Source organism: Croceicoccus naphthovorans (genome assembly GCF_001028705.1).
In the GTDB taxonomy this organism is placed as follows: domain Bacteria; phylum Pseudomonadota; class Alphaproteobacteria; order Sphingomonadales; family Sphingomonadaceae; genus Croceicoccus; species Croceicoccus naphthovorans.
This window is the reverse complement of sequence record NZ_CP011770.1, coordinates 1872404-1929125: the sequence shown is the minus strand read 5'-3', so window position 1 is coordinate 1929125 and position 56722 is coordinate 1872404. Positions and strand designations below refer to the sequence as shown.

Below are 56722 nucleotides of genomic sequence, written 5' to 3'. Positions count from 1 at the left end.
GTGGGTGTCAGCATCCCAGGTCGTGACGACCGAGTTGCCGTCAGGGGTCACCAGGTTGTCGTACGTCGTGCCGGTCAGAACCACATCGCCCGGCCCATCGAACCCGAAATCCAGTCCGAACAGCGTGCCGCTTTGCGTCGTGGCTTCGCCCGGCAGGTCGTTTTCCGGACCACCGGCCAGACCGCCAAGGCCTTCTTCGTCAACCGCAACCGTCGCAGCGACGCCATCGGGATCGCCAATCGTCGGGCCTTCATCGGTTAGGTTGATGGTGAAGGTCGAAGGATTGCTCTCGCTGCCGTCACTATCGGTGATGATGTAGGTAAACGTCTCTGAATCCGTTTCACCGGGAGCGACGTTGGTGGTCGAATTATAGATCAGGCGACCGTCGACAATCTCGATCGTGCCGCCGTTGCTGCCTAGCCCGACGATGGTGACGGCTGGCGTGCCGACGCCGTCCGCACCATATTCGTCGTTGATCAGCAATTGATCGACCGAGCCGACGTCGACCGCGGTCGCGTTGTCGTCGACTGTTGCGATGACGCCATCGTCATTGGTGAACGGCACGTCATCGATGATGTCGATAAAGGCGGTGCCGGTATCGGAATCGCCTTGCGGGTCAATGACCGTGATGTCGAAGCTGTCCTGCACACCGTCGCCAACAGTGTTGTCGGTCAGCGTGTAGGTATAGGTTATCGAACCGGTTTCGAGGTCGATCGCATTGATGACCAGCGTACCGTAGGTCATCTCGTAACCGCTGACGAAAGGTTCGAGGATGACAACCTCGCCGTCGACGATTTCAAAAATGTCCTGGCCATCGATCAGCAGTCTGTCGGTGCCGTCGGGAGAGACGTAACGGATCGTACCTGTGGTCGATTCGTCGTCGGTTTCATCCATCGTGCCCGGGGTTTCCGGGCGTTCGTCGGTGTTACCCTGAAGACCGTCTTCATCCACGATCGTGCCATCGCCCGTATCGGGTATGAACGTGATTTCAGGTACTTCATTCAGCAGGTAGGGAATGATTTCTTCATTCTCAGGCTGCGGGAAGAACAGTTCGGTGTAGGGAAGGAGATCGCCCAGATCGTAGGCGGGATCGATCGGGTTGACCGGATCGGCAAAGTCGCCGCCAGAGCTCTGCTGGTTGCCGGCGGCCGGTTCGGGCGTGTCGGTATCGAGCAGCGCAGCGATGTTCATCGGCGGGACGGTGACGCCGTCAATCACGATTTCGGGAACGTAGACCGCACCGTTGATAACAACCATCGTCGTGCCGTCGGGCAGGGCAATGACGAGGTTGTTACCCTCGACCGAAATGTCGTCGAGGCCGACGCCTTCCGGCAGGACAAGGACGTTTTCACGGGCCGGGTCGGCAATCACGCGCTTGACGTTACTGGCGCCGTTGAAGATCGGCGTCGCCTCGGCAAGGCCGAAGGTTTCGCTGTTGCCATTGGCCTGGCCGTCGTTGCCGCCGTTTGACTGAAAGTCCATCGTCATCGCCTCGTCACCGCATGATCGCGCGTTTGACGCGACCGGATTTCAACAAAGGAGCAGTCCGGAACATCCGGCTGCCCGCTCGGGTGCATTCGAGAAGAAGCGCGCGCCGCAATTTGCGTGGCGCGTATATCGAGGAGCTTGGCTAAGCAGCGTGCCCCCCGACTTGCTACTTCAGTATTCGATCTACTGGCCCTTTAAGGTTTGTACCTTAGGCCATTAATATCCTCTAGTTAAAGCCATTGATTCAACCCGGCTTTCAGGTGTGCCCCATATTGGGATTGAGCGTTCCCAAGTGTCTGTGACCTTGATCACAGTCAATTGAAAATAAACGATAATTGATTTGGTTCCCGCAAATGCGGGTGGCGCCGCAATAAAATTATCATGTCTAACGCAAATGGTTAACAACGCTTCGACCAAGCTGCGACTCGGGCAATGTCCGGAAGCGAGTCGCGTCACGGCTGGCACCAAAGGCCCGACAGCCGATTGGCGGCTGCCGGGGCATGGTTATCCACAGGGCGAATGCTGTGATTCAGCGTGTTTAGTGCGCCGTTTCGAGCTCGGGCGATTGGGCAACGCTGCTACCTTCAAGCGCCGAAATAAGCGCTTTGCTGAAAGCCGGAATGTCGTCCGGGTTGCGGCTTGTAATCAGGTTGCCGTCGATAGCGACTTCCTGCTCCTTCACGATACCGCCTGCGTTTTTGAGGTCGGTTCGTATCGAGGGCCAGCCGGTCACCGTTTTCCCGCGGAGAAGATCCGCCTCGGCCAGCAACCATGGAGCATGACAGATAGCCGCGACCGGCTTTCCGCTGGCCGCAAACTGCCTGACAAGATCTACAACCTTTTCATTCATGCGCAGGATGTCCGGGTTCATCTGTCCTCCGGGCAACATCAATCCATCGAACTGGTCGACAGAAACCGAACTGACCGAGCAGTCGACATCCACGCTCTTGCCCCAGTCTTTCTTGTTCCAACCCTTGATGCTGCCACTTTCCGGGCTGGCGAGCGTAGTTTCAATGCCGGCGTTTTCGAGCGCCTTGCGCGGTTCCAGAAGCTCCGATTGTTCGAAGCCATTGGTGGCGATGATAAGAACCTTGCGGGTCATAGTGGTCTCCAGTGATCTGCGTGTCTATTTGCCTGACCAACGGAGCCGACTTGCTCACGTTCCGCCGCATAGGACGGGGCGAGGCGCAGCTTCGATCAGTCATGGCGATCGTGGATTTTCGAGCGCGGTGCCCTCTGCATGGCGCAATCGGCGCACCAGCCGCCAGACGGCCCACCCGACAAGGCCGAGCGGAAGCAGAACCGTCAGCGCGACAACCGCAAAGGCCAGCATATTGCCAAGGATCGCGGCGATGCTCGAAATTGCTTGTCGCACCGGGGTCATGAAGCCGCCGGTTTCAGGCATCCCGGAACGGTAGGTGATTTCCATCCTGCTGTAATCGACGCGTTGGCGCATCTCGGCCAGCCAGCCCTTCGCTTGGTCGATCTCCTCATTCACCCGCGCGACGGCGCGCTCCGCTTCAACCAGCTCGGCCACGGTGCCCTTGCGCGTGGCCAGCACTTCCAGCAACCGGTCGCGCAGAATGGTACGGGCGCGGACGCGGGCTTCGGTATCGACGATCTGTTTCGACAGGTCTTCGCCGCCGATCGCGCTTGAAATCTGCGATCCGCCCGCATCATCGGCGAGTGTCATGAGCTTCGCCCCGAACGCCCGGGCCTGCGGGGCAGCAACGGCGAGGGTAAGCGAGCCGGATGAGAACTGCCCTTCCATCCCCGCTTGCCGCATATCGAGGATGCGGCAGGTGCGCGGACCCTGCGCTTCGCACAAGTCGGCCTGCGCCATCTGGAGCGGCGCAATCGCATTTGGGGAAAGGCGATAGCCGAAGCTGTAGACATAGGCGATCTTGGGAAGAGAGACCGCAATCTCATCTGCGGATGAATCTTCGCCGGCGTTCATGCGCTCTTCGACGGCAGCGGGCTCGGCAATGTCGGCAGAGGTCATTTCGGAACTGTCGCTCACGCGTCCACCGCTCTCACAGCCGGTCACGACAAGGACAAGAACCGGGCCAGCAGCCAACTTTGCCAAGTCTATCCGCCGCATTTCTATCTCCTTTATGCCATAATTTCGCCGTAATCTCTGCTCGTGAGGATGAACGGCACGTGACTGCGCGTAATTGCAATCGTGGATGGTGTCGGGCTTCGCGTTTGCGCGGCCTTCGCGGCCTGCTATCCGCGTGGGTTGATGGCTGACGATCTGACTGACATGACCGAACCCGATCCCTTTGACAGGCTGGTGGACGCCCCCTTCGATGCCGCGCTTTCAGAGCGGTATCTCGTCTATGCTTTGTCAACGATTACAGCGCGTTCCCTGCCAGACCTTAGGGATGGTCTGAAGCCGGTTCATCGCCGGCTGCTGTGGGCGATGCGGATGCTGAAGCTCGATCCGCAGTCGGGTTTCAAGAAGTCCGCCCGCGTCGTCGGGGACGTGATCGGCAAGTATCATCCGCACGGCGATGCCAGCGTTTACGATGCGATGGTCCGCCTCGCGCAGGATTTCGCGCTGCGCTATCCGCTGGTTGAAGGGCAAGGCAACTTCGGCAACATCGACGGCGATAATGCCGCAGCCTATCGCTATACCGAGGCGCGCCTGACCCGCACGGCCATCATCCTGATGCAGGGGCTGGACGAAGGCACCGTCGACTTCATCCCGACATACAACGGTGAGGAGGAAGAGCCTGAAATCTTCCCCGGCATCTTCCCGAACCTGCTTGCCAACGGGGCCAGCGGCATCGCCGTGGGCATGGCGACCAGCATTCCCAGCCACAACGTGGCCGAGGTGATCGACGCGACGCTGAAACTGATCGACAATCCGCGTACCGAACATGCCGAGTTGATGGAGGTGTTTCAGGGGCCGGATTTTGCCACCGGCGGACTCGTTGTCGACAGCAAGGACATCGTCAGCCACGCCTATGAAACCGGCAAGGGATCGTTCCGCGTGCGCGGGCGGTTCCATGCGGCAGAGGCGGACAAGGCCGAGGATCGCGACGCCGGGATCGAACGGCTGGGTGGTGGCCAGTGGCAACTGGTCATCAGCGAAATACCCTATCAGGTCCAGAAGGGCCGATTGATCGAGCAGATCGCGGCGCTGATCGCGGATCGCAAGCTGCCGATTCTTGAGGATGTGCGCGACGAGAGTGACGAGCATATCCGTATCGTGCTCGTGCCCAAGAGCCGCAATGTCGATCCCGAACTGCTCAAGGAAAGCTTGTATAAGCTGACCGATCTGGAAACGCGGTTCTCGCTCAACCTCAACGTTCTCGACGTAGGGTCAGGAGGTGGGCGCACGCCGGTGGTGATGGGGCTGGGCGAAGTGCTGCGCAACTGGATCGCGGCGCAGATCGAGATCCTGCTGCGCCGCTCGCGTCATCGGGTGGAGCAGATCGACAGGCGGCTGGAGCTGGTCGAGGGCTATATCATTGCTTTCCTTAACCTTGACCGCGTGATCGAGATTATCCGGACCGAGGACGAGCCGAAGCCGGTGATGATGGCGGAATTCGGCCTGACCGACCGCCAGACCGAGGCGATCCTCAACATGCGTTTGCGGTCCCTGCGCAAGCTGGAGGAAATGCAGCTTCGGGGTGAGCGCGACGACTTGCTGGCAGAGCGTGAAGACCTGGCCAAGCTGATCGAAAGTCCGGCGCGTCAGCGAACCAGACTAAAGCGTGATCTCAATGCCTTGCGCAAGGAATATGCGGAAGACACTGAACTTGGCCGCCGCCGCACGACGATTGCGGAGGCCTCGCCCATGGTCGAATTCAGCATGGACGCGATGATTGAGAAGGAGCCGGTGACGGTGATCGTGTCGCAGCGCGGCTGGGTCCGTGGGATGCGCGGGCACGTGGACCTCGATACGGAATTCAAGTTCAAGGAAGGCGACGGTCCCGCCTTTGCGCTCCATGCGCAGACGACCGACAAGCTGTTGCTCGCCAGTGCGGACGGGCGGTTCTACACACTGGGCGCGGACAAGCTCCCCGGTGGGCGCGGCTTTGGAGAGCCGGTGCGCTCCACGCTCGACATCGATCCCAATGCGCCGATCGTGGCGATGATGGTGGCACGGCCCAAGGGGCAGGTGCTGCTGGCGTCGAACAACGGGCGCGGATTTGCGGCGGGTATGGATGAATTGCTGGCCGAAACGCGCAAGGGGCGGGCGGTTGTGAACCTGAAGCCGGGCGTGACGTTGAAGGTCGTGCGCGAAATTCCGGCGGATCACGATCATGTCGCGGTCGTCGGCGACAATCGCAAGCTGGTGATGTTCAGCCTTGAGGAATTGCCTGTAATGACCCGCGGGCAGGGCGTGCAGCTGCAACGCTATCGCGACGGCGGCCTGTCGGATGCGACGACCCTGAAGCTGGAAGACGGCCTTTCGTGGAAGATGGGCGGCGACAGCGGACGGACCCGGACCGAGAGCGACATGTGGCAATGGCGCGTTGCGCGTGGGGCCGCCGGTCGTCTGCCGCCGCAAGGCTTTCCGCGCGACAACCGGTTCTGATCGTGGCGGTAGAACAGCCGTGGCTGGAGGTGCTGGACTTCTGGTTTCGTGAACTCGCTCCAGCGCAGTGGTTCGACGGCGGGTCCGAAGTCGACGCGATGATCTGCCGGCAATTCGGCCCGCTTGTCGAGGAAGCGCTCGCGGGCGATCTGAACCACTGGGCGCAGGAGCCGCGCGGCAGGTTGGGCCTGATCATCCTGATCGACCAGTTCACGCGCAACGTGTTCCGTGGACAGGCTCGTGCCTTTTCCGGCGATGGCAAAGCGCAGACGCTCGTTCTGGAGGGGCTGGAGCATGGGGCGGACAAGGTACTGACCCTGTCGGAAAGGCAGTTCTTCTACATGCCGCTGATGCACGCCGAAGATAGCGCATTGCAGGATCGCAGCGTCGCGCTTTTCGCGGGGCTTGTGGATGAGGTGCAGGCTATAGCGGACTTCGCACGCGGCCACCGCAATGTGGTCGGCCACTTCGGACGTTTCCCCATGCGCAACGATGCTTTGGGCCGTGCCGACACAGCAGGGGAAAATGCCTACCTTCGCGCGGGCGGCGGCTATCCCGTGGGGGCCATCGCCACCGGTCGACGCTAGCTGGCCACGCGCGGTTCGTGGGGCACGAGGATCAGCGTTCCGTTATCGACGCTCCAGCGTTCGAGGCGGCTGAGAAAGTTCATCCCCAGCACATTCATCCCGTTCATCGTCGGCGCGATCACCGCACGCAGTTCGCGCGCGGCAATCGTTCCGGTTTCCAGCCGTTCGATCGTCGTCAGCTGCGCCGGCGCGCTTCCGTTCGCCGTCTCGAGCCGAACCGTGCCCATCATCGATTCCGCCTCGATCCCGGCAGCTTGCGCCGTTTCGGTAGAGATCGCGGTCAGGCTCGCCCCGGTATCGACGAGGAACCGGGTGGGGTGTCCGTTGACCTCCGCCTCGATCCAGTAGTGACCGTCACCGGCCAGCGGGATGTGCGTTTCCTCACCATCGACGATCTGTTCGGGCACGCCCAGCTGCGGCATGGCAAGGTTCGGGTTCAGCCGCGCCAGATCGATCACCGTAAGCACCAGTACGGCAACAAGCCCGAAACTGCCCAGCCCGCGCAACAGCGCGCCCGATTTGGGCATGACCTTCATGAGCGCCCCGCCAACCATAGCCACGCACAGTGCAATCAGCGCGAGCGCCAGTGCAGGCTTGTCGGCAAGCATGTCGCCGTAGGGAAGCTGTTGCAGGAATTCGACGATGGTGTTCACGCCTTTCCGTTTAGCGACGCCCTGCTTTCTACAGCCTGACCGGCCTGATCATCCAAGGTTGGCGATCTCTTCGGCCATGAAAGCGCGGGTCTGCGCTTCATCGGGAAAACCATTTGCGATCCAGCGGGTTTCCACTGCGCGCAGCACTTTCGCGACATCCGGCCCCGCGCCGACACCCGCCGCGACGATATCGCCGCCCTTGATCGGCAAGGCGGGCAACTCCCAATTGGCGATGGTGTTCACCGGTTCGCCCAGCAGCAGCAACCGGTCGCGCGCGACCTCAAGCCCCTCACGATAGGCAAGCCCGCGCGGGTTCACCGCATCGGCGTCGTTCCGCATGGTCGCCAGCTTGATGCGCTTCTTCTGCGCGTTCGACAGCCGCAGCCGTGACGCGACCTGTTCGGCTAGGGCCGGATCGGGCGGCAAGAGCGCGGCCAAACGTCGGATCGGATCGGGCGCAATGCGGCCCTCACGCTCGGCACTGATCAGGCGGGCTAGACGATCGATCTGCACCGCGCCCGCCTCTGGGAGAACCACCTTGAGCACGCCAAGATCCGCCATCCGCGCGACGGTCGGTGCGGGATCGGGCAAGGCGAGCAGGTTCTGCAGTTCCCAACCTACTCGTTCGCGCGACAGGCCCTTTAGCGTTGCGGCCAGTTCCCTGCACGCGGCAATTGCCTCTGCATCGGGCGGTTCGGAGCCAAAGCGGGCGTGAAACCGGAAATAGCGGAGGATGCGCAAGTGATCCTCGGCAATCCGCTGACGGGCATCGCCGATGAACCGCACGCGCCTGTCGTCCAGATCGTCCAGCCCGCCAAAATAGTCCGAGATGTCCAGCGTTGTCGGGTGCAGATACAACGCGTTGATCGTAAAGTCGCGCCGGGCGGCATCGTCTTTCCATTCGGATGCGAAGCGCACGGTCGCGCGGCGTCCATCGGTCTCTACATCGCAGCGCAGCGTCGTAATCTCGACTGGACCGCCATCCAGCACCGCCGTCACCGTGCCATGTTCCAGGCCGGTGGGAACCGTCCGGATGCCCGCATCTTTCAGGATGGCAACAACCCGGTCCGGGTGATGGCGCGTGGCGATGTCTACGTCATGCGCCTCATGCCCCATCAGCGCATCGCGCACGCAGCCGCCGACATAACGGCATTCGTCAGCACCCAGCGCCGCGACCAGCGCGGCAATGTCCTTGCGGTGGACCCATTCGGCTTGTGATATGGGCACCATCAGTCCCAGCCTTCCCAGCCCAGCCGCATCGCCAGATTTGCGAAAATTCCGGCGGTGGCACCCCAGATATGATGCCCGTCCCAGTGGGTTTCGAGGAATTGGCGGTCGCGCCCGCGATAGAACAGCGATCTGGTCGACCAGCTTGCCGGATCCAGCAAGTGCGACAGCGGCGCTTCGAACCATTCGTCGACCTCTGCCGGGTTGGCGCGCAGTTTCAGGTTCGGCGATACCGTTGCCAAAATCGGCGTGATCGAAAAACCCGTTCCAGTGACGTAGCGGTCGGTCGGCCCGATTACGTGGACAGCCGAGAGGGGCAGGGCGATTTCCTCGTGCGCTTCACGGAGTGCGGCCTGGACCGCATTCTCACCCGGATCGATCGCACCACCGGGCAGCGCGACTTGTCCGCCGTGATTGCGCATCTTTGCGGGCCGCTCGATCAGGAAAACACCGGGGCCGGGGCCATCTTCCTCGGCGCGTTCTGTCACCGCGATAAGGACTGCGGCATCGCGCCGGGTTTCGGGTGCCATTTCGTTTTCGCTGCGAATACCGTGCACGTCGCGGCGGTGGCCGCGCAGGTGCATATCGACAAGACGGTCGCGGATCGCGCTCATGCGACGGATGGCACCAATGCGAACGTAGCGCCGTTGCTGGTGACCGATAGTGGCTCCGCACCCTCCGCAATCGCGATTTCGGCAAGCTGGGTATAGGTAGAGCGGTCCAGCCGCGCTTCCAGCCCGTCGCGCACGGTTACGTAGATCGCTGGCGTTTGGGCGTCGCCGCGCGCTGTGATCGGGTGATCGGTATCAGCGGTCACGAACTCGTCGGTGTTCAGGCGAAAGGTCAGTACCGGTTTTCCGCCGCATTCATCGCGGCGAACGTCGGTGGCGATAAAGGGCGCATCGTCAACCGCGATCGAAAGCTTTTGATACGGGACGACCAGCCAGTATTCGTTTCCATCCCGCCGCAGCAGGCCGGAAAAGGCGCGGACCATCGCCGGGCGGGTGATCTCGCTATCGTCATGATACCAGCGCCCGTCGCGCGCGATGCGCATGCCGCTTTCGCCCACGTTGTCCGGGTTCCATTGCGAAACCGGCGGCAATGTACGCGCGGCGACCGCCTCTGCCACTTCGGCAAGGGTCATTCCGGCAAGATCGGGAGGGACTTCGTATGGCATCTGCTGACACAGCGATGCCAGATCGCTTCACCCGCGCCAAGGCCCAAGCATACCGGTTTCGGGCAGAACTGCCTGATTATCGGTGCGAACCAGCAGACGGGCCGGGTCCCATGGACCGGGAAGCTGCCATCCGGCGGTACCCTGCGCAGTGAAGCCGAAGAACCGACCGTAATAATCCGCATCGCCGATCAGCACTTGTGGCAGCGGGGCGGCGTCCCCGGCCAGATCTTCTAGCGCCGAGAGCGAGGCGAGGGTCAGCGCCTTGCCATACCCGTCGTTCTGCTGTTCGGGCAGCACGGCCACGGGTCCGACCATGACCAGCGGATGTGCGCGGCCTGCTTCGTCGGTCAATGCGACCGGCCAGCACTGGATCGTGCCGACCAGATAGTCTTCGTCATCCAGCGCAGCAAAGGACAGGCCGGGTAGCCATTCCACCCCGTCGCGCACCTTGTAGGCGGTTCGCTTCTGCCGTTCCGGCTCGAACGCGCGGTCGAGCAGCGCTTCGACAAGCGCGGGTTCGACCTGGTCGAGGGGAATGATCGTGGCCATCGGCGGCACCGGCCCTTTTTGTGCAACTGCGTAAAACGGGCGGGCCGATAGGGCGCACCGGGGCCGATGTCGAGCGAATTCCGCCCCTAGCGCGGTGTCAGGCGCAGGATACGGGCGTTCTTGCCGTTCTCGGCGACCCAGATCGAACCGTCGGGCCCCTGTGCCAAAGCACGCAGTCCGCGCCCGAAATCATAGCGGGCACGTTCGACCGGCCCGTCGCTATCGAGCGATACGTCAATGAGCGCCTGCGTTTTCAGGCCAGCGATCAGGGCGTGACCCTGAAGCCCGGGAAACTGTGCGCCCGAATAGATCAGCATATCGCCAGGCGCGATGACCGGGTTCCAGCTAATCGCCGGTGGGGCAAATTCAGGACGTTCGGCATGGTTCGGGATCGGCTGGCCGCCATAATGATCGCCGTTCGAGACGACCGGCCAGCCATAGTTTTTGCCCGGCTTGATCCGGTTCAATTCGTCGCCACCCTGCGGTCCGTGTTCCAGACCCCATAGCTGCCCCTGCCCATCGAAAGCGAGGCCAAGGATATTGCGGTGCCCCATCGTCCAGACTTCCGGAAGGGCCACGTTTTCGTCCGCCAGCGGATTTCCGGCCGCAGGCGTGCCATCGAGATTGAGGCGCACGATCTTGCCCAGCGTCGACTGCGGGTCCTGCGCAGGGTCCATCTTCTGCCGGTCGCCCGACGCGACGAACAGGTATTGTCCGTCGGGCGCAAAAGCGAGGCGGTGCGAGTAGTGCCCTTGACCCGATACCTTCGGCATCTGTCGCCAGATCACGCGCAAATCCTTAATGGTGCAGGCCGTATCGCTTTCGCACGATAGCGTGCCGCGCCCCACCGCAGCGCCGCGTAAATTGCCGCGACCCGCCTCGGCCCAACTGAGATAGATTGCGCGGCTGGCCGCATAGTCCGGCGCAAAGGCGATATCGCCGAACCCGCCCTGACCGCCATAGGCGACGATCGGCACACCGCTCACCGACCCGCGCTGGCCGTCCGCGGTCAGGAATTTTAGCGCGCCGCTTTTCTCGGTCACGAACAGCGTACCGGTTCCCGGTTCGAAGGCCATGGCCCACGGTTCGTCAAACCGCGCCATTTCCTGCACCGCGAATTGCGTGCCGGGGTCGCCCGCCTCGGTCTGGTCCGCGTTTTCGACAGCCTGTCCACTCCCGCCTGCGGAAGAGGGAACGCCGCAGCTTGCAAGCGCGATAAAGGCGGGCAAGAGAAGGCGGGTGATGTGCAAGATAGTTCGCTTTCCGGTTCGGTCTGATGCCTGTGTCAGGCTCTATGCGTCCGACCGGGTTAGGTTCCGAACATGAACGCCCCGTTGATAGCCGGAGTGGATGAGGCAGGGCGTGGCCCACTTGCCGGGCCTGTCGTGGCCGCCGCCGTGGTGCTGTGCAAGCCGCGCCCCTCCGGCCTTGGCGATTCCAAGGTGCTGTCGGCTTCGCGGCGAGGCGAGCTTGAGCAGGTGATCAAGCGCCGGTGTCACTGGGGCATCGGTGTGGTCGATGTGGGCGAGATCGACCGGCTGAACATATTTGGCGCGACAATGCTGGCGATGACACGGGCGGTAGAGGCGGTATGCGCCAAGCTGGGGTGCGATCCGCTGGAGGTGCTGGTCGACGGCAATCTGACGCCGCAGGGCCGCCGCGACGAATGGCGATGGCCCGCGCGCGCCATCGTCAAGGGCGATGCGAAAGAACCGTGCATCTCTGCCGCCTCGATCATTGCCAAGGAACACCGCGATCGCCTGATGCGCGAAGCCGCGCGCGAACATCCGCATTACGGGTGGGAGCGGAACGCGGGTTATGGCACGGCGGAACACCTTGCGGCCCTGCGCGAGCATGGTCCGACGCCATTGCACCGCCGGTCGTTCGCTCCGGTCGCGCAATTGGAACTGTCGCTCTGATCGCGCATTGGCGTTCAGGGATAGACGAGAGGACCTGAGATGCCCGGATTCACCGCCGCCGACGTACCCGACCAGACCGGCAAGACATTCGTCGTAACCGGCGGCAACACTGGACTTGGCTTCGAAGCGGCCAAGGTATTGGCGAGTAAAGGCGCAGAGGTGATCCTGGCCTGTCGCAGCGAGGAACGGGCGCGATCCGCCATCGCGCGGATCGTTGCGGACCACCCGGACGCAAAGCTCGACTTCGTAGAACTCGATCAGGCGGACCTGTTCAGCGTGCGCCGAGCCGCAGAGGCGCTGTCGGCGCGGTCGAAGATCGATGTGCTGGTCAACAACGCCGGGGTCATGATGGTCCCGCTCAGCCACACGGCGCAGGGGTATGAGATGCAGTTCGGGGTCAACCACCTCGGCACTTTCGCGCTGACCTCGCTGCTGTTGCCTAAACTGGCCGCGGACGGCGGCGGGCGCGTGGTCGTCACGTCCAGCATCGCGCACCGCAGCGGAGAGGCGATCTGGAGCGATCCCAAGGCCGAGGAAAGCTACAGCCGGATGCAACGCTATTACGATAGCAAGCTGGCCAACGCGCTGTTTTTCATCGAACTGGACCGCAGGTTGCGCGCCGATGGATCGCCGGTCGCCGCCATCGGTTGCCATCCCGGCATCGCCTCGACCGAACTGGGCCGCCATTTCGGGCCGGCGAAGTTCATGATGCCGCTGGTCGGCAAGCTCTTGAACAGCGCCCGGCAAGGCGCGTGGCCAACGCTTCAGGCCGCGACCGACCCTTCTGCCGAGAGCGGCGATTATTTCGGACCGCGCGGTCTTCGCGAAATGAGCGGCCCTTCCGGACCGGCGTTCCTGACCCGGCTGGCCCGCGATCCCGGGGCGGCGGAATGGCTGTGGAAGCGTTCGGTCGAACTCACCGATATCGACCCCGATCTGGCCGGGGCCTGAGGCGGATCAAATAAATGGCAGGGCGAGTCCCGGCGGCAACAGACACACGATATTGAGTCCGCACTTGTCGTTGAGACTCAACATCCTGTGCGCGACTGTTGCGGCAAGGACTCAGCTCATGGCGAAACTGCGCCGCGACAGACGACACGAGGCTTGACCGCGAGTCCGCGAGGATTCACCATGGGTTATCCACAGGGGAAAACTCATGGCCACCGTGCTGCTCAATACGCCCGCCACGATCGAGGCGAAGACCAAACCATCGCGGAAGATCGCCGAAATCGGGACGAAGGCACCGCATGCCGATCTTCCGTTGGGCCAGATCCTCGACGGCGATTGCGTTGCGGCGATGCGCTCGCTTCCCGCCGCGTCCATCGACATGATCTTCGCCGATCCGCCGTACAACCTGCAACTGGGCGGAGACCTGGCGCGCCCCGATGGCAGCGCGGTCGATGCGGTGACCGACGATTGGGACAAGTTCGACAGCTTCGCCGCGTACGACGCCTTCACCCGCGCATGGCTGGCAGAGGCGCGCCGCATTCTGAAGCCCAACGGCTCTATCTGGGTCATCGGCAGCTATCACAACATCTTCCGCGTCGGCACGGCGATGCAGGATGCGGGCTTCTGGGTGCTGAACGACATCGTATGGCGCAAATCGAATCCGATGCCGAATTTCAAGGGCACGCGCTTTACCAACGCGCACGAAACGCTGATCTGGGCCAGTATGGGCGAGAAGGCGAAGTATACCTTCAACTATCGCGCGATGAAGACACTGAACGACGAATTGCAGATGCGGTCGGATTGGGTCCTGCCGATCTGTTCCGGGCCGGAGCGGTTGAAGAAGGACGGCACCAAGGTGCACCCGACCCAAAAGCCGGAAAGCCTGCTTTATCGCGTGATGCTGGCGACGACGAACCCCGGCGACGTGGTCCTGGACCCGTTCTTCGGAACCGGCACGACCGGCGCGGTGGCCAAACGTCTGGGCCGCGAATGGATCGGGTGCGAGCGCGAGGGCGACTATCGCGAGGCTGCGCTGGAGCGGATCGAGATGGCCCTGCCGCTTGACGAAACCGCGCTGAAGACGATGCAGTCGAAAAAGCAGGCACCGCGCGTGGCATTCGGCACGATTGTAGAGGCTGGCTATATCCCCGCCGGCACTGTGCTGACCGACAAAAAGCGCCGTTGGAGCGCGACGGTGCGCGCAGACGGTTCTCTTGCCATCGGCAAGGACACCGGCTCGATCCACTCGCTGGGTGCGAAGGTGCAGGATGCGCCGTCGTGCAACGGCTGGACGTTCTGGCACATGGAAAAAGGCGGCAAGGTCGAGCCTGTCGATGCCCAGCGCCAGCTCTATCTCCTCGCCATCGAGGACTAGGCGAGGGCCAAGGGCACAAAACATAGGGTAAACGCATTGGCCGCGCCGCAATCGGGCGGTAAGGGACGGTCATGCCAAAGCTTTATATTCAGCCGCTGACATTCGCTCCCTCGCCACAGGTGGTTGAGGGGAAGGACCGTATGCCGGGGGGCGTCCGGCTGGCGGGTACGATGGTCTATGCCCGCGAATTCGCGATCCTGATCCGTTCGGACAGCGGCCCGATCATCAGCCGCGAGATCGTGCGTACCGAAGACCTTGCCGCCGCACTGGCCCGTTTGCCGGCTCCGCTGGTTGAGGAGGGCCAGCGGCAGTGGTCGAACCTGCGGATGGCGCACCGCCCTCTGGAACTGCAACTCGGCAGCGGAGAAGTGCGGACCATCCGGCTTGACCAGCCGCAGGTTATGGGCATCCTGAACGTGACGCCCGACAGCTTTTCCGATGGTGGCCAAAATTCCGGAATGGGTGGGGAGGTCGATGTCGAGGCGGCTGTGTCGCGCGGCGTGGATATGCTCGAAGCCGGTGCGGCGATCATCGACATTGGCGGTGAATCCACCCGTCCGGGCGCAAAGGTCGTCTGGGAAGGCGATGAGGCGAAGCGCGTTGTGCCCGTGATTGAGCGACTGGCGAACGGCGGCGCGGCGGTGTCGGTCGATACCCGCAAGGCTGCGGTGATGGAGGCCGCGCTGGAGGCTGGCGCGCGGATCGTCAACGACGTTTCGGCCCTGTCGCACGATCCGCGTAGCGCCGAGGTGGTGGCCGATGCACAGGTTCCGGTCGTGCTGATGCACGCGCCCGGTACGGGCGACGACCTGCACGCCGATGCGAATTATGGCAATGTCGTGCTCGACGTGTTCGACGCGCTGCGTGAGCGACGTGACACGGCCATGGCTGCGGGTATCCGGAGGGACAATATCGTGCTCGACCCCGGCATTGGGTTCGGCAAGTCGGTGGCGGAAAACCTCGCGCTGTTGAACGCGCTGCCGCTGTTTCACGCGCTGGGCCAGCCGTTGTTACTGGGCGTCAGTCGCAAGCGGTTTATCGGGGCGCTGTCAAAAGAGGCACCCGCCGATCAACGGCTTGCGGGCAGCCTTGCGGTGGCGACATTGGCGGCGGACATGGGTGTGCAGATGTTCCGCGTCCACGATGCGGCAGAGACGATGCAGGCGATGCATGTCTGGCGCGGGCTGCGCGATGGCGCGCTGACGGATTTCACGCAGCTGCCCAGGGATTGAACGATGGCGGCCCGGGCGGCTGTAGCGCGAATTGCTGAGTGGGCGGGTGAGCTAAACCTCGATTTCCGCCACGACGATCCGACGGGGCATGGCGCGGTGTTCAGCCGTTGCGGGCGCTATCGCTATCTGCTGTGGCGCGATGCGGTCGATGTGCGGGCGATGATTTCCATAGCGATGCTTAATCCGTCAAAGGCCGATCATCTCGCCAACGATCCGACCATCGCGCGATGCCACGGACGCGCCCGGGGCGAGGGGGTATCGCTGCTGGTCTGGAACCTGTTTGCCTTGCGAGAGACCGATCCTTTGCGTTTGAAGCAGCGACGCGGCCCTGTGGGGCGATGTAATGACGATGCGATCCGGTTGGCGCTGGACCTGGCCTGCACAACGGTGTTCGCGTGGGGCGTGCATGGCTCGCATCGGGCGCGCGATGCAGAGGTATTGCGGTTGTGCGAGGGTGCCGAGCTGCACTGCTATGGCAGGACCAAACATGGCCTGCCGCGCCATCCGCTCTATTTGCGCAAGGACGTAAGGGCCGTTCCCTACAGGGTGTAGCCGCCGTCGCTTCGCAAGACCGCGCCCGTGATGTTGGCGGACAGGTCCGAGAGCAGGAAGCCGATCTGCGCTGCGATCTCGTCGGCGGTCGCGTAACGGCCCAGCGGCGTAGCGATTTCGCCCATGCTGGCAATGGCCGCTTCGCGAGAACCAAGCGATTTTGTCATGTCGGCAAAGAAATCCATTCCGTCCCAAATCGGCGTATCGACCCCGCCGGGGGCGATAGCGTTCACGCGGATGCCGTGCTCTGCCCCCTCTCGCGCCGCGACGCGTGCGAGTTGCACAACCGCTGCCTTCGCCGCGGCATAGGCTGCCGTGCCGGGCTCTGCCTTGAAGGCGGCGGCCGACGCTGTGACGGCGATGGTGCCGCCTTTGCTCCGCATGACTTTCAGCGCATGACGCAGGCCGAGGAATACGCCGTCGAGGTTCACCGCCATCAGCTTGCGCCACCGGGCAAGATCGCCATCAACGATAGGAAAGGCATCGCTGATCCCTGCATTGAGCAGCACGCAATCGAGGTCAGTTACCTCGGCCATGCCGATCTTCCAGAGCGCGGAATCGCTGACATCGCCGCCGATACGCCGCACTTCGCAGTCGAGGTCCAGCGCATCCAGCGCGGGACGATTCATATCGACCAGCACCAGCTTCGTAATGCCATGGGCGTCCAGCCAGCGTGCCGTGGCCGCGCCAATGCCCGAAGCCGCGCCGGTGATCAGCGCGGTCTTTCCCGAAAAATCAAAATCTGCTGCCATGACATGCAGCTAAGCGCGTTCAAGCTGCGTTGTCGATTCCCAGATCGCCCAGCTTGCGATAGAGCGTGGACCTGCCGATGCCGAGCCGTCGTGCAACCTCGCTCATCCGCCCGCGATAGTGGCCGATGGCCAGGCGGATGACGTCGGCTTCGATCTCTTCCAGCGTGCGAAGGTGCCCGTCGGGGCCGAACAGGGTTACGCCGCCGGCCTGCGGCGGAGTCGGGGCGGCGATTGTTTCGCCGACCAGGTCGTTCAACTGCGGGAAATCCTGCACGGTCAGCGCATCGCGGTCGCAGAAGATCGCGGCGCGGAACAGCACCGCCTGAAGCTGCCGCAGATTGCCCGGCCACTGATAGCTTTCCAGCAGGCAAAGCGCCTCGTCCGTCACGCCGAGCCGGCGCAAACCCGGCTGCTCGCCGATCAGCGCAAGGAAGTGCCGTGCCAGCGAAGGGACGTCGCCATGCCGTTCGCGCAATGGGGGTAGCCCTATCGTGCATGCGGCCAATGCCTCGCCCAATGTGGGGTCGAGCACGCCGTGGCTGGCCATCATGACAGGATCTTCGCTGGACGTGGCGAGGATGCGCACGTCTAGCCGGAAAGAATGGTTCGCGCCCATCGGTTTGGCCTCACCCGTGGCGATAGTGTGGGCCAGGCGGGCCTGAAGCGACAGGGGCAGGCGCTCGATATCGTCGATCAGCAGGGTGCCGCCGTCGGCCTCTTGCAAAATACCCGTCCGCCGCTCGAACGCGCCGGGGAAAGCGCCTTTTTCATGGCCGTAAAGCGCCGATTCGAGATTGCCCGCCGACATGCCCGCCGTGTGGAGCACGAGGAACGCCGACTTCGCGCGCGGACTGGCGGACCGCATCGCGCGGGCCAGCAATTCCTTGCCCGTCCCCGGCTCACCCGCGACCAGGATGGGGCCGTGGCCCCGCGCAGCCTTGGCCGCACGGGCGAGGGCAGAGCGAAATTCGGGGGCCGAACCGATCATCATGTCGAAATCGAGCGGAGCTTCTATCTTCTCAGCCAGCGGCGCAAGTTCGTCGCGCCGGACATCGGACACGACCGAGCTTTCCAGCGCATATAGCAGGCGTTCCGACCCGATCGGTTTCATCAGGTAATCGGTCGCCCCGGCACGCATCGCCTCTACCGCCAGCAGCGGCGAAGCGCTTTGTGTCAGGAACAGGATCGGCACTTGCGGGGCCGCACCGCGCAGATCGCCGATCAGCTTGCAGCTGTCTTCGCGCGCGACCAGTCCGTCAAGCAGCAGCGCATCGGGCTGCACCATCTCGTCACTGGCAAGATAGGCCAGTGCGGTGATTCCATCCGGCACCGATTGCGTGCGCCATCCGGCCCGCGCGGCGATGGATCCCACCAGCCGCGCCTGCGCCGTGTCGCGATCGACAAGCAGCAACAGACGTGATTCTTCGTCGCTCATATGGCCCCCTGCGCCGAACGCGCCCATCGCGAGCGGCATCCAAATGCATAAACGGACATCGTAAACAATGCCTTTAGAGCCGAACCGCAGTCGCCGCGTCTATGCGATCTATCACAGCGAAGCTCACCCCTTCCTGAACGGCCATCATACCCAAGCAGGCTTGTGCGCCGCGTTCATGCTGGGTAAAGCCACCCGCTGCGGCGGCTGTGCTGCCGATAGGGACATCTCGCCCTGCATGAAATTGCGGGCGCTTTAACAAAGGGATACTCGGACGACCATGGCAAACCCTGAAAACATGAAGGCCGCCCGTTCAACCTATGAAGGTTTTATCGCGATGACCAAGTGGGGCACGATCGTGTGCGCCATCGTTGCTGCCATCGTTATCGCCATCATCGCCTGATCTTATCGTGACGGATGGGGGAGAGGCGCTAGGGCCGATCATCGCCGTCGTAGCAGAACGCGCCCAAGACGAGACGCGCGTCGCTGCGACACCGGAAACGGTCAAGAAGCTGACCAAGCTGGGCGCGCGTATGCGGGTCGAGAGCGGGGCAGGTGTTCGGGCGTCGATCTCTGACGCGGACTATGCGGCCGCGGGTGCAGAGGTTGGCGACTTGCCTTCGACGGTGAAGGACGCAGACTGGGTGCTGGGCGTGCGCGGACCGGCGGTGCTGGACTTGGCGGGGGCGAAGCAGGGCGCGAAAGTTGCCGCAATCTTCGATCCGTTCCGGGAAAAGCACACGGTGGAGGCCTATGCCAAGGCCGGGTTCGAGGCGTTGAGCATGGATTTCATGCCGCGCATCACGCGGGCGCAGTCTATGGACGTGCTGTCGTCGCAATCGAACCTTGCCGGGTACAAGGCGGTTCTGGTCGCTGCGAACCTCTATGGTCGGGCTTTCCCGATGATGATGACCGCCGCTGGCACGATTACCGCAGCCAAGGCTTTCATCATGGGTGTCGGCGTTGCCGGGCTTCAGGCGATTGCCACCGCGCGCCGTCTGGGCGCGCAGGTATCGGCCACCGACGTACGTTCGGCGACGAAGGAACAGATCCAGTCACTGGGCGCCAAGCCGATCTTCGTCGAATCGGTAGAGGGGATCGAGGGCGAGGGCAGCGGCGGCTATGCCACGGAGATGAGCGAGGAATATCAGAAGGCGCAGGCTGAACTGGTGTCGTCGCACATCGCCAAGCAGGACATCGTCATCACGACGGCCTTGATTCCGGGGCGCGCTGCTCCCCGCCTGATCAGCGATGCGCAGATCGCGACGATGCGCGCCGGCTCGGTCATCTTCGACCTTGCCGTCGCGCAGGGCGGTAACGTCGAAGGTTCGGTGCCCGATCAGGTCGTCGAAAAGCACGGCGTGAAAATCGTCGGCTATTCGAACACGCCCGCGCATCTTCCGGCGGACGCTTCGGCGCTGCTGGCGCGCAACTTCTTCAACTTCCTTTCGGCGTTCTGGGATGCGGACAGGAACGAGGTCGTCCTCGACGAGGAAATCGGCGACGCAATCCGCCTGACGCAGGGCGGCAAGGTCGTCAACGAACGGCTGCTGGGCTGAGGGGACGGCACATGGACTTTATCGCAATTCTATCGATCTTCGTGCTGGCCTGCTTTGTCGGCTATTACGTTGTCTGGTCGGTTACGCCCGCGTTGCACACGCCGTTGATGGCTGTGACCAACGCTATTTCCTCGGTCATTATCGTCGGCGCGCTGATCGCGGCGGCAGAGGCAGGTAGCCCCGCCGCGAAATGGCTGGGCCTGATCGGCATCGTGCTGGCCAGCGTCAATATCTTCGGCGGCTTTGCGGTCACCGAACGCATGCTGGCGATGTACAAGAAGAAGGAGCGTCCTGCTCCGAAAGGGGAGGCCAAGTAAATGAGCCTGTCTTCCCTGCTTGCCGTCGTCGTCGAACAGATCGAAGTTATCGACGCACCGGTCGAGGCCGTGACACACGAGGTGAACCCGTGGGTGGCCTTTGCCTACCTCGTCGCCGGTGTCTGCTTCATTCTCGCACTGCGCGGGTTGTCGCATCCCACCACGTCGCGCCGGGGCAACCGGTATGGCATGGCCGGTATGCTGATTGCGGTGGTCACCACCCTGATCACGCATGACATCGCCAGCCTGCCCGAGATTCTGATTGCTATCGCCATCGGTGGCGGCATCGGGTTCATCACCGCGCGCAAGATCGCGATGACGGACATGCCGCAGCTGGTTGCCGCGTTTCACAGCCTTGTCGGCATGGCCGCAGTGCTGGTTGGCTGGGCCGCCTATCTGAACCCCGGTGCCTTCGGCATTCTGGTGCCCGGTACGCTCAACATGGATGGCGGACTTGGCGTTGGCCAGCAAATGGTGATCAGCCCGGTCAGCCGCGTGGAAATGGGACTTGGCATCGCCATCGGCGCGATCACGTTTTCGGGATCGGTCATCGCCTTCCTGAAACTGGCGGGCAAGATGAGCGGTGCGCCGATCCTGCTGCCGATGCGCCATGTCATCAACCTTGGCACGCTGGCCGCGATCCTGATCCTGACCGGCCTGTTCACGGTCGATCAGTCGCCGTGGATCATTGTCGCGATCACCGTGCTGGCGTTTATCATCGGGTTCCTGCTGATCATCCCGATCGGCGGGGCGGACATGCCAGTGGTTGTCTCGATGCTCAACTCGTACTCGGGCTGGGCTGCGGCGGCGATGGGCTTTACCCTGCACAACACCGCGATGATCATCACCGGCGCGCTGGTCGGTGCATCGGGTGCGATCCTTTCCTACATCATGTGCAAGGCAATGAACCGGGGATTCCTCTCGGTCATCGCGGGCGGCTTCGGTGCGGACAGCAGCGGCGGCGGCGCGGGCGCGGCGGCCAGCGACCGTCCGTGGAAGCGCGGCAGCGCCGAAGACGCGGCCTTCATGATGAGCCAGGCCGAACAGGTCATCATCATTCCCGGCTATGGCATGGCGGTGGCGCAGGCACAGCACGTGCTGCGTGAAATGACCGACCTGCTCAAGGAAAAGGGTGTGGGCGTGAAGTTCGCGATCCACCCTGTTGCGGGCCGTATGCCGGGGCACATGAACGTCCTGCTGGCCGAAGCGAACGTGCCTTATGACGAGGTGTTCGAGCTGGAAGACATCAACGGCGAGTTTGCGCAGACCGACGTTGCCTTCATCATCGGCGCGAACGACGTCGTGAACCCGGCGGCCAAGACCGACAAGTCTTCGCCCATCTACGGCATGCCCGTGTTTGATGTGGACAAGGCCAAGCAGGTCTTTTTCATCAAGCGTTCGATGGGCGGTGTCGGCTATGCCGGGGTCGACAACGACGTGTTCTACATGGACCAGACCATGATGCTGCTTTCCGACGCCAAGAAGATGGTCGAGGAAATCAACAAGGCCTTGGCAGATTAAACATTCGTTATGCCGGAGGGGCGAACCGTGCCCCTCCGGCGACGAAATTAGTTTCATAAGATGCTAAATAGCATTGCGCCGATAACCTGAAGGCGTAGTCTCTACCTCTGTTCCCATGGGATCGGGAACGATAGGGAGACATCAGGGTCATGCATATCAAGGGACTGTTCGTCGCCGCGCTTGCCGGGGTGAGCGTTTTTGCCATTCCGGCTGCTGCTCAGGATGCGCGCGGGAAGCCGATCGCCAACCAGTACGTCTGCAAATTCCACGACGCCGCCGTGTCCAAAGGCCTGGCCCGCGTCGCTGCCGAAGGCGCGGTGCGCCCGAACGGCGGTCGTGTGCTGAACGTCTATAGCAACGCGATCCGCGGCTTTTCGGCCTATATGACCGATGCTGAAATGCGCCGTATGAAGGCGAAGAATCCCGGCATCGCTTATTGCGAACAGGATTTCATCGTCACTGTCGGCCCGATTGAGGTTGGACCCAAAGCCCCCGGCGGCAATCCCGGACGTCCCGGCGGCGGAGGTGGCGGCGGCGGTGATGGTGGCGGCACCACGCTGAACCACGACGATGGCGACGCGGAAACGCCCTATGGCATCGACCGCGTTCACGGCGGCGCGACCTACAACGGCGGAAACGTTGCGTTCGTCATTGATTCGGGCATCGACCTGAATCATCCCGATCTCAAAGTGGATGCCAACCGCAGTCGCGATTTCACTGGCGAGAACAACGGCGGCGATGACCTGTCGGGCCATGGCACGCACGTTGCTGGAACAATCGCTGCAATCGCAGGTAACAATTCGCAGGCGCCGAACGGGGTCGCCGGTGTTGCTGCCGGTGCCACTGTCATTGCGGTGCGAGTGCTCGATGCAAGCGGTTCGGGTGCCTACTCCAATGTGATCGCCGGTGTAGACTATGTCGCAGGTGAAGGTTCGCAGGGCGACGTTGCTAATATGAGCCTTGGTGGCGGTTATTCCTCGACGCTCAACGCGGCGGTTCAGAACGCCGCTGCGAGGGGCATCCTGTTTGCACTGGCCGCAGGAAATGAGCGTCAGGATACGGCTCGCACATCGCCTGCAAGTGCCGAGGGGCCGAACATCTTTACCATCGCCGCGATTGATGAAACCGACGGATGGGCCAGCTTCTCGAACTACGGCGACGAAGTCGATTTCGCCGAACCTGGCGTTCGCATCCGTTCGACCGTCCCGGGCGGCGGCTATGCCGTGTACAGCGGCACATCCATGGCATCGCCGCACGCGGCCGGTATCCTGCTACGCGATGGAGGCATCACCGCAGAAGGTTCAGTAACGCATCGCAAGACCAGCTACTCCATCGGGATCTCTGCTTCGGGTTCTGCACCGCATAACTAATACCCGACTTGAAGGGCGGGGTGACCCGTTCCCGCTGTAAAAGGAGCGGCGTGTCGCTGGACGCGCCGCTCCTTTTCTATCTAGATGGGCGGGCGACGCACGGAACAAGGGATTCGGACTTTTGCGAAAACTCGGATTGATCGGCGGGATGAGCTGGGTCAGCACCCGCGGCTATTACGAGGATATCAACCGTATCGTGCAGAAGGCGACCGGCGATAAGGCCTCGGCCCCGATGCTGATCGAAAGCCTTGATTTCGCGCCGATCTATCGCATCACCAATCGCGAGGAATGGGACCGCGCGGCGCAGACATTGGTGGCATCCGCCCAACGGCTGGAGACTGCCGGAGCAGAGGCGCTGGTGATCGCGGCGAATTCGATGCACTGCGTTTACGACCGCGTGGCGGAGAGCGTTTCGATCCCGATCCTGCACATCGCAGACTGCGTGGCCGACGCGATGATCGCGGAAAAGGCGGGCAAGGCCGCGATCCTGGGCACGCGCAATGTGATGATGGAAGAGTTCTATCGCCGCCGTCTGCTGGCGCGCGACATCGAACTGATGCCGCCGGAAATCGAGATCGTCGAGATTATCGACCGCATCGTTTACGAAGAAGTGATGCTGGGCAAGGTGCGCCGCCAGAGCGAGCGGGAACTGCGCACCATCATCACGAACCTCGAAAAAGACGGGGCGGAGGCCATCGTGCTGGCCTGTACCGAGCTGAACCTCATCGTTCACACCGATGCCAATGTTCTGCCGATCTATGACGGGGCGGAAATCCACGCGAAGGCGGCGGCGAAGTGGATTTTGGGCGAGGGCTAATCTCCTCTTCAACCCGCGCCCGGTTTCTGGCAGGGCCGCGGGCATGACAACGCTAGCCGCCCACGGCGACAGAACCGAAGCCTTGCCGCCGACCGCGCGCTGTGCCGCCGACCCGGCGATGAGCCGCGGGCGCGAATTCGGTGAGCCCGGCGGCGGCGTGCGCGGCCCGCGCAGCGCGTTCCAGCGCGATCGCGACCGGGTGATCCATTCCATCGCGTTCCGCCGGATGAAGCACAAGGCGCAGGTCTTCGTCGCGCCCTATGGCGACCACTATCGCACGCGCCTGACGCATAGTCTTGAGGTTGCGCAGGTTGGCCGCGTCATCGCCAGATCCTTGGGGCTGGACGAGGATCTGACCGAGGCGCTGTGCCTTGCCCACGACATCGGCCACGCGCCGTTCGGCCATGCCGGGGAGGACGCGCTGAATGCCGCGCTGGCGGATTACGGCGGGTTCGACCACAACGCGCATACGCTGCGCACGCTGATGCGGCTGGAAAGCCCGTATTGTACGCACGAAGGTTTGAACCTGTCGTGGGAGACGCTGGAGGGGCTGGCCAAGCACAACGGTGCGGTGGCGGAGGACAAGCCGCTCCCTTGGGCGCTGGCCAAACTGGATCGCGCCTTTCCGCTCGATCTGGGGCGCTGGTCCAGTCTTGAGGCGCAAGTCGCGGCGGTGGCAGACGACATTGCCTATGACAACCACGATATCGAAGATGGACTGCGCGCCGGGTTTATCAGCCTCGACCAGTTGCTCGCCATCGATTTCATCGCCGACCAGTGGCGTGCCATCGAACGGCGCTTTCCGGGCACCCCGCGCGATCGGCTGCAACGCGAACTGGTGCGCGGGCAGATCGGCTGGATGGTCAATGACGTGATCGCGGAAACCAAAGGCCGCGTCGCCGATGCGGGCGTGACGAACGCGTTTGAGGTGCGGAAGGCGGGTCGCGCGCTGGCCGGTTTCTCGCGCGGGGTAGACGCGGCGGAACGTCGGTTGAAGCGGTTCATGTACGACAATGTCTATTACCATCCGGCGCAGAAGCGGACGGCGGAACTGGCGGTCGATCTGGTGAAGTGGCTGCACGGGGCCTATGCCGACGATCCCGCGCTGCTGCCCGATGACTGGCACGCGTCCCTACCCGCAGAGGAGCCGGAACGCGCGCGGCATATCGCGGATTTCATCGCGGGTATGACCGACCGCTATGCGATCCGACAGTACACCGCGCTGTTCGGCCCTCCGCCAGAGGAACTGAGCAATGTCTAGCCGCATGGTCCTGATCGGCGCGACCGGCATGGTTGGCATGGCTTTGATCGGCGAGGCACGCCATTTCCCGCACGTTCGCCTGACGGCGCTGGCCCGGCGCGAAGTGCCGCTGCCCGATGGCGCGCGGATGGAGATGATCATCGCAGATCCCGCCAACTGGCCGGGCGCGATTGCCGATATGAAGCCCGATGTGCTGGTCAGCGCGCTGGGCACGACGATCAGGCAGGCGGGCGGCGACCAGCAGGCGTTTCGCGATGTCGACTACGGCCTTGTCCTGCAATGCGCGAAGGCGGCGGCCCATGCGGGGACGCGGCAGATGATTGCGGTCAGCTCGGTAGGGGCGGATGCGAATGCCAAGAATTTCTACCTGCGCACCAAGGGTGAGGTAGAGAACGCGCTGAAGAAGCTCGACTTCGCGCGGGTCGATATCCTGCGTCCGGGTCTGCTGCGCGGCGTGCGGACTGGCGAGCCGCGCAAGGCTGAACGTATCGCGATGATCGCCAGCCCGGTGACCGACCTGTTGCTGAACGGCAAATACCGCCGCTACCGCTCGATCCGGGCGAGCGAAGTCGCTGCCGGGATGCTGGCCCTCGCGGGAGAGAAGGCGGAGGGGCGCTTCGTCCACGAACACGATGCGATCCGCCGCGCCCCGGCGCTTTCGCGCGCACGTCGCCACGTTGTCCCCGCCGCCGGTTCGATGGCCGATTGACTTCGCGTGCGCCGGGCGACAGGGTTTTGCCACGCCGCTGACCGCGCGGGAGAGTGTTCGTGATTCGTCCCTAGGGACGGGAAACGAACCGCCGAAGGAGCAACCGCCCCGGAATCTCTCAGGCACAAGGGACCGTGCCGGTCGATAGCGACGCTCTGGAAAGTGCTTCCAAATCGGGGGCCACCGAAGGGGTAACCTCGCGCCTTTCTGATGAGAGCGCACGGGGGAAAGCTCTCAGGTTTCCGTGACAGAGGGGGCCGTGGGTTCGCGTTTCGCGGGCTCTTGGCCATTCATGTACGGAGCTTGATTTTGAGCGATCACGAAACCGATACCGACGTCGAAACGATCGAGACGCTGCCGCTGGATGCGTGGCACCGCGAACGCGGCGCGCGCATGGTGCCGTTTGCGGGCTATCACATGCCGATCCAGTATGAGGGCATCCTCGCGGAACATGCCTGGACGCGCGAAAACGCGGGCCTGTTCGACGTGTCGCACATGGGCCAGCTGATGGTGACGGGTGACGGCGCGGCAGAGGCTCTGGAGGCGCTGATGCCCGGCGATTTCTCGGCGCTGAAGCCGGGGCGCATCCGATATTCGCTGCTGCTGGACGAGCATGGCGGCATTCTCGACGACCTGATGGTCACCAATGTCACTCCGCCCGATGCGGCCGCCCCGGAATATTACCTCGTCGTCAACGGCGCGACCAAGTGGGAAGACATCGGCCACTTGCGCGAACACCTGCCCGACGAGATCACGCTGAGCCATCTGGACGAACGTGCCCTGCTGGCCTTGCAAGGGCCGAAGGCGGCGGCTGCGCTGGACCGGATCGTGCCCGGCGTCGCCGATACGCTGGTGTTCATGCAGGGCACTTCTGTCGAATGGCAGGGCGTACAACTGGGCGTGGCGCGGTCGGGCTATACCGGAGAGGACGGTTTCGAACTGTCGGTTCCCGCGGACAAGGCAGTTGCATTGGCCGATGCGCTGGTCGCTTTTGACGAAGTAAAGCCGATCGGGCTGGGCGCGCGGGATTCGCTCCGGCTGGAGGCAGGCCTGCCGCTCTATGGCCACGACATTACCGAGGATACCGATCCCGTCGCCGCCGACCTGACCTTCGCGATCAGCAAGGCGCGGCGCGAGCAGGGCGGTTTCCCGGCGGCGGACAAGATCCTGGACACGCTGGCCAAGGGGCCGAGCGCCAAGCGGGTCGGCATGACGATAGAGGGCCGGATGGCCGCACGCGAAGGCGCGCCGGTCTTCGCCGGGCAAGCGCAAGTCGGGCAAGTCACCAGCGGCGGCTTTGCGCCCACCGTCGGCGGCCCCATCGCCATGGGTTATGTCGAGAGCGGGCACGCCATGTCGGGCACCAAGCTTCAGATCGAAGTGCGCGGCAAGATGCTGGAGGCGACCGTCACCGACATGCCGTTCGTACCACACCGTTATCACCGTAAAAAGAAGGCCTGAGCCGACATGACGACCTATTTCACCAAGGACCACGAATGGATTTCGGTCGACGGCCCGCTGGGCACCGTCGGCATCACCGACTATGCGCAGGAGCAGCTGGGCGACATTACCTTCGTCGAGCTTCCGGGCGAGGGCGACAGCATTGCCAAGGGCGATTCCGTGTCGGTCGTCGATTCGGTCAAGGCCGCGTCGGACGTCTACACGCCGGTGTCGGGCGAAGTGCGCGAAGCCAATGCTGCGCTGGCTGACGAGCCGGAACTGGTCAACTCCAAGCCTGAGGGTGAAGGCTGGCTGTTTAAGGTTCTGCTGTCCGACGCGGCCGAACTGGACGGGTTGATGGATGAAGCCGCGTACAAGGCCTACGTCGAGAGCCTGTGATGGCCGAAGCCGGCACCCCGCAGGCATGGGATGCCAAGGCGTACGGGACGTTCGGTTCGTTCGTCCCTGCGCTGGGGCAGGCCGTGCTCGATTTGCTCGCGCCTGTGGCCGGGGAGAGTATTCTCGACCTTGGTTGCGGCGACGGGGTGCTGACAGCGCGGATTGCCGAAACCGGGGCCGATGTGCTGGGCCATGATGCCGATGCCGGGTTGCTGGCGCGCGCGAAAGAGCGTGGGCTGGCGGTGCGGCAGGGGGACGGACAGGCGCTGGACTACGACGATGCGTTCGATGCGGTGTTCTCCAACGCGGCGCTGCACTGGATGCCCGATCATCCGGCGGTATATGCGGGCGTCTATCGCGCGCTGAAACCCGGTGGGCGCTTCGCCTGTGAGTGCGGCGGGTTCGGTAATATCGCCGCGATCCGCACCGCCATCCGGGCTGTGGCCGAACGCCATGGGCAGGACCCGATCGATCGGCAGAACTACCCCAGCGTAGTGCGGGCGACGCGCGAACTGGAAGCGGCCGGTTTTCGCGTCGATGCCATCGCCCTGAACCCGCGCCCAACGCCGCTGGCCGATGGTATGGCGGCTTGGCTCAACACCTTCCGCCATGGATTTTTTGACCAGCAGGGCGGCGCGGCGATGATTGCCGAAACCACCGAACTGCTTGCCCCGCAATTGCAGGACCCGGACGGCAACTGGACCGCCGATTACGTCCGCCTGCGTTTTCTCGCCTTCAAGGACTGAACCCAAAGGGACCTCAACACTCGATGCGATACCTTCCGCTTACCCCTGACGACCGCACAGAAATGCTTGCCACCATAGGTGCGGGCAGCGTGGACGCGTTGTTCCGCGACGTTCCCGCCCAAGTGCTGAACCCCGCCTTCGAAGGCCTGCCGCCGCATGCCAGCGAAATGGCGGTGGAGCGGCACATGAAGGCCTTGGCGCGCAAGAACCTGTCGGCGGGCGACGTGCCGTTCTTCCTTGGCGCGGGGGCCTATCGCCACCACGTTCCGGCCAGCGTCGATCACCTGATCCAGCGCGGCGAGTTCCTGACCGCCTATACGCCCTATCAGCCGGAAATCGCGCAGGGCACTTTGCAGGTCCTGTTCGAATTCCAGACGCAGGTTGCGCGCCTGTTCGGCACCGATATCGCCAATGCATCCATGTACGACGGGTCGACCGCGTGCTGGGAAGCGATCGCGATGGCCGGGCGGATTACAAGGCGCGATGGCGTGGTGATCGGGCCGATCCACCCGCATTATCTGTCGACCGCGCGGACGATGGCGAAATTCACCAAGGACGAAATTCGCGAATTGTCGCCCGCGCTGATCGCCGATGCCGGTGATGACGCGGTGATCGGCATGATCGACGACAAGACATCGTGCGTCGTCGTGCAATATCCCGACATTCTCGGCCGCATTCCCGATCTGGCCAAAATCGCAGACGCAGCCCACGCCAAGGGCGCGCTGCTGGTGACGGTGGTGACGGAGCCGGTTGCGCTGGGCCTGCTGGAAAGCCCGGGTGCGCTGGGCGCTGACATCGTCGTGGGCGAGGGGCAGTCGCTGGGCGTTGGCCTGAACTTCGGCGGGCCGTATCTGGGCCTGTTCGGTGCGCGTGAGAAGTACACCCGCCAGATGCCGGGGCGTCTTTGCGGGGAGACCGTGGATGCCGATGGCAAGCGCGGCTTCGTGCTGACGCTCTCCACCCGTGAACAGCACATCCGGCGGGAGAAGGCGACGAGCAACATCTGCACGAACTCCGGTCTTTGCGCGCTGGCGTTCTCGATCCACATGACGTTGCTGGGCGGTGAGGGGTTGGATCGTTTGGCGCGGATCAACCATGCCCGCGCGGTCTATGCGGCGGAGAAGCTGGCTGCCATTCAGGGCGTCGAACTGGTCAATCAGCGCGGTTTCTTCAACGAATTCACGCTGAAGCTGGTCGGCCACGATGCCCGTGAAGTCGCGCACCGGCTGGCGCAGCGGCAGATCCTGTCGGGCGTGGCGCTCGGGCGGCTCTATCCCGATGCGACCGATCTGGCCGAAGGGCTGGTGGTCTGCGTGACCGAGACTTGCACCGATGAGGGTATCGCGACCCTTGTCGCCGCTCTGGCGGAGGAACTGGCATGAACGCGCCTAACAAGAGTGGCTGGAAGCCCGAGATGGGTGAGGGCGGAACGACGCTCACGCAGACGAGCAGCGGCGATGCCGGTCTTGCGCTGGAAGAACCGCTGATTTTCGAACTGAATGGCACCGGGAAATGCGGCGTCGATTTCGATGCCGAACCCGGCGATGTCAGCCCCGCGCTGGCGAAATTCGCGCGCAAAGCCCCGGTCGATCTGCCCGGCCTGACCGAGCCTGAAACGGTGCGCCATTACACGCGCCTGTCGCGCCAAAACTATGCCATCGACCTTGGCCCGTTCCCGCTTGGGTCGTGCACGATGAAGCACAATCCGCGCCTGAACGAGGCGATGGCGCGGTTGCCCGGATTTGCCGATATTCATCCGCTTCAGCCGATGGACACGGTGCAGGGTGCGTTCGAGGTGATCGAGCAACTGGCCGAATGGCTGTGCAAGCTGACCGGCATGGAAGCCGTGGCGATGAGCCCCAAGGCGGGCGCGCACGGCGAACTGTGCGGCATCCTCGCGATCCGCGCCGCGCTGGAGGCTCGCGGCGATGCGCGCGAAGTGATCCTCGTGCCCGAATCCGCGCATGGTACGAACCCGGCGACGGCGGCCTTCGCGGGCTATCGCGTCGAGAATATTCCGGCAACAAAGGACGGGCGAGTCGACCTCGCGGCGCTGACTGCGCGCCTCGGTCCCGATGTGGCGGGGGTGATGATCACCAATCCCAACACCTGCGGGCTGTTCGAGCGTGAGATGAAGGCGATCTCCGACGCGCTCCATGCTGCGGGCGGGCTGGTCTATTGCGACGGGGCCAACTTCAACGCCATTGTCGGCAAGGTGCGACCCGGCGACCTTGGCGTCGATGCGATGCACATCAATCTGCACAAGACCTTCTCGACCCCGCACGGCGGCGGCGGGCCCGGCTCCGGCCCGGTCGTGCTGTCCGCACTGCTTGCGCCGTTTGCGCCGATCCCCTTCGTCCGTCGCGACGAAAAGGGCCGGTTGCGCATGGTCGAGGAACGCGGCGTGAAGGACAACCTGCCGCAGACCTTTGGCCGCATGACGGCGTTCCACGGCCAGATGGGCATGTTCACCCGCGCGCTGACCTATATCCTCAGCCACGGGGTCGACGGTTTGCGTCAGGTTGCGGAAGACGCGGTGTTGAACGCGAACTACGTCCTGCGCAGCCTTGAGGGCGATATGGACGCGCCGTTCGGAAAGGCTGGCCCCTGCATGCACGAAGCGCTGTTTAGCGACGACGACTTGCCCGAAGGCTTCTCGACGCTCGACATCGCTAAGGGCCTGATCGACGAGGGGTTCCACCCTATGACGGTCTATTTCCCGCTCGTCGTGCACGGTGCGATGCTGATCGAGCCGACCGAGACCGAGAGCAAGCAGGGCCTCGACCGCTTCATTGCCGCGATGAAGAGCCTTGCGCAGCGCGCGAAGGCCGAGGACGAGAGCCTGAAATCCGCACCCCACTTCGCCCCGCGTCGCCGCCTTGACGAAACGCGCGCCGCCCGCAAGCCGGTGCTGACCTACAAAGGTGAAGGCGTGCCGCCGGGCACCCCAAGCCTTAGCGAAATCGGCGGAAGCTGACCGATTGCCCCTCTCGCGCCGCGCTGGCATAGCGTGGCGCGAGGGAGGGGCCATTGTTCCAGCGTATTACCAACCTGTTCGCGGTGTGGACCGTGCTCGGCTGTGTCTGGGCCTGGTTCGTGCCTACGCATTTCGCGTGGGTCACGGATGGCACGATTCGCCCGCTGGGGCAGCCTCTGATTCCGGTGATGCTGGGCGTGATCATGCTGGGCATGGGCCTGACGCTGACGTTGGACGATTTCCGGCGGGTGGCGACGATGCCGCGTGCGGTGATGGCGGGCGTAGCGCTGCAATTCACGGTGATGCCCTTGTCCGGCGCGGCGCTGGCGGGCGTGTTCGGGCTGGCGAACGGACTGGCGGTGGGTCTGATCCTTGTCGCCTGTTGCCCGGGCGGGACGGCCAGCAATGTCATCGCCTATATGGCGCGGGCCAATGTCGCGCTTTCGGTGACGATGACGATGGCCTCTACGCTGGTAGCCATCGTGCTTACGCCGCTGCTGACCGGTTGGTTGGCGGGGGTCTATATTGAGATCGACCGATGGAACCTGTTCGTCGACATGGTCTCGGTCGTGCTGGTGCCGGTGATCGTGGGCGTAGCGATGGCGCGCTATCTTCCGGGGCTGACGCGCCGTATCGTCCCGGCGGCTCCGATTATCTCGATCCTGTTCGTGGTGCTGATCGTGGCGGGCATCGTCGGCAAGTCGCGCCCGTTGATAGAGGCGAATGCCGGCGTGTTGTTGCTGGCGATCCTGTTGCTTCATGCGCTGGGCTTTTCGCTGGGCTGGCTGGTGACGCGGATGTTCGGCTTCGGCACCGATGCGCAGCGGACGATCTCCATCGAGGTTGGCATGCAGAACTCGGGTCTGGGTGCCAGCCTTGCCTCGACGCCTGCCTTCGCCAGCCAGTTCGTCGATCCGATGCAGGCGGCGCTGGCCCCCGTGCCCAGCGCGATCTCGGCGCTCTATCATGTGGTGATCGGCAGCTTGCTGGCCGCGATGTGGAGCCGGAGGCGGTCCGCTGTCACCCCGGAAGCACCGCCCGAGACGGTGGCGGCCTGATGGGCATGTTCGCGATCGATGCCGATAGCGCGCGGGTGCGGTTTCCGCCGCCGCTGGTCTTTGTCGGGTTCCTGCTGATCGGGCGGGCGATCGACGATCTGTTCGGTCTGAACCCTGCGATTCCGGCGGCGGTCCGCTGGATTTTGGGCGGGGGCGCGATTGCGGTTGGCGCGGCGACCATGGCCGCGGGGTTGTTGGCGTTTCGGCAGGCGGGCAACAATCCCGAACCGTGGAAGCGGGACGATGCATTCGTTGTAGCCGGTATCTACCGGTTTACGCGCAACCCGATGTACCTTGGCATGGCGGTCGCCAGTTTTGGCATAGCGGTGGCGGCGAATTGCCTTGGCGGGTTGCTTACCCTGCCGCTGGCGATCCTTGCCGTCCGGGTCTTCGTGATCGGGGCGGAAGAAGCCCACTTGTCGGCCCGTTTCGGCCAATCCTACTCAGAGTATCGCGACCGTGTCCGACGCTGGATCTGATAGCCCGCAACCCTTCGAACTGGCGAACAGTGCCGCGAAACAACACGCGCCCGCGACCGAGCGGAACCGCGATCCGATTGCGCGGGTGCTGCAAGAGATCCTGCCGCAGACCGGCGCAGTGCTGGAAGTGGCAAGCGGAACGGGCGAGCATGCGGTGCACTTCGCCCGCATGTTCCCGCATTTGAAGTGGCAGCCGACAGATTATTCCGATGCTGCGATTGCGTCGATTGCGGCTTGGCGCGCCGAGGCGAGTTTGCCGAACCTGTTGCCGCCGCTTCGCCTCGATCTGATGGGTGGTGCTTGGCCGACGTCGGCGGCGGATGCGATCTTCTGTGCGAACATGACTCATATCGCGCCGTGGGAGGCGACTTGCGGGCTGTTCGACGGGGCAGGGCGGGTTTTGACCGATCAAGGAATGCTCGTCGTCTACGGACCGTTTGTCGAGACGGACGTAGAGACTGCGCCATCCAATCTGGCTTTCGAACGATCCTTGCGCCAGCGCGATGCGTCCTGGGGTCTGCGCGATCTCGATGCTGTCGACCGATTGGCACGCAAGGCAGGGATGGTTCGCACGCAGCGGATCGAGATGCCCGCGAACAACCTGATGCTGATTTATTCGCGCCGCACCTAAATCGCGAGTTCGCTGTTCCGTTGCTTCGCCAAGACGCTTTCGCGCCAGACGATGATCGTCCCCGCCAGAATAACCAGCGGCGCGCCCAGCCATAGCGTTGCCGATGGCAAGCTATCGAAAATCGTCCAGCCATAAAGCGTGGCCCAGACCAGCATCGAATAATCCATGACGATCACACTGGAAACCTGCCCCATTCGCAGTGAAAGGGCGATCAGCAATTGTCCGATCGAACCGAAGACGGCGATGCCGATCAGCAGCAGCACCTGATCGAACGATATGTGCCAGTCGCCGAACAGGCTGGCAATGAAGAGGACCGGCGAGGAAAAAATCGCGAACCAGGTAACGATCGCGATCGGGTGCTCGGTCCGCGTCATATCGCGGATCTGGATCGAGATCAGCGCGACCATGAAGGCGGCCCCGATGCCGACCAGCGCGCCGGTCAACGGGATCGTGCTTCCCCGAGGGTCGATGACGATCAGGATTCCGGCGAAACCCAACAGAGTTGCCGACCAGCGCCAGTGTCCGACGTGTTCGCGAAGGACGAAGAACGACAGCAGCACGGCAAAGATCGGGGCGGTAAAGCCAAGCGTCGTCGCCACGGCCAGTGGCAAGAGGATGGGTGCGCCGAAATTGAATACCATGCCGATGGTACCGTAAACGGCCCGAACGCCGTGCGATCCCAATCGATCGGACCGCATGACGGAGAGTTGCCCGCGCCATGCCAACCAGCCCAGAAATATGGGAATGACAAGGACCTGTCGCGCAAACAGAATTTGCGTGATGTGGACGCCTTCCTGATGGCTCAGTTTTACCAGCATGAACATCGTGGCCAGCGCCAGCGCCGACCCCAGCCTGAAAACCAGAGCAAGCAGCGGGCGTTGCCGCGGCCCTTCGACAGCGATGTTTGCGCCCGAAGCCATGACCGGCCTATGGGGCGCGTTCACCGTGCGGATCAAGTCGATTTCGCCGCTATCCTGAAAGGCGAATGCCGATATGCAGGCCCTGTTTGCCAGCGATCTTGCGTTCTGGCTGGCGATTGCCGGGCTGGCGCTGGCGTTGGCCGTGCTGGCCTTTGCCGGAGACTGGCGCCGGTTCCGCCGCGCGCATGCCGACCGGGTGGGCTGCATGCCATGGACAAGCCTGTTCCTGCTGGCCCTATTTATCGCGGCGGTGGCCGGGTTCTTTGCGTTTCGGGCTTGGGTCGACCCGCTTTAAAGGCCGTTACAGGCAGGCCTGCAGATAGGCCTTGTCGAAGCCGAACTGGCGCGCCTTTTCCAGCGTATAGGGGCGCAGGCCCGACGGTTTGTGCTCACCGATGATCTTGCCGTCGTCGCCTTCGGACAGGTATTCGTAACTGAACAATTCCTGCGTGACGATGACGTCGCCTTCCATGCCGATCACCTCGGTGATGTTGGTGGTGCGGCGCGAACCGTCGCGAAGGCGCTTTACCTGCACGATCAGGTCGACCGAGTCGGCGATCTGTTTCGAGATGGCTTCCTTCGGGATCTTGATGTCGCCCATCAGGATCATGTTTTCCATACGGCCAAGGCATTCGCGCGGGCTGTTGGCGTGAAGCGTACACATCGAACCGTCGTGGCCCGTGTTCATTGCGGCGAGAAGGTCGAAACACTCCGCGCCACGAATTTCGCCCAGGATGATGCGGTCAGGGCGCATACGCAGGGCGTTCTTCACAAGGTCGCCGATGGTGATCGCGCCTTGCCCTTCAAGGTTCGGCGGACGCGTTTCCAGTGGCAGCCAGTGCGGCTGCTGCAAGCGAAGTTCGGCGGCGTCTTCGATGGTCAGCACACGCTCGCCCGGATCGATCATCTTCGACAGGGCGTTGAGCATCGTCGTCTTACCGGAACCCGTACCGCCGGAGATAACGATGTTCATCCGGCTTGCGCCTGCGATTTTCAGCGCGGTGGCCATCTTGTCGCTCATCGACCCGAAGTCGCGGAGCATGTCGATGGTGATCGGCTTTTCCGAAAACTTGCGAATCGAGATCGCCGTGCCTTTGAGCGACAGCGGAGGCACGATTACGTTGACGCGCGAACCGTCTTTCAAACGGGCGTCGGCCAGCGGCGTGGTCTGGTCGACGCGGCGGCCGACCTGGTTCACGATACGCTGCGCGATCTGGAACAGGTGGCCTTCGTCGCGGAACTTGATCTTGGCCAGTTCCAGCTTGCCCTTGCGCTCGACATAGGTCTGGTTCGGGCCGTTGACCATGATGTCGTTGACGTCGGGATCGCTCAGCAATTCTTCCAGCGGGCCAAAGCCCAGCAGCTCGTCGACCAGCACTTTTTCCAGCGCAAACTGTTCGCGCCGGTTCAGCGTGATCTTCAGCTCGGCAAGAACCTCAAGGATGATCGGCCGGAATTCTTCCGACAACTCGTCCTTGGTCAGCGTGGCGGCCGCCTCTGGGTCTACGCGTTCCAGAAGGCGGGGCAGGACCTGTTCCTTGATGCGGTGGACGCTGGCCTCAAAACCCTCGACATGTGCCTCGCCTTCGACCTGAAGCGCGGCACGCTCTGCCAGACGGGCAAGGGCCGCATCTTCTGGCGTGGCGGCGTTGAAATCGGGTTCGGGCACATCGTCCGTCATCGACGGCGGCATCGGCGGCTGCGTGCGCAGCGGTTCGGCACCCTTCATCGGGCGCGCAACACCGAAGCTGGGGCGACCCCCACCATTTCCGTTCATTCCGTTACGACGGCCGAAAGCGTTCATCTGTCTAAAATCCTCGCAACCTGAATAGCGTTCGCAATAAAGCTAACCATTGCGCGCTTTGCGAGTTTTGGCAGGGTTTGGTTTACAAAATGAAAACGCCGGGCTGGTCAGCGACCGGTTTGTGGCCTTCGGATCATGTCGACGATGCGGCTGAGATTTGTATCGGAAAGATCGGGATAAAATGGAAGACACAAGACACGGTCCGCCATCTGAATTGCGTTGGGCAAGTTCGCTGGATAAGCCGAAGGGAAATTTCGGTACATAGTTAACGATGACAGCAATGGATAAAAGTAGCGGCGCGTAAAGATGCCGAACCTTTTCAACCTTTCATACAGATCATCGCGTGCTTCAGGGTAAGAAGACGTAATGATGATCGGGAAATAGGCATAATTTTGTTGAACGCCACGAATCGTATCAGGAATCACAATACCATCTATATCAGCCAGTGCATTACGGTAAAATTGCGCGACATGCGCCCGGCTCTGCAGAACATAGTCAAAATGATCGAGTTGAAGCAAACCCATAGCTGCGCTGATTTCATTGAGCTTGGCGTTCGTCCCAACATAAGGGATGGTTGTTTCGCTTGTGATACCGAAGTTGCGAAGGCTGTTGATGCGGTCACGTGCTACAGGATCGTTGACGCATATCGCACCGCCTTCGAACGTGTGAAATACCTTTGTTGCGTGGAAGCTGATCGTTGAATAATCGCCATATTCGAAGAGGCTGCGGCCGTCTAGCCTGACTCCGAATGCGTGTGCGGCATCGTAAATGAGCGCTAGGTTGTGACGCTTGGCAATGTCTCCTAACGCATCGACGTTGCATGGCTGGCCATAGCAGTGGACGGCCAAGATTGCCGATGTCCGTCCTGTGATGGCGGCCTCCACTTTTTCTGGATCGATGTTGAAACTGTTTGCGCCTAGATCAGCGAAAACGGGGGTCAGTCCTGCGCGTAAGATTGAATGACTGGTCGCGACAAAGCTGTATGGGGTCGTTATAACCTCGCCTGTAAGGCCCGCCGCTTCAAGTGCAAGCTCGATAGCAATTGAGCCGTTTGAGACTGTCGCGACGGACTTTGCGTCGAGTGCCAATTCGAGTCGAGACTCCAACTCGCAGTTTACTGGTCCGTTGTTTGTAAGAATGCCCCTTTCCCAGATTTCCTGCAGTTTTCCGACGAATTCGTCTAGCGGCGGGAGATAGGGTTTGGTGACGTAAATAGGGTCAGCTTGCGGCGCAGCGCTCAGATTAATGGTGGGGCCTCTGCTGAACTTCTTACTTGTCATAAGGGCCTTTTTGCCGATGGTACGAAGCGAGGTCAAAGAGCTTGCGCTTCCCTACCACGAAATTTGTGCGAGGATTGGCAAAAAATCAATTTGGGTCCAGATAGAAGTCCAGTTGCTCTTTCTTGACGTCTGTCAGTACCGCATATTCGATTTCAGAATCGAGTGCCGCATGGGCAGTGGCATCTGAATTGTTTCGATATACTCCGTACGGGTCAGACTCTCCCTTTGTCGTCGTAGATGCGCGCAAAAAGTCGCATGTCTGGTCGGAAAAGTTCATGCCGCAAAAGTTGAAAATGTGTCGCGTGGTCTCCGAAGGCACATTCTTCAGGTCGTGGTAGCGTACGATTATAGCTCTTTCAGGATGATTCTCCGTCATCCTTTGAAATATTTGTAAGCTGTCCTTCCAGCCAGAATACCCGTAAAAATTTTCAGCCTGACCTGCATTTTTGCTCGGCGCGCAGTCCCACTCTGAGGCGAAGTTCCACTCCGCCGCATATTCCCTCGGGGCTGCTCGCCAACTTCGTAGAACATCGCGTGGATCACGTACGATCGCTACTAGGCGCAATTCTGGGACGATCGACATCAAGTGCGGGAGCAACTGATGGTAGCGGACTTCCTTATAAGCTAAGAATTGAGGCGCAGGATCTTTTTCGAATTTCGGACTTCCTTGGGCAAGGCTTGCCTCACCTGTTTGTAAAACAAACTGATCCTCGGTGTGGAGCAAATCGTGCAAAAATTGTTTGGCTGCTTGTTCTGAACTATTGAAATCGATCCGGTTCTTAAAGGCGTAAGAAAAAAGCGGTTGGTAGCGATACGCGCATGAGGGGTGGGAATTGAAAATTTGCCCAAGCCAGGTCGTTCCCGAGCGGGGGGCCCCATGAATGGCGATGGGCGAGGGCGGGTCAGGCGAGATCATAGCATTCGAGCAATTCACGGATCTCACTCGCGCTGTTGAACATCATTACATCAATGATGCTTAGCGAAGGAAACCAGTCAGAACCAAACTGCTGATAGCGCGGCAAATGGCTTTTGAGGAATTGCAATTCTATGCCGTGCGTCGCGAAGGCAGAGCGATCATATAAGCCCGCGCCGCCGATTGGATTGATGTAAGCGCCTGCATTCTGCGCTTTGCAAATAGACAGGACCTTGTCTTGCCCGGAATTCCCATGAAAGTTGATTTCCGACACGTTTCTGACAGGGGTTGATATTCCAAGAAATGCGCAAATTTGCTTTATACTATAGGTATTGAGTTCCGCAACATTGTCAGAAGGGTGGGTCAAACAAAGATCTACTAAATTGACGATATCTGACTGATGGGGCGCTTTGCGATAGCAATTTTGCAGCCTTTGCAAAAGGCTGTCACGTTTGGATCGATCAGCGTACGACTTCTGGTTAATGGGGGTGTTTACAGGTGAACTCGAAACAGGAAGGGCGAACCAGCTTGTTCCGCCAGAAGGATGAATTTTGTTACGATTTACGTAACCGCCCTTCATGTATTGCGCGTTGTCGTAGCTAAAAAAAATATCCGAAGCATTGATGACCTGAAAATATCCCAGATATGGGAATAGGTATGGCTGCATTATTGACAATGATAACATTATATTAATGCCAAAATTCAAAACATGATGCTGCAAATTTCACTATCATACTATTTTCTTCTAAATGAGATCGGTGCACTCGTTCCAAAAGTTTGCCTCTGGTTGACTTGGCCCAATCAATTCGATCTTCGCCGTAGGCTAGCCCCCAGCGTCGGTGCTCTTCGCTCATCCATTCTCGTTCGCTCACGCCATCTTCGGGGATTATTATAGGCACGCAACCGCAAATCGAGGCATATATATTGTTCATGGAGTAAAAGTCGTAAGAGTATAACCTATCGCAAGTCTGAAAAGCATTAGCCTTTTCTTCATGGCTCATATTGTCGATGTAGATCGCATTCTTGGGATGCTTGTCGTATGTACGATTTTTACCTTTGTGGATTAGATAGCAGTCGCCTGTGCGATCTAACCCTTTGTCTTGATATGCTGCGTGCAAGTGCTGTATTCTTAGATGAGTGAATTTTTTTTGATTTACATTCCCGCCAGCAAACTCAGGCATATAATAGGCGAAAAAATCTCGCGACATATCAAATGTCGCGGCTGCTGCATCGGTGGGGCGATACAAGAGCCAGCGAACCACCTTTTTGCCCTGCAATGGATTGCCGAAAACGGTCTCGGGATAGACCACGACGGCATTGCGAAGTTGGCGAAGGCCCGCCGTGGGGTTGGTGAAAGGTCCGAAACTATAGTCGTCTGGAACCATTTTGCGCTTGATCCACCCTTTGGCGGACGCGTAGTCGTGTGGGAATTGGAGATATGCTGGCCATATGCTGGCCTTATACCCAAGCTCTCTCATGCGTGCGCACATGGAATGGATCGCGATTACCCCCCCGATGTTCTCATCATAAGAGGGAGCCCAGAACACAAAGTGCTGGCCAGTCGCAGCCGGAGAATCCGCCATCAGCTTGCTGCTCGCAACGCGGTTAGCACTGAGCTTTCAAGGTTTTTGAATGAAGTGGCCCGGGCAATAAATCCCACTGCGAAGTAGGTCGCTGCGCCCAAAATCACGCACGCGATCAGCTCTGTGACAGGTTGCATGGTTGTAAAACTGCGTAGGAGGAGGACCGAGGCTACTAGCGCGAAAATCGGCATTAGCAGGTCCGATAGGTCGCGAAGCTGTCGAACCAACGGATATCCGATCAGTGCATCTGTTTGGCGGGAATTGGCATATACTGAAAACAGCGATGCCAATGTCAGGGCACCGGCCATATAGAGCAATCCAATTTGGCTGGCTATTGCAATCGCAGTGAATCCGAATGTCTTTTTGAGTAGTTCCAAGCGGAAGAACGCCCGACCATGTCCCGTGGCCGCGAGGAGTTGGACATTAAGCAGGTTGAGCGGGAAGAGCGCGCCACCGATCGCAATGATGGAGAGCAGCGGCGCGGCTGATGCCCATTTCGATCCATAAAGTACATCGATTATCAAGTCGGCAACCAGCGCAAGGCCGATCATAGCAGGCAAGTTGATCAGCATGGTCAATCTTAACGCCAATTCCATCCCGCGGCGCATACGGTCGCGATCATGGCCGTTCGCAGCGAAAACTGGCATCGCCATGCGACCGACAAGGCCACTGATTAACGTCTGCACTGTTTGTTGCAGCGAATACGCACGACCGAAAAGGCCTACATCGCCCGCGCCGTAGATCCTACCCAGCAATGCGGTCGTCCCCTGCGTGTAAGCCATCTCCAGCCCTGCCGACATACTCATCCATTTGCCAAAGTGCAGCGCTTCTCGGGCGGCGCTCAGTCGAAATCCACGTGGCCACCAGCGTGCGGCAATCAGCAAGCCCGTTGTTTGAACAAGCGCCATTGCGATAGCCATGCCAGCGAATGCCTCTGCTCCCCGACCTGCACGAGCCATTCCGATGCCGATCACGCCACCTGCCATTACCGAGAGAATGCTTACGATCGCCATCTTTCCAAACCGCAGTTCTCGGGTCAGGATGGCTGTCGGCACCGTTGAGGGTGCCGCGATGATAACGGTGCAGGCCGCCAAAGCGATGAGATGCGACAGCGATCCTTGCCCGAAAAACGATGAAATTGGATCGGCAAGAAGGTAGATTGCGCCAGCTAACACGATACTAGCGAGACAACCGAGCCACATTAACGTGCTCTCTTCTTCGGCGGTCGAGTTGTGATTGCGAAGTAGTGACGTACTGATACCGGTCGCTATCAGAGTTGTTGCCATGATCGACAGTATCATTGCCATGGCCCAGAGACCGAAGTCGCGCGGATCCAGAAGGCGTGCCAATATGACCGTTATGACAAACTGCCCCCCGGTTCGGACCAGCAGGTCCACCGCACTCCATCCACTGGACCGTACTACCGTTCGAAGTGTTGGTGATGGGACTTGGCCGGGTCGAGTGGAATTGCCGGTGGTCGTTAGCGGGATCGATGGGTGATCGCTCATACTTGTAGCGTTGCGATTGTGGAATTATGGGCGCCGATCAAAGACCAATCATAGTCGAGGCCCGACTCGGCCATCAATTCGGCCAGCGGGACGCCTTGGCGGGTATTATGGCCCCATAACAAAGAAGCTTTCAGGTAAGGAAGACCCTGCCTGATCAATTCGACCGGAGAGTGGATCACGGCGCTTGTCCAATAGCGCGGTGCAGGTGTGAGCCGTATGCCCGAGTTCTGTCGCCGAAGAAACCAACGGAACATGTCGCGGCGTCTTGGCGGTGCGATATAGCTTTCTCCAGTAAGACCGGCAGCGGCAAAATGGTCGCGAAGGCGAATTTCGTAACGTGAGATGACTTCTCGCTTGTCGATAAGGTCTTCGACACGATCCCACCAATCGCGCCATGCATCGCTTCTGAGTGCGCGCGGGCCGAATGACAGGAAATAGCTTTGTAAGTGGGCTCTGCCACCGGAGTTGCTTTGGGTCAGGGCCCAGAAATCACACTTCCGTCCGGCCATTTCTGTGAAAATCGGACCCAAGTCGCGCAAGGGTCCGACAACACTGGAATTGGTCAGGACGATCTCATCGAATGAAGATTTATCGATTGCACCGAGGGCATCGCGCCATGCCGCAAAGTCGTAGCCAATGTTTTTACGTTCCAATAGGTCGGTGCCGATCTCTGAAAGATATGCCCGGTCATCATCCTGCAGCGCGCAATTTGAGGCGACAATCAATCGCCTTGCATATTTCTTAAGCATTTGCAGATGGTATCGCACATATTTCGGGAGTGTACCGGCTGCGTCGAAGTGCGCAAAGACGATCAGGCGTTCGCTCATGTCAGTAAACGCTCAGCCAAGCGGGAGAGCGGTGTCTGCGGCCGAAAACGGTGCTGAAGAATAAACCGCCGCCGCGCTATTAGGCTCATGGATTCGAGGTTGGCGTACCCTGCCAAGACCTGTTTTGCATGGTCGTCAAGCCGGTCGGCAAAACGGTTATGAAATGCTCGTGCCTGGTCCATTTGCGCGCGACGATTCGCCGATTGGACGCTCCAGATTTTGATAGGACTAGCCAGAATCCGGCGTATTTTGCCAGCGAAATCCAGCCTCTTCGCCCCAAGAGTGTTATTGCCATGCTGCCGATAGAGAATGAGGGCGTCGTTGATCTCGATAATGGTGCCGAATTGACATGCTACCAGGGCGAGCCACCAATCGTGCATCCGGGCTTCAGTCGCGACAGGGATTGCGGTCTCGCGCAAAGCGGCATTACCCATTGTCGCACAGCCGGTTACCGTGTTTTGCACGACCAATTTGCGGATCGCTCGTTCGGTCGGAATGGTGCCGATCGAACAGAACTCTCTGAACGATGGCGCAATTTCGGTAAGATTGCGGTCGACGACTACCAAATCACAATAAGCGAGCACTGGGCCGATCGTCGTATCTTCGGCGTCTTGGATCGCATTCAATGTTTTTTCTAGCTTGGTTGGAAGCCAAACATCATCTTGGTCGCAAAAAGCGAAATAGGGCGCGCTGGATGCCTCTAGCAGTTTGCCGAAACTGGCGCTGGCGCCAATATTGGATGTGCCCTCATCAACGACTCTGCAATCGACGTCGTTATCGCGTGCCCAGTCCTTTACGATCTGCAAAGAGCCGTCGGTCGATCCATCGTCGCGCACAAGCAGGCGCCAGTCGGTGTGCGTCTGCGACAGCAGCGATCCCAACTGTTCGGGCAGGAACGCCGCACCGTTATAGGTGGCAAGCAAAATATCGATCTGCATGTTAACGCTCGGCTCCATCACGCACGACTGCTAGATCGAACAAGGTTAATATTACGTCACTTTACGGCCTGCAACTGCCGAGACAATAGCCATCCAGCCGTCGGTAAGGGCAGTCGCGTCAAACCGCTGGCGCAACGCCTGTCTGTCAGGAACGGGCGAAGCCGCTGCAAATCCCTCTATTGCCGCTACCAACGCTTGCGGATCGCCTGGCTGTACCAATGCCACCGCACTGTCTTCGTCCAAAAAGAGTTCACGCATGGCCGGACTGTCGCGAGTGATCAAGGGCTTGTCGGACATCAGCGTTTGAAAGACTTTATTCGGAATGACGCGCGAGGCCTTGTCCGATATGCCGAAGACCCCAAGGCACACGTCGCATTCGGAAATTCGATCAATCAGTTGCGCGTACGGTACCCAGGGTTCCCATTCGAGGTTCGGAAATGAGTCGTCTTCCAGCATCGCGCGAACTTCTGCTGCGTCTTGGCCTTGTCCGATCAGGTGCCAGCGAAAGGGTCGGTCACGGGTCAGCCTCGCTGCCTCGACGATGGTTTGGATACCGTGGAGTGGAATGAATTGTCCGTAAAAAAGTATGCGGATGTGGCTATCGGCCCGTTCGGGAAGAGCGGCGGGTGCTGTCTTGGCGAAGACGTCTTGTTCCACGCCAACAAAGACTGCGAACAGCTTGGCGTCGTCAAGATCGTATAATTCGCCAAACGACTGCGCGTGGGACGACGTGTCGAGGACAACTGCATCAGCCGCATTACAAGCGCGGCGCTCCAGCGCAAAAATCAGGCGGGCTAGGGGATGTCGCAATCCTAACAGCTTTCGGTCGTGCACAACGGTATCGTATAACGATAGGAAAGCGTCCCATATGATTGGAACGCGGCGCAGCCTGGCCAATGGTGCGAGAATCAGCATATCGACCTGTCCCATGTATCCGACGACTACGACATCTGGCTTCGGCGTAAGCATAAAGCGCAGGATCAATAGCGGGTAGGCGGTCAACCAACGCAGAGCAGCCCAGGCCACCCTCCAGCCACGCAACTGGCTCTTGTCTTCTACCCCTGTCCAGACATTGGTGTGAATTTCGCTGAGGTCCCCACACGACTGAAGGGCCTGCCGCATCAGCCGAACGCGGGGTTTCGTAAGATCGTATGTGCCCCACAAAAGTATTTGCACTTGGCGATGTGCCTTCCAGGCTTTCTCTGCATAAAACCGGCAAACGATGATTGCCGAGAGAACGCGGTTATCGCGCTTGCGAGCGCTCTGTCCAGTCGGCATAAGCCCAGCCACAACTTGGCCCGAAGGGTGTCCTGCCGTCTGTAGACCTGCGTTTCGCATCTTTTCGCAGCGGGTTGCGGCAATTTCGCACTGGGTCGATGATTAGTGAGGATTCGTTCGGATGTCAGGGGTTGAACGTTGCGGCATTATTTTGGCCGGCGGATCGGGAACGCGCTTGCACCCGCTAACCCTGCCAGTCAGCAAGCAGTTAATGCCGGTCTACGACAAGCCGATGATATATTATCCTCTATCAGTTCTGATGCTGGCCGGAATTCGATCGGTTCTCATCATAACGACGCCGGAGGACCAGAATGCGTTTAAAGGTCTGTTGGGTGACGGCGAGCGCTGGGGCATGTCACTTGAATATGCCGTTCAACCACGACCCGAAGGATTGGCGCAGGCATTTCATATTGGTGCCGACTTCGTGGGTCATCGCCCCAGCGCCCTCATTCTAGGCGATAACATTTTTTACGGGCACGGTTTGCCCAGCTTACTGGAAGTGGCCGATAGCAGAACAGCGGGTGCGACGGTGTTTGGCTATTACGTCAGCGATCCCAGAAGTTATGGCGTGGTGTCGTTCGATGATGGGGGGAAGGCGCAGACTATCGAGGAAAAGCCGACTGAGCCCAAGTCGAACTATGCCGTGACCGGACTCTATTTTTACGACAATCAGGTTGTGGACCTCGCCCGACAGGTCAAGCCCTCAGCGCGGGGTGAATTGGAAATTACCGACCTCAATCGTCTTTATCTTGAAGCGGGAAACCTTTCCGTCGAATTGATGGGTCGGGGTTATGCCTGGCTCGACACCGGAACGCACGGCTCGCTGCTCGATGCCGGAACCTATGTTCGTATTGTGGAAGAACGGCAGGGGCTGAAGATTTCCTGTCCCGAAGAGATCGCCTGGCGCAAAGGTTTTATTGACGATTCGCAACTTGAGCGGCTTGCCGATCCGTTAAGGAAAAGCGGCTATGGGCAATATCTACTGGATCAGTTGAAGCAGAAGTAACGTTGAAAGTTATCCCGACCAAATTGCCGGACGTCGTCATTTTCGAACCTGAGGTGTTTGGCGACGATCGCGGATTCTTTATGGAAAGCTGGAATCGCCAGTCTTTTTCCGCTCTCGGCTTCGAACTCGACTTCGTTCAGGACAATCATAGTCGATCGGTAAGCGGTGTCTTGCGCGGACTTCACTTCCAACGACGGAAGCCTCAAGGAAAACTGGTTCGCGTAGTTAGCGGGGCGGTATTCGACGTGGCCGTGGACATCAGACCCGGTTCCGATACATTCGGCAAATGGATCGGCGTTGAACTGAGTGCTACCAATCGCCGGATGATGTGGGTGCCGCCGGGGTTCGCGCACGGATTCCTTACTTTGCAGGACGGAACGGATTTCCTCTACAAGTGCACGCAGTTTTATGATCCCGCGGACGAGGGCTCAATTCGTTGGGACGACAGTACGATTGGCATCGAATGGCCGCTGAACGGGAGCGAACCGACGCTTTCGACTAAAGACAGTGCGGCACTCTCGCTGAAGGCTACGCAGTTGCCGTGACCAAGGCGCTGATCACTGGGGGCGGGGGGCAGGTCGCATTGGCGTTGGTGAGGCGATGTCCGGCCAGTGTCCAGGCAATTGCTTGCCAGCGCGCTTCCCTGGATATCACCGACGAGACGGCTGTTGCGCTCGTTATTGCGCAACAACGACCCGATGTTGTCATCAATTGCGCTGCTTACACTGCCGTTGATCGCGCCGAGAACGAGCCCGATCTAGCTCGTGCGATAAACGACCGTGGGGTTGCAAATATTGCCGCAGCGTGCAGTTCGACCAATGCACGGCTGATCCATATTTCCACCGATTTCGTGTTCGATGGCAAGTCGTCTATCCCGTATCGACCTGAGGCGCCAACCAATCCGATCAGTGTCTACGGCCGGACGAAGCGCGATGGCGAGGGTCATGCATTAGCACTTGCTGACTCGGTCGTTCTCCGCACATCGTGGGTCTATTCCGCAGACAGTGCAAACTTCGTCAAAACTATGCTGCGGCTTTTGAAAGAACGTGACCGCTTGATGGTGGTGGACGATCAGGTCGGATCGCCGACTCATGCGCAGGGCTTGGCCGATGCGATCTGGGCGATCTTGTTGGCAGATGTCTCTGGAATTTATCATTACACGGACGCCGGGGTGTGCAGCTGGTACGACTTTGCATGTGCTATCGCGCACGAAGCGAAATCGTTCGGTTTAATTGAGGAGCCGGCCTCCGTCGTCCCAATTCCGTCGTCGACATATTCACAGTCGGCACGCCGACCGGCTTTTTCCGTTCTTGATAAGCAATCCACATGGGACATTTTGGGCCGAGCCTCGCGCCACTGGCAAGATGAACTGCGCACAGTTATCCAAAATTGGAAGGACCAGAAATCTTGAGCAAGCTTCTTGTTACCGGTGGGGCCGGATTCATTGGCTCTAACTTCGTGCGGTATTGGCGCGATTCCCATCCGGATGACCAGATCGTTGTGCTCGATGGGCTTACGTATGCCGGCAACATGCACAATCTTGACGGCATAGGCAGCGTTGACGTCCGCGTCGGCGATATCCGTAACGGCGACATGGTCGGCGCTATCATGCGAGAGCATGACATCGACACCATCGTCCACTTCGCGGCGGAATCGCATGTTGACCGTTCGATAAGCGGGCCAGACGATTTCATTGATACGAATATCGTAGGAACTCACGAGTTGTTGAAGCAAGCGAAACTTGCGTGGCTCGATGGTGGTTCGGGCAGGCCTCACCGCTTTCACCACGTGTCCACTGATGAGGTATACGGTACGCTAGGTCCGAACGATCCGGCGTTTAACGAGACGACTCCCTATGCGCCCAATTCGCCTTATGCCGCCAGCAAAGCCGCATCCGACCACCTCGTGCGCGCCTATCATCACACATACGGATTGCAGACAACGGTCTCGAATTGTTCGAATAACTACGGTCCGTTTCAATTCCCCGAAAAGTTAATCCCCCTTTTTATTATCAACGCACTGCATGGGCGCGATCTGCCGATATATGGCGACGGTATGCAGGTCAGGGATTGGCTTTATGTCGAGGATCATTGCCGCGGTATCGACCTAGTAATCGAACGTGGCCAGGTCGGCGAATGCTACAATATCGGTGGCGGCGAAGAGATGGCGAACCTCTCCGTTATTGAAACGCTTTGCGAGGCAATGGATGAGGCTTTTGAAAGCGACGACGTGTTGGCGGCACGCTTTCCCGATTCGCCCGCGGCAAAGGGTTTGGCAACGTCTAGCCTAAAAAAGCATGTGACCGATCGTCCCGGGCATGATCGTCGGTATGCAATTGACGAAAGCAAGATAAACGGCGAACTTGGTTATCGTGCACGATATGGATTTGCCGAGAATTTTCGGGCAACACTGAATTGGTATCTATCCAACGAAGTATGGTGGCGACAGGTCATGGATGGTAGCTATCGCCAGTGGCTTGATACGAATTATGCCAGCCGGTAATGATTATTGCAATCAATCACTCAGTGCAGGCAGCCACGGATACGATATAACTCTTTAATAGCCGTTCATGATTGGCGCGGTCGGTGGGTCATTAATTGGCATAGGCAGGTGATTGCCCCAGCGAAGTATTGCGTCGGTGTCGCGTGAGGGCATTATTCGGTGGTGGCCGCGCGATAAGACTGTGACACCGCCAACAGGAACCAAATTTCCATCGATGATAAGTGCCCCATCTTCCACGGTATAGGGTCCGGGGATGGCAATGTGGATTTCTCGCAGGGATCTGCCAGATGCGATCTTTTTGCCGGCTACAAAAATCGGCCCCCAATGCTCGATGTAGTTGTCGCGGATCGCCATCGCGTCTTCGGGCAGCAGCACCTGGTTGGCAGGTTCGGTAATGTCAGACACCGCAAAACTTAACGCTGCTGTCGGGATCAACATCGGCACCGGCTGCCGCGCCATCGCTTCGGCATAGGCTGGGCGACCTGCCCTGTGATAGTCTGCCAGCGACCAGCCCGATGCGAATATCGGCACCGCACGCTGAAAATCTCCGATCATGCCATGATTATCGAAATAGGCGACCGGACTGCTGAAGATTTGATGTGCGGCGATGACAACTTCGTCCTGCGCGCGCGCAGTCTGCCGATCGTCGCTAATTGCGAGGACTGCGGCATTACCCGCGATAACGAGCGTCACCATCTTCAACCCGTAGCGTTCGGTCAATAGAGGGACGGCCACCGCTGCCACGGCCATAGCTGGAGCCAGCACGAAGACATAATAATAGGGGTAGGAATTGCGGTAGAAAGCAACGGTTAGCAGCGGTACGAGAAATAGAAACAACGCTGCACGATCAGGCCACGCTCGTTCCCGTTGCCAGAGAAAAAACACGCCAAGGCCCAGCAGCACTGGCAGATATAAAGCCTTGCCGATCTGCGTTATCAAGTAAATGCCGTTCGGGAACAATCCGCCGCTGAACATCCGCTCCCACGATTGCATAGCCAGGACATGGACTTGCGCCCAGGGACCACTCGATAAAGTGCGGTCGACTGGCAAGACAATGAGGACTAGAACCAAAGCGCCGAGGATTGTAAGCAGTGTGATGGTTGAGCAGCGCATCCAAGGGACGAAATTCGCTCGGCGGTACATTAGTGCGCCTGTAATTGGGAAAGCGTAGAACACGCTTTTGATCGTGCAGGCCATGGCAATTCCGAACAACACCGCACTGAGTAATACCGAAGCAATATTGGTTTCGCGTCGAAACGTCAGCCACAACGCCGTCATGAGCAGCGCGGTAGCAATGGGATCGGCGCGCAGTACCAGCATCTGGCTAAAGACGTAGCCGCCTGCTGCGTACGCCATCGTCGTGACCAGTGCGGCCCGTGTCGGCACCAACTGCCGTGCCACGCCGAACACGGCAGCCAGTGTGACCATTTCGAAAGGGATCATCATCCAGCGTATCAAGCGAACATGATCGGTGGGGAGGCCATCCAAAGTGGGAACCCAGGCAAATAGCGGCACAAATGGAGTCTGCAGCAGCGATACAGCTTCGCCGCGGGCGTGACTGGCGATCAAGCTGTAATGAAAGAACTCATCCCAGTTGATTGCGCGGGAATAGACCAGAACGATCTGCAAAAGAACGATCAGCATGAGGCCGGTAGCAGGCCAGACGATCGACGCGCGAGAGCTGGGTTGCCACGCCATTAAAAATCGATCCATGTCCCGGAAAAGTTGAGGGAGTCTACGGCTTCTAGGCGGTTTCCGTAAACAATGCTGGCCGCAGATCCACCCGAATTGACCAGCATATGATGGCCGCGATCAAGGTTGAGGACATCTCCTTCTTTCCTCACTACGCCATCGATCGTCAGTGCTCCCCCGCGCAGGGTGTAGGGGCCGGGGACCAACACTTCGCTATTATTGCTGCCATGGGCAGGTACCGTCTTTCCTGCCAGCCAGACTGGCCCTTCGAACTGAACATAATTTTCGCGGATAGCTTTCGCATCTTCGGGCAAGAAGTATTTTTCTTCGCCTGCGAAAACGCTGATGAATGGGTGCCAATTGGCCAGGAGGAGCGGCACAGGCCGTTGCCGCATCGCCGTGCTATAGATCGGGCGGCCATTGGCCAAGTACCCTCTGATGCCCCACGGCGACATGAAAGGATTCATTTTGTCAAAGCCTGGCAGAGCGTCGGCATGGTCGAAGTAGGCTACCCGTTCGTCGAACAGCGAAGTCGCCACCGCATCGATCCGCTTCTGATGGCTGATAATCTTGCGGTTCTCGTGCGCAAATACGCTGATCGCCAGCGACATCAAGAGCGCTGAGATTACCATCGCTGGCACTTTGCGCCGTGCCAGATCGATCGACACGACGCAGGCGATCGCGACGGGCGCAAGCATGAACGTATAATAATAGGGAGCGGTGTTTTCATAAAATGCGGGCGTCGCGACAATGGCGATCATGCCGATCAGTGCAATCCTCTGATGTAATGAACGCCCTTTCAGCGCGAATGGAAAGGCCAGGATCATAGCGAATAGACCCAGCCCGGTGCTAATGGCACCGACCACGAAACCTAAATTATTAGGGCGACCAATGAAGAAAACATAGTGCCACGCGTTGTCGGCCAGCGCTGTGCTGCTTGCGCTGGTTATCGCGCTTGCGCCGCGCACCTGTCCAGCAATAGCCGACGCGTGCAATTCATGGATAAGCGCAAAGGTAAGAGCCGCGAGAATTGGAATCGCCAGCAGCGTTAGCGTTGCGCTCGCCTTGCGTTCCGCTTCGGTCCACCGAAGGCATGCTAGTCCCGCGAAAGCGGCGGCATAGAGCACGGCCTTGATCGTCAGCATGCCCGCAACGCCCAGAAGGGCGCCAACGATCAACGCGGTGATTGCGTCAAGCTTGCGCCACGCCAGCACTGCCAGTGCTGTGGTCAAAGTTGCCGTAACCACCGGGTCGGCTCGGAAAGAGAAGCCATGCTGCAAGACGTAGCCGGCTGACAGCCATGCAAGGGCGCCCATGGCCGCTCCGGAATGATCGGTAAAGCGGCGCGCTATGGCGGCGATCATGGTCAGCGTCAGCAGCTCGAACGCCAGCATCCCTGCGCGGCCATATCGAATACGATCTATCGTATCGCCAGGCATTGTGGGTAGCCACGCAAAAACTCGCTGCCACAGGGTCTGCAGGGCTGAGACACGTTGCCCCGAAACCATATCAATCAGAATGCCGTAGTGGATGAACTCATCCCAGTTGATGGCGCGCGTAACGATGATCGTCGCCTGCGCGATCAGCAGGATCGCTATTCCGGCAAGGGGCCAGAACGCACTGTCCGCATCGCGAAAGACCGATCTGATCGCGCGCGCCGGGCGGTTAAGGCCCGCGATAGAGGGCATTCAGCGGCTCCGGCGGGTGGGGATTGCGATCAGGTCGGGGGTTGTATCGGCCTCTTGCTGGCCTTGCGCATCGCTCTCTGTCTCGCCCAGCTTTTCCTCAAGCTTGCGCAGTTTGAACAGCGTCTGTTCCATCAGCTTGCGGTTGGTGGCGATCAGGTCGGCAAGGATACCCATCACGCTGACCAGCGTGCCCATCATCATCAGCGATCCGCCGATGACCAACGACTGGACGTGGCCATCGCCCTCGCCGTTCAGATAGAACCACGTAAAGCGTAGGACCGGCAGCGCGCCCAGAACGAGCATGGCGAGTCCGATCCCGACGAAAACGCGCAGCGCGTTGTGCGTGGTATAGGCGCGCGTGATCGTGATTGCGGTATGGGTGATGAAACGCGGGATCGACTTGAACAGGCGTGACGGGCGCTCCGTCTTGTGCGTGCGGATCGGGACGCTGGCGATGGCCAGCCGCTTGCGGCCCGCCTGGATCAGCATATCGGTGGTATAGCTGAACTCGGTCGTGATGGTGATCCGCTGCGCTGCTTCCCGGCTGATCGCGCGAAATCCGCTGACCGCATCGGTGATCGTGGTGCCCGATGCCCGGCGCACGACAAAGCTGCCCAGCCGTTGCAGGCGGCGCTTGAACGGGCCGAAATGGGCGTTGTCGGCCACGCCCCGGTCGCCGACGACGATGTCGGCCTCGCCGCGCAGGATCGGCTGGACGAGGTGGACGATGTCCTCCCCTTCGTACTGGCCATCTGCATCGGTGTTGACGATAATGTCGGCCCCTGCGGCCAAGGCCCGGTCGACGCCGTTTTGGAACGCGGCGGCAAGGCCCCGGTTTCGGCGGTGGCGCACGATGTGCTGCACGCCCCACTGGCGCGCGATGTCGCCGGTGTTGTCGTTGCTGCCATCGTCGATGACCAGCACTTCGATGCTGTCGATCCCCGCGATCTGACGCGGCAGCTTTGCCAGCGTCACCGGCAGATGCTCTGCCTCGTTCAAACAAGGAATCTGGATGATAAGCCGCACGTTTGACGCCCCCGTTGGTCGTGCCAAGGATACCTTCTGACCGGTCATCGGGCAATTCGCTTAAGAAAACGCTAACCACGTTGCGAAAGGCGCGGCTGGCTTTGGCATTCGCAAGCCATTACGGCGGGGCGGCGCATGCAGGGGAGCAACAGCTTGCACCAAGACGAACGGATGGGCGTGCTGTTCGCCATCCTCGGGTATGTCCTGCTGTCGATGGGCGACAGCGTGTGGAAACTCGTGGCCGATGCATGGGCGCCGACCGCGCTGGCGACGTGGCGCTATTCGCTGGGCGCGGTGGGGCTGGGCGCGGCGCTGTGGTGGCGCGAGGGGGCGCTGGGCTTTCGCGTGCGCAATCCGTGGGTACAACTGATGCGCGGTAGCGGGGTCGCGATTGCGACTGCCTCTTTCGTCACGGCGGTCGGCATGATGCCGCTTGTCGATACCACGGCCATTCTGTTCACCAGCCCGTTGCTGACCGCATTGCTGGCTGCGGTATTCCTGAGGCGATTATATACTTTGCAAACACACCGCTTGATGCTATAAGGATGGCATCAACGGAGTTATTGAAATGTCTGCCCTTTCCCGTCCTGAGTTCCATGGTGAAGAAGCTGCCTTCAGCCACCTAGAGCGTATCATCTGGGGTGGACAGCCGGTGTGCCCCCATTGTGGCGGCATGGATCGTATCACGAAGGTCAAGGCAAACCCTGAAAAGCGCATTCGTTACGGCCTGCACCGCTGCGGCGACTGCAAGAAGCAGTTCACCGTCAAGATCGGCACGGTGTTCGAGCATATGCGTCTGCCGCTCCACAAGGCGTTGCAGGCGGTTTACCTCGTCACGAGCAGCAAGAAGGGTATCAGCGCCCACCAGCTGCACCGCACGCTGGAAATCACCTACAAGAGCGCATGGTTTCTCCTGCACCGCATTCGTGAAGCGATGCGCGATGGCGACACGACCTTGATGGGCGGCAATGGCGGCACGGTCGAAGTGGACGAGACGTTCATCGGCAAGAAGAAGGGCATGGAAAAGCGCCGCGCCTTCCATCACAAGATGAAGGTTCTGGCGCTGGTGGATCGGGAAACCGGCAAGGCCCGCACGATGGTCATTGACGATGTGAAGGCCGAAACCCTCATGCCGTTGGTGATTGCCAATGTGGAACGCGAAGCGCGGATCATGACGGACGGGCACAGCGGCTATCGTGATGCTGGCAAGTTCTTTGCGGCCCACGGCACAACCAGCCACGGTCGCGGCGAATATGTGAACCTTGAAGATCGCACGATCCACAGCAACACGGTTGAGGGCTATTTCAGCATCTTCAAGCGCGGCATGAAGGGTATCTACCAGCATTGCGGTGAGCAGCACCTGCACCGCTATCTGGCCGAATATGAGTTCCGGTATAACAACCGTGCGAAGCTGGGTTTCAATGATACCGACCGCGCTGGGAATGCGCTTCGCGGCATCGTCGGCAAACGCCTCACTTATGGGGGGCCTGTTACGGCGAACTGAAGCGGATATGAGTCAGGCAGAAGCGGTTCAGCTTGTGTTCTGTTTCATTGTGGAATAAAGGTTGAGGTGCGGTTGGCGTCTGGCGATAAGGGCCCTCGGGCACTTCGAGAGATAGCTGGGAAGTGCGGCCGCACCTTCAAAAATAATGATGTTTGCCGTGGGACCAAAGGTCGAACTCATAGTTCACCTTTTTGGCGATATGGTCGTATGAACGGCTGTCACCTTTCTCCCATTTCCTTTGTATCGCCCAGCAACAGTAGTCCGCAATTTGCAAACAAGGGTCTGTTTCAGCGGGCCAGAACGCAGTCCGAACTCGCTTCTTTGGTATGATTTGCTTGCAGACGTCGCGAACTGCATCTTCAAACGAGACGCGCTTTGCTTTCTTGCCTATCGTCGCAGCGGTGACTTGAATGCTGTCATTAGGGCCGAGAAATTTGGGCGACGAGTGCTTCAAGTGATAAAGCCAGCCATACTGGTAAAATCTATCTTCGGTGGTTCTAGTTTGTGGCTGCGCTTTGCTCTTTTCCATAATCGTGGCTTGGACGGTGAAATCCTGTTCCGATAGGAGGGTGAAAACCTCATCCCGGACTTCCTGCTTGTCGTAAGTGCAATGGAAGCAATCACGGATAGGGGAGCCCTTCCGTACCCATCCGGTGAGGCCCGCCTTGTCTGGCGAGTGAACGACCGGTCTTAAGAGCGCTCGTATGAGCGAGCTTAGGAGCGGAGCATGGGTCAGATCACGTTGATGACGGGGCCGGAGCGTCGGCGGCGTTGGAGCGAGGAGGAGCGGCTTGAGATTCTCGCCGAGGCCTTTGCGCCGGGCGCCTGCGTTGCCGATGTATCCCGGCGGCGGGACGTTTCGACCAGCCTGATCTACACATGGCGTCGCAAATTGCGCGAACAGTCGGCAGCTGCGTCCTTGCCGGTACCGGAGATGACTTTCGCCCAGGCCGTGCTCGCCGATGACGAGCAGCCTGCCGATCATGATCCGTGCGCCGCGATCACGGTCGATCTTTGCAATGGTCGGCAAGTGCGCATCTCCTCGTCTGCACCTGCTACGCTGGTTTCGGCGGCATTGAAGGCGCTGCGATGATCCCATCGGGCGCGAGGGTCTGGATCGCGATGGGCCACACGGACATGCGCAAGGGCATGCAGGGGTTGGCCTTGCAGGTTCAGCAGGGCCTGAAGCGCGATCCGCATGGCGGCGACCTGTTCGTGTTCCGAGGGCGGACGGGATCGCTGATCAAGATCATCTGGCACGACGGCATCGGCATGTCGCTCTATGCCAAACGGCTCGAGAAGGGTCGCTTCGTCTGGCCCACGGCTCGGGAAGGCATCGTCTCGCTGACCAATGCCCAATTGTCCTGCCTGCTGGAGGGGATCGACTGGCGTAACCCGCAATACTCCTGGCGTCCGCAAAGCGCCGGATAGGGGCTGCATTTTCTTCGTTGGCTGGCGCATTTTGAGCTTTGACCGAAGGCCGATCTGTGATTCCATGCCGCTTATGGACACGGTCGCATCGCCCCTGCCGGACGACGTTGAAGCGCTTAAGGCGCTGCTGGCCGCCGCGCTCTCGCGCGCCGATGATGCCGAGGCCCGCCTTGCCAAGGCCAGAGCCCGCGAGAGTGCGATCGAGGCAATGATCGCTCACCTCAAATTGCAGATCGCCAGGCTGCGGCGCGAGCAATATGGTGCCAGCGCCGAACGCAGCTGCCGCCTGATCGACCAGCTGGAATTGCAGCTTGAAGATCTCGAGGCCGATGCCTGCGAGAATGATTGCGCTGCCGAAGCCGCTGCGGCGAAGACGAGCGAGGTCGCCGCGTTCGAACGCAAGCGCCCGAGCCGCAAGCCGTTCCCCGAACATCTGCCCCGCGAACGCATCGTCATTCCCGCGCCCTGTTCGTGCCCGTCCTGCGGCGGCGCGCGCCTGTCGAAGCTGGGAGAGGATATCACCGAGACGCTGGAAGTAATCCCGCGCCAGTGGAAGGTGATCCGGACGGTGCGAGAGAAGTTCTCCTGCCGGGATTGCGAGACGATTACGCAGCCCCCGGCGCCGTTCCATGTCGTGCCGCGCGGATGGGCCGGACCCAGCTTCCTCGCCATGCTATTGTTCGAGAAGTACGGTCAGCACCAGCCCCTCAACCGGCAGGCCGAGCGCTTCGCCCGCGAAGGCGTAGCGCTCAGCACCTCGACCCTGGCCGACCAGGTCGGTGCCGCCGCCTTCGCACTCATGCCGCTCTACCGGCGGATCGAAGCCCATGTGCTGGATGCAGCCCGGATCCATGGCGACGATACGACCGTGCCGGTCATGGCGAAGGGCAAGACCGATACGGCGCGCCTGTGGGTCTATGTGCGCGATGACCGGCCCTTCGCCGGTTCCGATCCGCCCGCAGCCTTGTTCCACTATTCCCGCGATCGGCGCGGTGAGCATCCACGGGCGCATCTGGCGTCCTGGGCAGGGATCCTGCAGGCCGATGCCTATGGCGGCTACAACGAGCTTTACGCGCCCGGTCGTCAGCCGGCGCCCGT

General features: G+C 60.6%; 58 protein-coding genes and 2 riboswitches (2 of these 60 cut by a window edge). Of the genes, 33 read left to right on the top strand and 25 right to left on the bottom strand.

The window, feature by feature from the left end; all coding sequences use genetic code 11:
- From AB433_RS09735 to AB433_RS09725, 3 genes are all read right to left on the bottom strand, one after another.
- On the bottom strand, positions 1-1482 hold the beginning of the coding sequence (locus tag AB433_RS09735) for a DUF5801 repeats-in-toxin domain-containing protein (protein ID WP_169749336.1). Its footprint begins 7881 nt before the window's first position; only the first 1482 of its 9363 coding nucleotides appear in the window; its start codon is at positions 1480-1482; its stop codon lies beyond the left edge, outside the window.
- 544 nt (positions 1483-2026) lie between these two features.
- On the bottom strand, positions 2027-2590 hold the full coding sequence (locus AB433_RS09730; RefSeq protein ID WP_047820862.1) for a type 1 glutamine amidotransferase domain-containing protein: 564 nt from the start codon (positions 2588-2590) through the stop codon (positions 2027-2029).
- A 99-nt stretch (positions 2591-2689) separates the two neighbouring features.
- Positions 2690-3589: a DUF4349 domain-containing protein gene (locus AB433_RS09725; RefSeq protein WP_156170773.1), complete on the bottom strand. Its 900-nt coding sequence runs from the start codon at positions 3587-3589 to the stop codon at positions 2690-2692.
- 141 nt (positions 3590-3730) lie between these two features.
- Between AB433_RS09725 and parC the strand changes: the two genes are divergently transcribed.
- Positions 3731-6037, top strand: coding sequence for a DNA topoisomerase IV subunit A (parC, locus tag AB433_RS09720; RefSeq protein WP_047823786.1), 2307 nt, complete (start codon positions 3731-3733; stop codon positions 6035-6037).
- Between the two features lie 2 nt (positions 6038-6039).
- The gene (locus AB433_RS09715; RefSeq protein WP_053059098.1) at positions 6040-6624 is read left to right on the top strand and encodes a DUF924 family protein; all 585 of its coding nucleotides are present in this window, start codon (positions 6040-6042) and stop codon (positions 6622-6624) included.
- Here the strand turns inward: AB433_RS09715 and AB433_RS09710 are convergent.
- The 6 genes from AB433_RS09710 to AB433_RS09685 form a co-directional block, all read right to left on the bottom strand.
- A complete protein-coding gene (locus AB433_RS09710; protein ID WP_053059097.1) occupies positions 6621-7277 on the bottom strand; it encodes a retropepsin-like aspartic protease family protein in 657 nt (218 codons plus the stop codon). The genes AB433_RS09715 and AB433_RS09710 overlap by 4 nt on opposite strands.
- A 48-nt stretch (positions 7278-7325) precedes the next feature.
- Entirely contained in the window at positions 7326-8507 is a 1182-nt protein-coding gene (locus AB433_RS09705) for a CCA tRNA nucleotidyltransferase (protein ID WP_047820860.1), read from the bottom strand.
- A complete protein-coding gene (locus AB433_RS09700) occupies positions 8507-9118 on the bottom strand; it encodes an NUDIX hydrolase (protein WP_047820859.1) in 612 nt (203 codons plus the stop codon). Before AB433_RS09700 ends, AB433_RS09705 begins: the two co-directional genes overlap by 1 nt.
- Entirely contained in the window at positions 9115-9681 is a 567-nt protein-coding gene (locus AB433_RS09695; protein ID WP_047820858.1) for a DUF1285 domain-containing protein, read from the bottom strand. The genes AB433_RS09700 and AB433_RS09695 overlap by 4 nt, the downstream gene beginning before the upstream one ends.
- 27 nt (positions 9682-9708) lie before the next feature.
- On the bottom strand, positions 9709-10230 hold the full coding sequence (locus AB433_RS09690; RefSeq protein ID WP_047820857.1) for a GNAT family N-acetyltransferase: 522 nt from the start codon (positions 10228-10230) through the stop codon (positions 9709-9711).
- Between the two features lie 86 nt (positions 10231-10316).
- Positions 10317-11480: a PQQ-dependent sugar dehydrogenase gene (locus AB433_RS09685; RefSeq protein WP_047820856.1), complete on the bottom strand. Its 1164-nt coding sequence runs from the start codon at positions 11478-11480 to the stop codon at positions 10317-10319.
- A 72-nt stretch (positions 11481-11552) separates the two neighbouring features.
- Between AB433_RS09685 and AB433_RS09680 the strand changes: the two genes are divergently transcribed.
- The 5 genes from AB433_RS09680 to AB433_RS09660 all read left to right on the top strand — a co-directional run bounded on the left by AB433_RS09680 (position 11553) and on the right by AB433_RS09660 (position 16256).
- A complete protein-coding gene (locus tag AB433_RS09680) occupies positions 11553-12149 on the top strand; it encodes a ribonuclease HII (RefSeq protein ID WP_047820855.1) in 597 nt (198 codons plus the stop codon).
- Between the two features lie 39 nt (positions 12150-12188).
- Positions 12189-13100, top strand: a complete 912-nt coding sequence (locus AB433_RS09675) for an oxidoreductase (protein ID WP_047820854.1) — start codon at positions 12189-12191, stop codon at positions 13098-13100.
- Between the two features lie 205 nt (positions 13101-13305).
- Entirely contained in the window at positions 13306-14472 is a 1167-nt protein-coding gene (locus tag AB433_RS09670) for a site-specific DNA-methyltransferase (protein ID WP_082134868.1), read from the top strand.
- 71 nt (positions 14473-14543) lie between these two features.
- Entirely contained in the window at positions 14544-15704 is a 1161-nt protein-coding gene (gene folP, locus AB433_RS09665; RefSeq protein ID WP_047820853.1) for a dihydropteroate synthase, read from the top strand.
- Between the two features lie 3 nt (positions 15705-15707).
- Positions 15708-16256, top strand: a complete 549-nt coding sequence (locus AB433_RS09660) for a DUF1643 domain-containing protein (RefSeq protein WP_082134867.1) — start codon at positions 15708-15710, stop codon at positions 16254-16256.
- Here AB433_RS09660 and AB433_RS09655 read toward each other — a convergent pair.
- Positions 16244-17008 carry an SDR family NAD(P)-dependent oxidoreductase gene (locus AB433_RS09655; protein ID WP_047820852.1) on the bottom strand — a complete coding sequence of 255 codons (765 nt, stop codon included), beginning with the start codon at positions 17006-17008 and terminating at the stop codon, positions 16244-16246. The genes AB433_RS09660 and AB433_RS09655 overlap by 13 nt on opposite strands.
- 19 nt (positions 17009-17027) lie before the next feature.
- On the bottom strand, positions 17028-18443 hold the full coding sequence (locus AB433_RS09650) for a sigma-54-dependent transcriptional regulator (RefSeq protein ID WP_047823775.1): 1416 nt from the start codon (positions 18441-18443) through the stop codon (positions 17028-17030).
- A gap of 277 nt (positions 18444-18720) precedes the next feature.
- Between AB433_RS09650 and AB433_RS09645 the strand changes: the two genes are divergently transcribed.
- The 16 genes from AB433_RS09645 (at position 18721) to AB433_RS09570 (ending at position 33724) form a co-directional block, all read left to right on the top strand.
- A complete protein-coding gene (locus AB433_RS09645) occupies positions 18721-18843 on the top strand; it encodes an aa3-type cytochrome c oxidase subunit IV (RefSeq protein WP_047820851.1) in 123 nt (40 codons plus the stop codon).
- 7 nt (positions 18844-18850) lie between these two features.
- The gene (locus AB433_RS09640; RefSeq protein ID WP_245626631.1) at positions 18851-19999 is read left to right on the top strand and encodes an NAD(P) transhydrogenase subunit alpha; all 1149 of its coding nucleotides are present in this window, start codon (positions 18851-18853) and stop codon (positions 19997-19999) included.
- 11 nt (positions 20000-20010) lie between these two features.
- Entirely contained in the window at positions 20011-20316 is a 306-nt protein-coding gene (locus tag AB433_RS09635) for an NAD(P) transhydrogenase subunit alpha part 2 (protein ID WP_047820850.1), read from the top strand.
- Positions 20317-21837 (top strand): NAD(P)(+) transhydrogenase (Re/Si-specific) subunit beta, encoded by a 1521-nt coding sequence (locus tag AB433_RS09630; protein WP_047820849.1) that lies wholly within the window; start codon positions 20317-20319, stop codon positions 21835-21837.
- Between the two features lie 149 nt (positions 21838-21986).
- Entirely contained in the window at positions 21987-23207 is a 1221-nt protein-coding gene (locus AB433_RS09625; protein ID WP_047820848.1) for a S8 family serine peptidase, read from the top strand.
- A gap of 121 nt (positions 23208-23328) precedes the next feature.
- On the top strand, positions 23329-24024 hold the full coding sequence (locus AB433_RS09620; RefSeq protein WP_047820847.1) for an aspartate/glutamate racemase family protein: 696 nt from the start codon (positions 23329-23331) through the stop codon (positions 24022-24024).
- 43 nt (positions 24025-24067) lie between these two features.
- Positions 24068-25285, top strand: a complete 1218-nt coding sequence (locus tag AB433_RS09615) for a deoxyguanosinetriphosphate triphosphohydrolase (protein ID WP_047820846.1) — start codon at positions 24068-24070, stop codon at positions 25283-25285.
- Positions 25278-25994: an NAD(P)H-binding protein gene (locus AB433_RS09610; RefSeq protein WP_047820845.1), complete on the top strand. Its 717-nt coding sequence runs from the start codon at positions 25278-25280 to the stop codon at positions 25992-25994. The genes AB433_RS09615 and AB433_RS09610 overlap by 8 nt, the downstream gene beginning before the upstream one ends.
- A gap of 36 nt (positions 25995-26030) precedes the next feature.
- Positions 26031-26139: riboswitch (glycine riboswitch) on the top strand.
- Positions 26140-26255: riboswitch (glycine riboswitch) on the top strand.
- A 48-nt stretch (positions 26256-26303) separates the two neighbouring features.
- On the top strand, positions 26304-27455 hold the full coding sequence (gene gcvT / locus AB433_RS09605) for a glycine cleavage system aminomethyltransferase GcvT (RefSeq protein ID WP_047823770.1): 1152 nt from the start codon (positions 26304-26306) through the stop codon (positions 27453-27455).
- Between the two features lie 6 nt (positions 27456-27461).
- On the top strand, positions 27462-27833 hold the full coding sequence (gene gcvH, locus AB433_RS09600) for a glycine cleavage system protein GcvH (RefSeq protein WP_047820844.1): 372 nt from the start codon (positions 27462-27464) through the stop codon (positions 27831-27833).
- The gene (locus AB433_RS09595; RefSeq protein ID WP_047820843.1) at positions 27833-28579 is read left to right on the top strand and encodes a class I SAM-dependent methyltransferase; all 747 of its coding nucleotides are present in this window, start codon (positions 27833-27835) and stop codon (positions 28577-28579) included. Before gcvH ends, AB433_RS09595 begins: the two co-directional genes overlap by 1 nt.
- 23 nt (positions 28580-28602) lie before the next feature.
- Positions 28603-29961, top strand: a complete 1359-nt coding sequence (gene gcvPA / locus AB433_RS09590) for an aminomethyl-transferring glycine dehydrogenase subunit GcvPA (RefSeq protein ID WP_047820842.1) — start codon at positions 28603-28605, stop codon at positions 29959-29961.
- The gene (gcvPB, locus tag AB433_RS09585) at positions 29958-31556 is read left to right on the top strand and encodes an aminomethyl-transferring glycine dehydrogenase subunit GcvPB (RefSeq protein WP_047820841.1); all 1599 of its coding nucleotides are present in this window, start codon (positions 29958-29960) and stop codon (positions 31554-31556) included. The genes gcvPA and gcvPB overlap by 4 nt, the downstream gene beginning before the upstream one ends.
- Positions 31557-31609: 53 nt before the next feature.
- Complete coding sequence (locus tag AB433_RS09580) at positions 31610-32614, top strand: bile acid:sodium symporter family protein (RefSeq protein ID WP_047820840.1); 1005 nt, start codon at positions 31610-31612, stop codon at positions 32612-32614.
- A complete protein-coding gene (locus tag AB433_RS09575) occupies positions 32614-33093 on the top strand; it encodes a methyltransferase family protein (protein WP_245626630.1) in 480 nt (159 codons plus the stop codon). The genes AB433_RS09580 and AB433_RS09575 overlap by 1 nt, the downstream gene beginning before the upstream one ends.
- Positions 33074-33724: a DUF938 domain-containing protein gene (locus AB433_RS09570; protein WP_047820839.1), complete on the top strand. Its 651-nt coding sequence runs from the start codon at positions 33074-33076 to the stop codon at positions 33722-33724. Before AB433_RS09575 ends, AB433_RS09570 begins: the two co-directional genes overlap by 20 nt.
- Here the strand turns inward: AB433_RS09570 and AB433_RS09565 are convergent.
- Complete coding sequence (locus AB433_RS09565; protein ID WP_047820838.1) at positions 33721-34644, bottom strand: DMT family transporter; 924 nt, start codon at positions 34642-34644, stop codon at positions 33721-33723. The two genes, AB433_RS09570 and AB433_RS09565, sit on opposite strands and share 4 nt — an antisense overlap.
- A gap of 73 nt (positions 34645-34717) precedes the next feature.
- Here AB433_RS09565 and AB433_RS09560 point away from each other — a divergent pair, with 73 nt between their 5' ends.
- Positions 34718-34939, top strand: a complete 222-nt coding sequence (locus AB433_RS09560) for a hypothetical protein (RefSeq protein ID WP_047820837.1) — start codon at positions 34718-34720, stop codon at positions 34937-34939.
- Between the two features lie 6 nt (positions 34940-34945).
- Here the strand turns inward: AB433_RS09560 and AB433_RS09555 are convergent, their stop codons facing one another.
- The 9 genes from AB433_RS09555 to AB433_RS09515 all read right to left on the bottom strand — a co-directional run bounded on the left by AB433_RS09555 (position 34946) and on the right by AB433_RS09515 (position 44499).
- Positions 34946-36448 carry a TadA family conjugal transfer-associated ATPase gene (locus AB433_RS09555; RefSeq protein WP_047820836.1) on the bottom strand — a complete coding sequence of 501 codons (1503 nt, stop codon included), beginning with the start codon at positions 36446-36448 and terminating at the stop codon, positions 34946-34948.
- A gap of 107 nt (positions 36449-36555) precedes the next feature.
- Positions 36556-37728 carry a DegT/DnrJ/EryC1/StrS family aminotransferase gene (locus AB433_RS09550; protein WP_047823765.1) on the bottom strand — a complete coding sequence of 391 codons (1173 nt, stop codon included), beginning with the start codon at positions 37726-37728 and terminating at the stop codon, positions 36556-36558.
- Between the two features lie 85 nt (positions 37729-37813).
- The gene (locus AB433_RS19940) at positions 37814-38644 is read right to left on the bottom strand and encodes a sulfotransferase family protein (RefSeq protein ID WP_082134866.1); all 831 of its coding nucleotides are present in this window, start codon (positions 38642-38644) and stop codon (positions 37814-37816) included.
- Complete coding sequence (locus AB433_RS19935) at positions 38631-39308, bottom strand: WbqC family protein (RefSeq protein ID WP_169749335.1); 678 nt, start codon at positions 39306-39308, stop codon at positions 38631-38633. Before AB433_RS19935 ends, AB433_RS19940 begins: the two co-directional genes overlap by 14 nt.
- 22 nt (positions 39309-39330) lie before the next feature.
- Complete coding sequence (locus tag AB433_RS09535) at positions 39331-40224, bottom strand: hypothetical protein (protein ID WP_047820833.1); 894 nt, start codon at positions 40222-40224, stop codon at positions 39331-39333.
- On the bottom strand, positions 40224-41732 hold the full coding sequence (locus AB433_RS09530) for an oligosaccharide flippase family protein (RefSeq protein WP_082134865.1): 1509 nt from the start codon (positions 41730-41732) through the stop codon (positions 40224-40226). Before AB433_RS09530 ends, AB433_RS09535 begins: the two co-directional genes overlap by 1 nt.
- Positions 41729-42559 carry a rhamnan synthesis F family protein gene (locus AB433_RS09525; RefSeq protein WP_047820831.1) on the bottom strand — a complete coding sequence of 277 codons (831 nt, stop codon included), beginning with the start codon at positions 42557-42559 and terminating at the stop codon, positions 41729-41731. Before AB433_RS09525 ends, AB433_RS09530 begins: the two co-directional genes overlap by 4 nt.
- Positions 42556-43497, bottom strand: a complete 942-nt coding sequence (locus tag AB433_RS09520) for a glycosyltransferase family 2 protein (RefSeq protein WP_169749334.1) — start codon at positions 43495-43497, stop codon at positions 42556-42558. Before AB433_RS09520 ends, AB433_RS09525 begins: the two co-directional genes overlap by 4 nt.
- Before the next feature lie 51 nt (positions 43498-43548).
- Positions 43549-44499 carry a glycosyltransferase gene (locus AB433_RS09515; protein ID WP_245626629.1) on the bottom strand — a complete coding sequence of 317 codons (951 nt, stop codon included), beginning with the start codon at positions 44497-44499 and terminating at the stop codon, positions 43549-43551.
- 397 nt (positions 44500-44896) lie between these two features.
- Here AB433_RS09515 and rfbA point away from each other — a divergent pair, with 397 nt between their 5' ends.
- Genes rfbA through rfbB form a run of 4 tightly spaced genes read left to right on the top strand, consistent with a single transcriptional unit; the run spans position 44897 to position 48283 of the window.
- Positions 44897-45781, top strand: a complete 885-nt coding sequence (gene rfbA / locus AB433_RS09510) for a glucose-1-phosphate thymidylyltransferase RfbA (RefSeq protein ID WP_047820830.1) — start codon at positions 44897-44899, stop codon at positions 45779-45781.
- A gap of 2 nt (positions 45782-45783) precedes the next feature.
- Entirely contained in the window at positions 45784-46326 is a 543-nt protein-coding gene (gene rfbC / locus AB433_RS09505; protein ID WP_047820829.1) for a dTDP-4-dehydrorhamnose 3,5-epimerase, read from the top strand.
- Positions 46323-47192 (top strand): dTDP-4-dehydrorhamnose reductase, encoded by an 870-nt coding sequence (rfbD, locus tag AB433_RS09500; RefSeq protein ID WP_047820828.1) that lies wholly within the window; start codon positions 46323-46325, stop codon positions 47190-47192. The genes rfbC and rfbD overlap by 4 nt, the downstream gene beginning before the upstream one ends.
- Positions 47189-48283 (top strand): dTDP-glucose 4,6-dehydratase, encoded by a 1095-nt coding sequence (gene rfbB / locus AB433_RS09495; RefSeq protein ID WP_047820827.1) that lies wholly within the window; start codon positions 47189-47191, stop codon positions 48281-48283. Before rfbD ends, rfbB begins: the two co-directional genes overlap by 4 nt.
- A gap of 54 nt (positions 48284-48337) precedes the next feature.
- On the opposite strand, the gene AB433_RS09490 is transcribed toward rfbB, so the two are convergent.
- From AB433_RS09490 to AB433_RS09480, 3 genes are read right to left on the bottom strand one after another with little or no spacing between them, the layout of a single operon-like run.
- Positions 48338-49981, bottom strand: a complete 1644-nt coding sequence (locus AB433_RS09490) for a glycosyltransferase family protein (protein ID WP_047820826.1) — start codon at positions 49979-49981, stop codon at positions 48338-48340.
- On the bottom strand, positions 49981-51663 hold the full coding sequence (locus AB433_RS09485; RefSeq protein ID WP_047820825.1) for a hypothetical protein: 1683 nt from the start codon (positions 51661-51663) through the stop codon (positions 49981-49983). The genes AB433_RS09490 and AB433_RS09485 overlap by 1 nt, the downstream gene beginning before the upstream one ends.
- Positions 51664-52689 (bottom strand): glycosyltransferase family 2 protein, encoded by a 1026-nt coding sequence (locus AB433_RS09480; RefSeq protein WP_047823760.1) that lies wholly within the window; start codon positions 52687-52689, stop codon positions 51664-51666.
- Positions 52690-52842: 153 nt separating this feature from the next.
- On the opposite strand from AB433_RS09480, the gene AB433_RS09475 reads away from it, so the two are divergent.
- Together AB433_RS09475 and AB433_RS09470 are read left to right on the top strand one after the other, a co-directional pair.
- Complete coding sequence (locus tag AB433_RS09475) at positions 52843-53232, top strand: EamA family transporter (protein ID WP_169749332.1); 390 nt, start codon at positions 52843-52845, stop codon at positions 53230-53232.
- Between the two features lie 25 nt (positions 53233-53257).
- Positions 53258-54193: an IS1595 family transposase gene (locus AB433_RS09470; protein WP_047820824.1), complete on the top strand. Its 936-nt coding sequence runs from the start codon at positions 53258-53260 to the stop codon at positions 54191-54193.
- A 136-nt stretch (positions 54194-54329) separates the two neighbouring features.
- On the opposite strand, the gene AB433_RS09465 is transcribed toward AB433_RS09470, so the two are convergent.
- Positions 54330-54722 carry a hypothetical protein gene (locus AB433_RS09465; RefSeq protein WP_053059092.1) on the bottom strand — a complete coding sequence of 131 codons (393 nt, stop codon included), beginning with the start codon at positions 54720-54722 and terminating at the stop codon, positions 54330-54332.
- Positions 54723-54920: 198 nt separating this feature from the next.
- Here AB433_RS09465 and tnpA point away from each other — a divergent pair, with 198 nt between their 5' ends.
- From tnpA to tnpC, 3 genes are all read left to right on the top strand, one after another.
- Positions 54921-55286: an IS66-like element accessory protein TnpA gene (gene tnpA / locus AB433_RS09460; RefSeq protein ID WP_047819777.1), complete on the top strand. Its 366-nt coding sequence runs from the start codon at positions 54921-54923 to the stop codon at positions 55284-55286.
- Positions 55283-55624 carry an IS66 family insertion sequence element accessory protein TnpB gene (gene tnpB, locus AB433_RS09455; RefSeq protein ID WP_047819776.1) on the top strand — a complete coding sequence of 114 codons (342 nt, stop codon included), beginning with the start codon at positions 55283-55285 and terminating at the stop codon, positions 55622-55624. The genes tnpA and tnpB overlap by 4 nt, the downstream gene beginning before the upstream one ends.
- Positions 55625-55697: 73 nt before the next feature.
- Positions 55698-56722: the 5' portion of an IS66 family transposase gene (gene tnpC, locus AB433_RS09450; protein WP_047823140.1), read on the top strand. The gene runs 625 nt beyond the window's last position; 1025 of the gene's 1650 nt are visible here — the first part of the coding sequence; it begins with the start codon at positions 55698-55700; its stop codon lies off the right edge, out of view.

Bases quoted from the DNA above. Each gene is read 5' to 3' on its own strand.
- AB433_RS09730 (WP_047820862.1), bottom strand. From the start codon at position 2,590: ATGACCCGCAAGGTTCTTATCATCGCCACCAATGGCTTCGAACAATCG.
- AB433_RS09725 (WP_156170773.1), bottom strand. From the start codon at position 3,589: ATGCGGCGGATAGACTTGGCAAAGTTGGCTGCTGGCCCGGTTCTTGTC.
- parC (WP_047823786.1), top strand. From the start codon at position 3,731: ATGGCTGACGATCTGACTGACATGACCGAACCCGATCCCTTTGACAGG.
- AB433_RS09705 (WP_047820860.1), bottom strand. From the start codon at position 8,507: ATGGTGCCCATATCACAAGCCGAATGGGTCCACCGCAAGGACATTGCC.
- AB433_RS09700 (WP_047820859.1), bottom strand. From the start codon at position 9,118: ATGAGCGCGATCCGCGACCGTCTTGTCGATATGCACCTGCGCGGCCAC.
- AB433_RS09695 (WP_047820858.1), bottom strand. From the start codon at position 9,681: ATGCCATACGAAGTCCCTCCCGATCTTGCCGGAATGACCCTTGCCGAA.
- AB433_RS09690 (WP_047820857.1), bottom strand. From the start codon at position 10,230: ATGGCCACGATCATTCCCCTCGACCAGGTCGAACCCGCGCTTGTCGAA.
- AB433_RS09680 (WP_047820855.1), top strand. From the start codon at position 11,553: ATGAACGCCCCGTTGATAGCCGGAGTGGATGAGGCAGGGCGTGGCCCA.
- AB433_RS09675 (WP_047820854.1), top strand. From the start codon at position 12,189: ATGCCCGGATTCACCGCCGCCGACGTACCCGACCAGACCGGCAAGACA.
- AB433_RS09670 (WP_082134868.1), top strand. From the start codon at position 13,306: ATGGCCACCGTGCTGCTCAATACGCCCGCCACGATCGAGGCGAAGACC.
- folP (WP_047820853.1), top strand. From the start codon at position 14,544: ATGCCAAAGCTTTATATTCAGCCGCTGACATTCGCTCCCTCGCCACAG.
- AB433_RS09660 (WP_082134867.1), top strand. From the start codon at position 15,708: ATGGCGGCCCGGGCGGCTGTAGCGCGAATTGCTGAGTGGGCGGGTGAG.
- AB433_RS09655 (WP_047820852.1), bottom strand. From the start codon at position 17,008: ATGGCAGCAGATTTTGATTTTTCGGGAAAGACCGCGCTGATCACCGGC.
- AB433_RS09650 (WP_047823775.1), bottom strand. From the start codon at position 18,443: ATGAGCGACGAAGAATCACGTCTGTTGCTGCTTGTCGATCGCGACACG.
- AB433_RS09645 (WP_047820851.1), top strand. From the start codon at position 18,721: ATGGCAAACCCTGAAAACATGAAGGCCGCCCGTTCAACCTATGAAGGT.
- AB433_RS09635 (WP_047820850.1), top strand. From the start codon at position 20,011: ATGGACTTTATCGCAATTCTATCGATCTTCGTGCTGGCCTGCTTTGTC.
- AB433_RS09630 (WP_047820849.1), top strand. From the start codon at position 20,317: ATGAGCCTGTCTTCCCTGCTTGCCGTCGTCGTCGAACAGATCGAAGTT.
- AB433_RS09625 (WP_047820848.1), top strand. From the start codon at position 21,987: ATGCATATCAAGGGACTGTTCGTCGCCGCGCTTGCCGGGGTGAGCGTT.
- AB433_RS09615 (WP_047820846.1), top strand. From the start codon at position 24,068: ATGACAACGCTAGCCGCCCACGGCGACAGAACCGAAGCCTTGCCGCCG.
- AB433_RS09610 (WP_047820845.1), top strand. From the start codon at position 25,278: ATGTCTAGCCGCATGGTCCTGATCGGCGCGACCGGCATGGTTGGCATG.
- gcvH (WP_047820844.1), top strand. From the start codon at position 27,462: ATGACGACCTATTTCACCAAGGACCACGAATGGATTTCGGTCGACGGC.
- AB433_RS09595 (WP_047820843.1), top strand. From the start codon at position 27,833: ATGGCCGAAGCCGGCACCCCGCAGGCATGGGATGCCAAGGCGTACGGG.
- gcvPA (WP_047820842.1), top strand. From the start codon at position 28,603: ATGCGATACCTTCCGCTTACCCCTGACGACCGCACAGAAATGCTTGCC.
- gcvPB (WP_047820841.1), top strand. From the start codon at position 29,958: ATGAACGCGCCTAACAAGAGTGGCTGGAAGCCCGAGATGGGTGAGGGC.
- AB433_RS09575 (WP_245626630.1), top strand. From the start codon at position 32,614: ATGGGCATGTTCGCGATCGATGCCGATAGCGCGCGGGTGCGGTTTCCG.
- AB433_RS09565 (WP_047820838.1), bottom strand. From the start codon at position 34,644: ATGGCTTCGGGCGCAAACATCGCTGTCGAAGGGCCGCGGCAACGCCCG.
- AB433_RS09560 (WP_047820837.1), top strand. From the start codon at position 34,718: ATGCAGGCCCTGTTTGCCAGCGATCTTGCGTTCTGGCTGGCGATTGCC.
- AB433_RS09555 (WP_047820836.1), bottom strand. From the start codon at position 36,448: ATGAACGCTTTCGGCCGTCGTAACGGAATGAACGGAAATGGTGGGGGT.
- AB433_RS09550 (WP_047823765.1), bottom strand. From the start codon at position 37,728: ATGACAAGTAAGAAGTTCAGCAGAGGCCCCACCATTAATCTGAGCGCT.
- AB433_RS19940 (WP_082134866.1), bottom strand. From the start codon at position 38,644: ATGATCTCGCCTGACCCGCCCTCGCCCATCGCCATTCATGGGGCCCCC.
- AB433_RS19935 (WP_169749335.1), bottom strand. From the start codon at position 39,308: ATGCAGCCATACCTATTCCCATATCTGGGATATTTTCAGGTCATCAAT.
- AB433_RS09535 (WP_047820833.1), bottom strand. From the start codon at position 40,224: ATGGCGGATTCTCCGGCTGCGACTGGCCAGCACTTTGTGTTCTGGGCT.
- AB433_RS09530 (WP_082134865.1), bottom strand. From the start codon at position 41,732: ATGAGCGATCACCCATCGATCCCGCTAACGACCACCGGCAATTCCACT.
- AB433_RS09525 (WP_047820831.1), bottom strand. From the start codon at position 42,559: ATGAGCGAACGCCTGATCGTCTTTGCGCACTTCGACGCAGCCGGTACA.
- AB433_RS09520 (WP_169749334.1), bottom strand. From the start codon at position 43,497: ATGCAGATCGATATTTTGCTTGCCACCTATAACGGTGCGGCGTTCCTG.
- rfbA (WP_047820830.1), top strand. From the start codon at position 44,897: ATGTCAGGGGTTGAACGTTGCGGCATTATTTTGGCCGGCGGATCGGGA.
- AB433_RS09490 (WP_047820826.1), bottom strand. From the start codon at position 49,981: ATGGCGTGGCAACCCAGCTCTCGCGCGTCGATCGTCTGGCCTGCTACC.
- AB433_RS09485 (WP_047820825.1), bottom strand. From the start codon at position 51,663: ATGCCCTCTATCGCGGGCCTTAACCGCCCGGCGCGCGCGATCAGATCG.
- AB433_RS09470 (WP_047820824.1), top strand. From the start codon at position 53,258: ATGTCTGCCCTTTCCCGTCCTGAGTTCCATGGTGAAGAAGCTGCCTTC.
- AB433_RS09465 (WP_053059092.1), bottom strand. From the start codon at position 54,722: ATGGAAAAGAGCAAAGCGCAGCCACAAACTAGAACCACCGAAGATAGA.
- tnpA (WP_047819777.1), top strand. From the start codon at position 54,921: ATGGGTCAGATCACGTTGATGACGGGGCCGGAGCGTCGGCGGCGTTGG.
- tnpB (WP_047819776.1), top strand. From the start codon at position 55,283: ATGATCCCATCGGGCGCGAGGGTCTGGATCGCGATGGGCCACACGGAC.